Source organism: Microcoleus sp. PH2017_09_SFU_O_A (assembly GCF_020738625.1).
Taxonomy (GTDB): domain Bacteria; phylum Cyanobacteriota; class Cyanobacteriia; order Cyanobacteriales; family Microcoleaceae; genus Microcoleus.
Genome location: NZ_JAEQCF010000049.1, coordinates 1 through 57671, shown reverse-complemented (window position 1 = coordinate 57671; position 57671 = coordinate 1). Strand labels below are relative to the sequence as shown.

Genomic DNA, 57671 nt, shown 5'->3' with positions numbered 1-57671 from the left:
TTTTCGGAAATTATTGGTTACTTGGTGACAACTTTTTTGCTGGCGCAAGGCCTTAGGTTTTACCCTTCTGGTTCAATGACGCAGGAGAAAACGGGAGAAGTTTCAACCCAAGCTGATAAATCGTTTTGTTTGGGGCTACCTAAGTTGATTCCCGATTTGTCTATCGAGGTAGTTTATACTAGCGGTGGATTGAGCAAGTTGCCAAAATATCGGGCTTTGGGTGTGCCAGAAATCTGGTTTTGGGAGGATGGTACTTTGCGGTTGTATCACCTCCGCGAAGATGGATATGAAGAAGTAATTCAGAGTGAATTGTCAGGATTGGAAACCCTGGATATTGATTTGCTAAAACGCTGCATTTTGATGGGCGAAACTGATTTGGCTGAAGCGGTAAAGGTTTTTGGGCAGGGAATCTCGACTGTCTGCGATTGAAATAGAATACCCAGAACCCCGACTTCTTTAAGCAGTCGGGGATTTGCTATTTCTGGTAACGAGAAATCAAGTATTTTGTAGGGGCAATCCCCCAGGGGTTGTCATCCCCTATGGCTGTCTTCCCAATCAAAGCTAAATATATATCCGCAGTCAAATTCGTACAGAATGAAAATTGCCTAAAAGTCGATCGCAAATTATCCATACAGCAAAAACATGGCAACACTTTACGTTAACCCCCAAACAGGCAGCGATTCCGCAGCCGGCAGCCAATCGGCTCCCTTCAAAACGATCGCCCGCGCAATCAGTCGCGCTGCATCGGGAACAGTTATTCAGCTAGCAGCGGGAACTTACAGCGCAGCTAGCGGCGAACAATTTCCCTTAGACATTCCCTCTGGAGTCAAAGTTATCGGTAATGAATCCAACAAAGGAAGCGGTACTCTAATTCAAGGAAGTGGCAAATTTGTCAGTCCCACCGCTGCGAGTCAAAATATCACTCTACTGCTAGCAACTGATGCGGAATTGCGGGGAGTAACTGTCACCAATCTAGATATTCGCGGTACCGGAGTCTGGATGGAGTCAACTTCTCCTACTGTGGCTAACTGCACTTTTACGCTTTGTAAGCGCGAAGGTATTTTTGCCACAGGTACTGCTAATCCTGGGATTCTAGACAACATATTTGTGGAAAACTCAGCCGCTGGGGTAATTATGGCTGGAAGTGCTAAAGGCGTGTTGCGGCGCAATCTTTTTCAAAATACCGGTTTCGGCATTTCTCTACAAGCTCAATCGGCTCCTTTGATTGTTGACAACCAAATTGTCGCCAATCGCTCCGGTATCGTTTTAACGGGGAACTCTAAGCCGGTTGTGCGGAAGAATCGCATTGAAAAAAATACGGAAGATGGTTTGACTGCGGTGGAAAAATCTCTGCCAGATCTTGGTACGGCTCAAGATTTAGGGGGAAATATTTTTGCCAACAATGGCGAATTTGATTTGCAAAATGCTACTGCGACTAAGATTTTTGCCCTGGGAAATCAGCTCAATCCTTCGCGGGTAAAAGGTTTATTTGAGTTGGGAAATGTGACGCCAACTCCAACTCCAACTCCGACTCCAACTCCGACTCCGACACCAACTCCGACACCTGGAGGTGTAAAGTTTAGCGATATCAGCACTCACTGGGCTAAGGATTTTATCGATCGCCTCGCTAAGATGAATATTGTTAACGGGTTTCCCGACGGCACTTTTAAACCTGATGAGAGTTTAACTAGGGCTCAGTATGCGGCGTTGTTGGCGAGGGCGTTTCAGTTGGCGCCGCGCCGTGAAGCAACGGTTTTTAAGGATGTGGCGGCGGATTTTTGGGCCCAAAGTGCGATCGTCAAAGCGAATCGAGGCGGGTTTTTGGTTGGATATCCCGACAGCACGTTTCGCCCGGAACAGAATTTGACTAAAGCTCAGGCGATCGTATCATTGGTAAACGGCTTGCAGTTGGCGGGCGGCAATCCTAATTCTTTGAGCGTTTATGCCGATCGGGCTTTAATTCCCAGTTTTTCCACCGACTCCATCGCCACCGCCACAGAGCGCAAAATCGTAGTCAACTATCCCGCCCGCGACAAGCTTTCCCCCGCCCGCGACATCACGCGCGCCGAGATATCCGCCCTCGTCTACCAAACTCTGGTAGCCACAAACCGCGCAGAGCCCATTAACTCTCCCTACATCGTCTAAAGGTACGTAGTTGCGCTTGGGCGCTCTCTTTGGTACGTAGTTGCGCTTCAGCGCTCTTTGGGGATATCGGAAAAAACGAAGATAGCAAAACAGCGAATAGTGAAGGAGAGAGCCAGGGCTCAGGCAACTACGTACCTAAAAAATAGCCCCTCTCCTCCGATCCCCATCGGACAATCTCCGCAAGTCTTGCTTTCCGAGCGTCCAAATCGTTTTATGATAAAAATATTAAGAAATTCAGCAATCTTTAAGGTTCCACTCTCAGATTATGGCTAAAATTCAATTCTCCCGGGGTATAGACGAAGATACTGTACCCGAAGTCCGCCTAACTCGTTCTAAAAGCGGAGCTCAAGGCACTGCCACATTTATCTTTGAAAATCCGAAATCTCTCAGCAACGATAGTACCCAAGACATTACTGGAATGTACATGATCGACGAAGAAGGCGAACTTCTGACTCGCGAAGTTAAGGCTAAGTTCATCAATGGTCAACCTGCGGGTTTAGAAGCTCTTTATCTGATGAAAAGTGCCGCTGACTGGGAACGCTTTATGCGTTTCATGGAACGCTACTCGGAAGCAAACGGCTTAGGATTTAGCAAGGCATAATAGATAGTTAATAATTGGTAGTTGGTAATTGGTAATTGGCCGATAGCCGATTGCTGGTTGCCGATTACTTACGACAAGAAACAATGACGCAAATTCCTCACCCCGATTTATCTAAAATAACCGTAAATTGCGCTATCATGACTGTTAGCGATACGCGCTCTGCTGACACAGACAATAGCGGTTTGTTAACGAAAAAATTGCTAAAAGATGCAGGTCACTCTGTGGTAGCTTACACTGTTGTTAAAGATGATGCTGCAAAAATTGTATTGCAAATGCAGGCGCTTGCCCAGCGCGAAGATGTGGATGCGATAGTTTTGAGTGGCGGGACGGGTATTTCTCCACGAGATACTACTTACGATGTGATGGAGAGTTTGCTCGACAGGATTTTACCTGGATTTGGCGAGATATTTCGGTTTTTGAGCTATCAAGAAATTGGTTCTAGGGCGATCGCATCTCGCGCTGTTGCAGGCGTGTATCAAGGCAAGTTAGTCTTTTCTCTTCCTGGATCTAGTAATGGCGTGAAACTAGCTGTGGAAAAGCTAATTTTACCAGAGTTAGTTCACTTGGTCAAGCAGTTGCGGGGTGGATGAGGGCGGAAGTTGCTTTTTTCACTGAGGGGAGAGATTGGCGGTCGATCGAGCTTTACAGTCGATCGACCGCTTTGTTGTAAGTTAAGAGCGATCGGCTACACTTCGATTTTATAATTGAGTTGATGTTCGTCACCCGGTAAGCCTCGAAAACCCCAATTGTGTTTCGGATTCTCAAAAATCGTGATTTCTAAATCCTGTGTGGAAATTCCAAACGGCTGTAATCGCTCAAACAATAAACGAATCAACTGCTTTTTCATCTCCACACTGCGTCCTTCAATCATGCTCACCTCAATGATAGTGTAACGTTCTGTGCGCCCTGTAGGATAAAAGAAATCAGAGAAGTCGAACAGAAAGAATCGATGTGAACGTTTATCAGGTGGATATTGGAGTGCATCTACGACACAGGAATTAATGACATCAGAGAGTTGAGGCTTAATAGGATGGAGATGCTCTCTCAAGCCGGATATTTTGACCTGTACCATAATTCTATGTATGACAACAACTCTCTATTAAAACCTAATTGCCGCGCTTGAATTTGTCAAGATCACATAAATTTAAGGGTGCCAATAAGTTGGTAGTGAGGACTTCAGTCCTCATAGTTTTATGTTTTCTGAGGACTGAAGTCCTCACTACCAACCTGGATCTGACATCATGCTATGAAAATCCCAGCAACCTTGTCTCCATTCATAGTCATGCGTGCCACAAATTCATCTCCACCATCTGCAAAACTCAGCTTCCACAAATAAACCTGAAAACCATCTTGTGTCAACTCACCAAAATAACTAATTGAATATCCGTTTTGCAGGCGGGAACCGAGTTCATCGCTAACATTATCGAACATTTCTTGTGCAATTCCCGTTTTGTAGTCTGCATCGCCCACCGTGGTAAACAGCTCGTAATTTTTTGAGGCTGTGGCATCCAAAATAACCTGCAAACAATCAATGACCTTTTGAGGGGGGGCTGTCGGGTTCATGATGATATCCTTTTTTTAGGTTTCTCTCAACACGATCTAACTAAGACTGCTGTCTAAGTATTAATTCTACCACATTTGCGATCGCATCCAGTTTTAGAGCCTCATTGACCGCAACATTTTTGACATTAAAATACAGTAGGGACACAGCACTGCCGTGTCCTACCCAAGCATCTCAAATACAGTCAACTAAAAACCGCTATATTGCTTGAGCAACAATAGTCCGATGTCTGAGAGTATTGCAAGTGATTGTCGGCACCGCAAAACCCGAATCAACCAAAGCCTGCTCAATATCCAACCCAAAATACTGATCCAAATAAGGCTCCGTACTCTTGAGCAAAGTCAAAATATAAGGAGGCATTTTGGCATAAACTTCCGACTGAGGATTCATATCCATAATTGTCAAATGTCCGCCAGAGCGCAGCAAACGCCTCGCTTCCCGAAATACTTCCTTACTTGCTTTTTGTGGCAGTTCGTGACAAACTAAACAAATAGAAACTAAATCAAAAGAAGCCGCAGGTAAACCAGTAGATTCAGCAGCAGCGTGCACCCAAGTCGGAGATTTTTGATTAGAAAATTCCGCTTCTCGCTGTTGTGAACGGTATTGAGCAACCGACAAAAAATAAGGCGACAAATCCACCCCAGTCATCTTTGCTTCCGGGTAAACATCCCCAAGCGCAAACGTACTCATTCCCACACTGCATCCCAAATCGACAATATCTTGCGGTGTTTGGGAAATTTGAGCTTTGACGATTTCGTGATAGCTAGCGCGGAGTTTAGCATCGCCTTCTGCACCCGCTTCTGGCCAAATTCCCGCATGAACTGCACGGGCTGCAACTTCAACTTCTGTGGCAGCTTCCCAACTCATATTACCTTTTTCGTAAGCGTGGAATGAAGTTAGATAATATTTCGGGTAAACCAAATCGGGATTTTCTACGCTGAGCAATTCTGCATCCCAATTTCGGGACAAAAGTGTTTGCGCTTCTTCTCGCCAATGCACTCCGATTTTTTCGGCTCTGTTTATCATCATTTCCCGCGCTTGGTGCTTGGCTAGAGCGGCCAAAGGTTTGATGGAGAGTACGCCATTTACTAAACGCGATGCTAATCCCGGAGTTTTGTTAACTGCAACAGTCATATTTTATTGTTTTCGATTTAGCGCTATCGATTTTAACACACTTGGGTCATTTTTACTTATTTGATATAAGGAAACTTTACAAGGTTCGTAGTGAGGACTTTAGTCCTTTCTTGGATGCGGACTCGCATTCCTCACTACAAACCAATCAAGGCTCGTAGTGAGGACTTTAGTCCTTTCTTTGATGCGGACTCGCATTCCTCACTACAAGCCAATCTGTCCTTTCTTGGATGCGGACTAAAGTCCTCACTACGAACCAATCTGACTATTAGCATTAGATCTCAGATGAGATGGCCGGGAAATCTGGAATCGGATTTGTCGGAGTTGGAGTATTTGGAAGAACACTATCAAATATGGTTATTTAGGAGTTTGTTGTGAGCAAGTCAATTGTGGAATTGGTTGATAATTTGCCGGATTCTGGGATTACTGTGATGATGCTCAAATCCCTGGATTTTGTGGTTCCGGGAGAATGGAATAATTTATCTGGTTTTGATAATACTATTCGATCGCTCACAGGGGAAACCGATCGCGCTTTAGTGGAAAAAATTCGCGCCCGGGCGATCGAGCTTTACGCCAACTCCAACGAACCCTATCAAGGCGCAGTCAAGCTTTACCAGCTTGCAGACAGCGCTGACAGTGCCTTAGGAGCGACTGCTATGGCGAATAAAATCGGCGAAAAAATCGGCTTTCTGTCGTTTATGAGCCGCCTGACTCCCAAGGCTGACACCACTCAAACGATCGACTTATGCGTCAAAGTGGCGATCGAACTCATCGTCTTCTGCAAACTCAACAAAATTTCCCTTGACAACGTGGGAAGCTTTGCCAATTACTTATCAGAATACAAAAGCGAATCTCTAATGCGGATGGCTGCATTAGTATGCGCTGATGGCTTAATTCCCCTCGGTCCGGACTTTATCAAAGTAGCGCAAAATACCCTAAGCAGCTTAAATCCTGGAACCTTGCAGCAAAACTCAACCTTTCAAAACATCAGCAACCTAATTCCCGGCGCCAACAATGCCCAAAAATTCGGATTCGTGACAGCAACCTTCGCCTCAGCCCAAGGTTGGATGAACAATTTAGTGGTATCTCGCGGCTTAACTCCCGCCACAGTTTTAGGCAATCTCAAGCAATACGTCGATGTTACCGATGACAAATTGGATTATGTCGCCGCGTTTTTGGACATGACTACCAATTATTACGAGCATACCGGAATTCAGACGGTTGCTCGCCAATTGATCGATCGCGCTTACGCCGAAACATTATCCGCCCGGATTTCATTCAGTTGACAGTTGACAGTTGACAGTTGACAGTTGACAGCAACCTCTACCTGGAAGTCCGAGGATTGGAGCAATGAATCGTCTGATTTTAATTTCTCCCTAAAACGGAGACGCTTTCAATCAATTATTTCTGGTAATCTCGTGAGATTAATCAAATGCGAGGAGCTATTTCAGGCACCTCGCATCTTTCCAGGATTGCTTATTATCCGTCTTATAAAAATAGCTGGACAGGCAAGATGCCTATCTCACATTTTTGTTGTGGGATGGGCATCTTGCCCGTCCCCAAAATTAGAGCAACGCACTAGCCAATCAACTCAAAAATTCAAGCAAAAACAACAGTGCGATTGCCATAAACCAAAACACGATTTTGTAAATGATATCGAACCGCCCTTGCCAAAACAATCCGTTCTAAATCTTTACCTTTCCGAACCAAGTCCGACACTTCATCGCGGTGACTCACCCGCACAACATCTTGCTCAATAATCGGGCCAGCATCTAGATCGGGCGTCACATAGTGGGCAGTGGCACCAATAATTTTCACTCCTCTTTCATAAGCCCTTTCGTAGGGATTTGCCCCCACAAACGCGGGTAAAAATGAATGGTGAATATTAATCACATTGGGGAATTTGCTCATAAAATCTTGACTCAAAATCTGCATATATTTTGCTAAGACTACTAAATCAATGTTATATTTTTTGAGAGTATCTAACTGTTGTGCTTCTTGAATAGCCTTGTTCTCTTTATTAATGGGAATATACTCAAAATCGATACCATATTGTTCGGCAATGGGCTTTAACTTTTCATGGTTACTGATAATCAGGGGGATTTTCCCAGGCATTTCTTTAGAGCGTTCTCGCCAAATCAAATCTAACAAGCAATGATCTTGGCGGCTTACCCAAAGCGCAATCCGTCGAACTTCCTCAGAGAAATGTAATTGCCAATTTGCTTGTAAATCCTTGGCAAGTTCACTAAAAGCATCTGTCATGTCTTCAATGCTTAAGTCAAAACCGTCTAATTGCCATTCGAGACGACTTAAAAATAATCCTGCGGTAAAATCAGTATGGTGATCCGCGTGGATAATATTGCCATTATGGGAAGCGATAAAATTAGCAAGTAAGGCGACAAGCCCTTTGCGATCGGGACAGGAAATCAAAAGAGTTGCAGTAGGGCTAGTCATGATCTAATGGCAAGGGTATTAATTTTTAATTGATTATATCAGGTCGGTCGTCCTATGGAGCATCTCAGTTTTACTTTTGTAGTGCTGTCGCGAGCTGGTGACAGCTTGCACTGTAAAAAATGATTTTTGTTAAAATGAGATGTTTCCGGTTTGATGTCTGATATTTAATTGCCAGTGAGCTCCAGGTAAGCATCGCGAATTAAATAATTTACACATATTTGTGGGATGGGCGTCCCGCCCGTCTAGAAAGGACGGGCGGGACGCCCATCTCACAAGAACAATAAAAACTGTAAGTTATTTAATTTTCATTCGTTAGTATCAACTTTCTACGCGACTGCGGCACTATCCGGCAGGGGTTTAAACCCCTGCTTCATACATAGCGAAAGTCGGTTTCAACGGACTGATTTTAAACATAAATTAAGGAGAGTAAGAGCGCAATTTCATAAAATAGTGGCTGTTAATTTGTGAGGTGTTTTAATACTACCAGTCCGTTAAAACGGACTTTAGCTAAAAGCCCCGTGGGTTTAAACCCCTGGCGGGCTTTCATAAGGACGAACTAACTGACTTTTAGGTAAATAGAAATATTCAAGTTTGCACCGAAAACTCCTCCGGTTCAATTCCCCAGTTTACCCAACGAATTGCTTCTTGTGCAGAGGTCACATTTGGAGGAACTCGCAGCGCATGAACAAACCCCGTACTCGGACAGGTCATTTTTAACAAAAAAACTGGTAATGGCATCCCATCGGCGTCGAAATCGTCCTCAAAATCCATTTTTAACAGGGTATATTCCTGCCAAGTGTCTAACTCTGTGGCTGCTAGTTCTTGACAAATACGATCGCACCCGATGCCCTGAATTAAGGCTCGCCGAACCTCTGCGTTGTGCTCCTTCAACAGCCATTTAGACTGCCACTCGCGGGGTTGCAGGCGGCCGTACCATTCGGGTAAAATCACGCCGTGATAGGCGTAAATCGCCAAACCGTCGGCAAATTGTACGGCGGGTGCTGCTTCCGGCGTGCAAGCGGTGGTTGCTATCTGCCGAAAGTGCGATCGGCTTTTCGCACACTACACAAACTTTGTCATAGGGAAAAATCCAGCCGCAAGTCTTGACAAGCGATTGAAAAATTGTCCAGATATTGCCGTAGGAGTGCGCGCAATTCAACACAGAAATGCAAAAATCTAACAAACTCCCGCCACTAGCCCACAATTCCGGTTGAATGCAATTATCTAGTTGTTTGTTGAGATGGGTGTAGTGCAAATACCGGGCCCGCTGTCCCCTTAAATCGATCGGCAATTTGCTCGCTATTTCCATCGCTAAATGATCGCGCAGGGGACTCCACAGTTGGCTTTGCAGTTGGGTGTAAAGTTCATTTTCGAGTTGATTTTGCAGTTGACGTTTTAGCTGGTTTTCTAGTTGTCCGCGCAGACAAGTCAGCAGTTGTTTTTCAAGTTCGCTGCGAAGTTTGCTCTCTAATTGGCTCCGCAGGTGACTCCTGGGCTTGTCTGCGTGGCTGGCGATGATGTTAGCGGCTTGGTAGGGACGATCGCAAAAAATGATTTCCGGTGCTGGTTTGCCGATCGCCCTGTAAGCTAATGTAATAGTTTCCGCAGCTTGAGAGCGATCGATCGGGCCAGTCGAAAGTGCGATCGCCTTCCACTTGTCGCGATAAACTCGAATCAGAGCCTCTTGTGCTGGCGTGAGTTTTTTAACCTTAGTCTGCGACATACCTCCAGCCTTGGGGTTCGTATTCGCGCTGAATCCGCACCATCCAATTACCTTCAGGAATTGCGATCGCTTTGTGCTCTTCGTGACTCAATAAAGCTGTCGGCGAAAGCACTCGCAAGTACAGGGTGCCGTCTTTTTCGTACAGTTCAGCTTGCCCCTCAATAATCTGGTGAGAATGTCCGGTGACTTCACCTTCGGCGAGGGTGAGATGAGGTTTTTTGTCACCTTGGATTTGCGGTACGGGGGTGAGAATTACGTCGCCTTGTCGGATTGGTTGCATAGGTTTTTATTAATTTTGTTTGCTGGTTTTGGTAAGTCGATCGGGCTTTTCTACCGTAATTATATACTACATTGGTAATACAGGAACGTCAATGGCGATCGATCGACCATATTCCATAACTGTTTGCTGTACTGACAGGGGTTAGGTTCGAGGGTGAAAGTGCGATCGACAATAGAAATGCTATAATTGATGCCAGTTTCGAGAAAGTCGCCTGGGTGGGGGCGGGTTTATAGATATTGTCGGTGTGAATGAAAGATTGTTGGTGAAACCCGCCCCTACATGAATTACGGTTAATTTACAATGAGCCAAGTAGATTATACTGCAATGGGCGATCGAGAATTGAAGCGTTATTTCCTGAAAAATCGCGGGGATAAAGCAGCACTGCAAGCTTACTTAGACAGGCGGAAAGAGCGATCGAATTCAATCATCACGAAAGTGGGAGATCCGGATTTCGATACTAAGATTGAGGCAGCCATTCGCCAGCAAATGAAAGAATACAAAGATTAGTCTTCAGTCCCTCGCTCGCTCGGACATTGTTTGTATAGATGCGGTTTCAACCGCCGACTCTTATCAACGAGGTTTCTAACTTCCCCAAAACTTCAAGTTTGCACCGAAAACTCCTCATAATCGACATCCCAATTCACCCAACGAATTGCTTCCCTTGCAGATTGTATATCGGGCGGAACTCGCAAAGCATGAATGAATCCGGTGCTCGGACAAGTCATTTTTAACAAATAAATTGGCTCTTTTTCATCGGTATCGAAGCCATCAATATCAGCATCGATTCTTAGCAGCGTGTATTCTTGCCAAGTATCTAAATCTGTTGCTTGCAATTCTTGGCAAATTCGATCGTAACCAATTCCTTGAATTAACACTCGCCTGAGTTCGGCATTTTCTTCTTCTAAAATCCAGGTAGCTTCCCATTGATTGGGGTGAATTTGTCCGTATTTTTCGGGCAAAGTTACGCCGTGGTAGGAGTAGAGTTTGTAACCGTCGCTAAATGCGATCGCGCTTTCCCCTTCTGCGTGGAGGCGGTACTCGCTGTCGAGGGAGAGTTTGGTTGGGCGATCGCACACATAGCAGACATTCTCAAACGTCAAAATCCAGCCACATTCTACTAAAATCTGTTTGAGGCATTCCAAAGCTTTTTGTGCCTCTGGCTTCAAAACAATGCCCAAGGCAGAAACACAAAATTCAGCAACAGTGACAGCATCAACGGCATATCTCGGATTAACTATCGACATTAAGTGGTTCTTATAGTTAGAAAAATCTGCTCTTAATTGTTGTTTAAGCTGTTCCTCCCATCTAAGAAAATATGAAGAAGATAGCTGCTGGAATTCTGTTGTGAATGTCAAAGGTAATAGTGGATCTTTTACTTGTTTTTTAAGTCGATCGATCAAATCATTATTATTAGATTTTTTCAACATGGGTAATTGTACTAATGCAGAGTGAGGGCCACTGCAAAAAGTGATTTCAGGGGCTTCTACACCGAGGAGTTCGTAGCCAGCTTTAAGGGCGGCTGCGGCTTTGCGGTAAGAGATGGGTTCCGTAGAGTGGGCAAGAGTTCCCCACGAATTCTCATAGGCTTCTATGAGAGCCTTCTGTTCAGGTGTAAAGTTTACATACAAAGAAGTCAAATTAGTCAGAGATTGCAGCAGTATGATGTCTGATATTCGATTGGAGTCCAGATTCAGATAAGTCAAATTTTTCAGAGATTGTAGCGATGTGATGTCTGATATTTGATTGCCCATCAGATCGAGATGAGCCAAATGAGTCAGAGATTGCAGGAGTGTGATGTCTGATATTTGATTGTAGCTCAGATTCAACTCAGTCAAATGAGTCAGAGATTGCAGTGGTGTGATGTCTGATATTTGATTGTTGTCCAGATTCAACTCAGTCAAATGAGTCAGAGATTGCAGTGGTGTGATGTCTGATATTTGATTGCGGTACAAATACAGCCTAGTCAAATTAGTCAGAGATTGCAGTGGCGTAAGGTCTGATATTTGATTGTTGCACATAGACAGCTTAGTCAAATTAGTCAGAAATTGCAGTGGCGTAAGGTCTGATATTTGATTGTTGTCCAGATTCAGCTTAGTCACATTAGTCAGAGATTGCAGTGGCGTAAGGTCTGATATTTGATTGTTGCCCAGCGATAGCTTCTTCTTTTTCCTACTTGACAGTATGCGGTTCGCTTCATTAATATCAGAAGTCCCAGCATAATTTAACAACATTTCAACAGTATGTCTGGCTTCGGGAGAAAGGCTTTTTTTGTGCAAGCACCAATCGGCAAAGCTGCTGAATTCTGCGGGATTGGGCTGTTGTTCTGACATGGCAATAAGATTTTAAATTTTTTACGAAAATAAGAATTCTTGGTCAACTTTTCCTCTAAACCCCAGAAATCCCGCGCCGAAACTCCTTAACCGCTTCAATCCTAGAAGCCATCAGCAAGCACCGAGACAATAAATTAATATCTAAGTCTGGCAGAACTTCGCTTTGGGCAATTTTTTCATAGCCGTGCGATCGCAAATGATACAGACCAAATAATCCATCCTCCCAAAACCAAACTTCCGGTACTCCCAAGGCTTGGTAGCGATTCAACTTGCTCTCTCCCCCACTGGTAAATACTACTTCGATGGCAAGATCGGGGGTTTTACCTGTTGATTTTCCAATTAAAAAAGATTCATCAGCTTGTACTGAGACTTCCTGTCCTTTCTCTTGAGTAAAGCTACCCAAAGGGTTAAACTCGATGTCTTTTTCCACAAAGTAGTCCATCAGCAGACCTGCGATCGTCCTGCTGAATGATTCGTGTTCTTGCGAAACTGCCAAAATTTCTACCTCGCCTTTGAAATAAAACAGTCTGATACCGGGGGAGTCGGAGAATCCCTGTTCGATTAGTTTGAATTGTTGCCAATCAATCCCGGAGTGAGTTAACCGTTGGTCTTTGGGCTTATCTAATATTAGTGTCATGGCGCGACCTCCTTTAACTATTATATTATCCTAGAAATGCGGCAACCGAAACCCGATCGCGCCCAGCAGCTTTCGCGCGATACAGCGACTCATCGGCGATCGCAATTAACGTCGCAGGCTGCGACATCGGCGCCGGAATGCAGCAAGCCACACCCAAACTCAGCGTGACATATTCGCTGACACCAGACTGCGCGTGAGGTATCTGCAAATCCCGCACCTGTTGAGCGATCCTTTCAGCAACGCAAGCCGCACCTTCAATATCCGTATTCGGCAAAACTACCGCAAATTCTTCTCCACCGTAACGCGCAACTAAATCAGCCGATCGCTTTACCGAACACTGGAGAACCTGCGCCACTTGCCGCAAACACTCATCCCCCGGTTGGTGGCCGTAAGTGTCGTTGTAAAGTTTGAAGTAATCGATATCGCACATAATCAAAGACAGCGGCGCTTCTTCCCTCGCCAAACGCCGCCATTCCGCATCCATATAATCATTAAAAAAGCGGCGGTTTCTTACCTCAGTCAAACTGTCGTAAGTTGCCAAATACTGCAAGGCTCGATTCACTGTTTCTAACTGCCGTTTCTGCTGCTGCAACTGGCGGTTGAGCACCGTCAACTGCTGTTCGGCTGCGTGGGTTCTCAGCAAGTTTCTAACCCTCGCCAACAGTTCCCTCTCGTCAAAAGGTTTGGAAATATAATCGTCAGCACCAGCATCCAAACTTTCGATCCGAGCTTCCATGCCCGATCGCGCTGTCAAAAAGATTACTGGAGTCGAACTCAACTCCGGCGTATTCCGAATCTCTTTGAGCAAATCCAGTCCGTTTTGTCGGGGCATGATTTGGTCGCTCAAAATCAAATTCGGCTGCAAACTTTTGGCTTTTTCCAAACCTTCAACCCCGTCCATCGCCACCGCAACTCGATAGTACGGACTCAATAAAGTTTGGAGGTAAGCCAGCAGAGAATAGTTGTCTTCTACTACCAGCAACAGCGGTAACTCTCGGCTGTCAGGCGTTAATTGTCCCCCATTATTTTTGTCGTCACAACTGTTAGAGTCCGGCAGCGGGGCGATCGCCCCAACATTTCCCTCGTCTGAGCAGCCAAATTCACTCATCCCTGCCAATTGGACGATCGCGCTTACCAACAGATTCGCCTCCACCGGCTTCGACAAATGCCTCTGAAACCCCGCAGAGAGGGCCGATGCCGAATCCTCCTCACGGACGCCTCCCGTCAGGGCCACCGCCGGCAGCAGTTCCCTTTGCTCGGACATTTCCATGGCTCTGATGCGGCGGATCAAATCGGAGCCGTCTGTTTCCGACACCGCCATATCGCTTACCAACACGTCGGGCCGCGACTGTTCCAACTGCGCCATCGCTTCGCAAGCGCTACCCACCGCTGTTACCTTGGCTCCAAATGCTTCCAGGGCAGTTTTGAGAAATTCCCGAATCTCGGCGCTGGTTTCCACCACCAGCACTTGCTTTCCGGCTAAGGGTTTGGGAACCGATTCCGCGTGGTTTTCGGTGCGGCCGATCGCGCTTTTGCGATCGTCGCGCGAATTGTTGCTGTGCGCTACGGGTAGCAGCACCCCAAACGTCGTCCCCATACCCAGGCCGGGACTGGAAGCCCAAACAGTTCCCCCGTGCAGTTCCACCAAATGCCGCACAATTGAGAGCCCCAACCCGAGCCGATTTTGTTCCTTCGACTGAAAGCTATCTGCGGGGCGGAAGTAGTCAAAGATGTGCGGCACAAATTTGGGTTCAATCCCGCAACCGCTGTCGCTGACGCGAATCAAGGTACCCGACTCTGTAGGCTCGATCCGCACTTCAACTGGGTCTGGTGTCGATTCTGGGGTGAATTTGATGGCGTTGGCCAGGAGGTTCCAGACTATTTGCTGCAAGCGCTCTACATCGGCCACAACGTAGCTGACGCCCGGGTAGAACTGTGTTTCTACGCGGAGGTTTTTGGCCTCGGCGGCGGGGCGGACGGTCTCAATAGCCGATTCTATGACAGATGGGAGGTGAACCCGAGCCAGGTTCAGGCGGACTTTCCCCCGCAGCAGCCGACTCAAATCGAGGAGATTGTCTATTTGGCGGTTTTGCAATTTGGCGTTGCGCTCGATGATTTCCAAAGCGCGGTTGGTGGTAGCTTCGTTTAACTTGCGCGATCGAGCTAGCTGCACCCATCCCAAAATCGCGCTCAGGGGCGATCGCAGTTCGTGTCCCGCAATGCCCAAAAAATCGTCTTTGGCGCGGTTGACTGCGGCTTGGGCTGCTTCAACGGCTTTGCGATCGGTGATGTCAAATCCGATCGCCAAATACTGACAGGGTTTCCCGTTAAAGTCCAAAAGCGGAACTACTGCTGCGTGCACCCAATAATCGCTGCCATTCTTGGCTTGGTTCTTCATTTCTCCTTGCCAAACTTCATTTTTGGCAACTGTTGACAGCAGATTTTTGATTAATTCCGAAGACTTATATTCCGAATGGAGGATGCAAAAATGGCTGCCTATTAGTTCAATACGCGAATAGTTAGAGATGCTGCACAGTCGATCGCTGACATAATTGATAATTCCTCGGGCGTCGGTTCTCACCGCCAGTGCCGATTGGTCGATCGCTACTTTAAAATCTAAACCTTCTTGCAGCGACGAATCTAGTTCTTTTATCGTAGAAATTTGACTGAGGCGATCGCGCCGCTCCTGGCTCCGCTCTTGAATTTCCATTGCTTCTATTGTCCCCTGATGACTGACACCTAATCTACTCGCATCCTGATTAATTATCACTGTTTTTTCCGCACCGGCAGGTGTAATATTTTGTATATTTTTATTTTCATGAATGCTCGGCAAACAGCACATCCACTCAGGAGTCATACCATTTGAGATTCGAGATTTTAGATGAGGAATGAACAAGAACTATCGGGGTTGGGGATAGCTGCCTACAGTGGCACTATTTTGGAAAACTGGAGTCACCTGAAATTTTATTTGAAGTTTAGACTAAAATTGGTCAATCTGAAGACAGATTTTCTCAGATCTGCCCGCTGGGCCGCTGGCTGCAAAAACCCAACTTTTTTCTGAAAATTACCATGCCGCATCTGGCACAAAATCTCTGCCCCAGGCTTTCGACTCTCCCGCATTCTGCCTCAACTCCACATCCCAGATATATTTGCAGGGCTTGACAGTTCCCAAATAATTGGCTGGGAAATGGCTAACAAAGTCTGTGTTTTGCGATCGTCAGCAACTTCAGTTAAATTATTTTCTCCTACCTCTTGACAGGTCTGTAAATGTTTTGTATTATAAAATGTAATACGACATTTAACCAAAGAGCAGCCCAACTGCATTAACGCACTCAACCATTAAAAGTTTGAGGAAAAGTTTCTGTGAATTTATCTATGAATTTAGACTTAGTACGCGAGCAATTTGAACAAAGAGCATTTGATTATGACGGTTTAATTCCCCGCCTCATTCCGCAGTATCGCGAGCAACACGAAATAATATTGCAATTAAAGTTCTAGATTTAGGCGCGGGAACTGGCATACTGTCTGCAATGATTTTGCAAGCATTTCCTCAAGCAAAAGTCACAGCCTTCGACATGGCGGAAAATATGCTAAAAGTTTGTCAAACTAACTTGTCCGCTTTCCAAGAACGCCTGACATTGCAGCAGGGAAACTTCGCCGAAGATGATTTCGGCAGCGGCTACGATTTAGTAGTTTCAGGGTTGGCAATCCACCACCTCGACGGCGAACAAAAAAAACAGCTATTTCACAAACTTTTTCACTCAATGAATGCCGGGGGAATCTTGCTAATCCGAGATATTGTCACAGGTGCTACCCCAAAGCTAACCGAGCAATACGAACATTTGTGGCGGCAGTACATAAAAGCTAATGGAGAAGACGATGCAGCGTGTTTTAACAGCTATCTAAAAGAAGATATTCCTTCCTCTGTCGAAGAACAAACAAAGTGGCTTGCAGAAGCTGGTTTTGCAGACGCAGCTTGTCACTGGCGCTATCTCAATTTTGCTATTTTTGGCGGAATTGTCCCCATGTAGAAGGCAAAGTTTTTCTAAAAACAATACCCCTTAATAAAGGTACGTTGTTGGGCTTTAGCCCTCTTTCGACATATATATAAAGAGGGCTGAAGCCCAACAACGTACCTATCTCTTTCCCAACAATAAAACCACGCTGCGACCTAAGGGGGATTTAGGGGGAGTGAGATTCAGCTATAAACGAGAGATACAAAAAAAATTATACTTGAGTTGACCGCATAATTTCACTCAATCCCTCTCCCAGTAAAAACAGATTAAATAAACCCGATATACCCACAAAATAACTCAATAAATTAAGTAAAAGGATGAACGATTCCCGATTAATAAAAATTAGCCGATATCTCAGCAAACACCTGCGCCACGCGCCCTCACGCATCGGCATTCAACTCGCGCCGGGGGGCTGGATTGCTGTTAGCGAACTCCTCGATGCTTGCCAAAAAAATAACTTTTCTGTTCAGCCTTACGAACTCAAGGAAGTAGTCGCCCAAAACGACAAACAGCGCTTTTCCTTCGACTCGACAGGCACTCTAATTCGGGCCAACCAAGGACACAGTATAGACGTTGACTTGCAGTTAGAACCTGCTGTTCCCCCAGATATTTTATATCACGGAACAGGTAAGACTGCCGTCGAGTCTATTCTCAGTGAAGGAATTCGGAAAATGTCGCGGCATCACGTTCATTTGTCGGCGGACATTCAAACAGCCCGTAAAGTAGGTGCCAGACACGGCATCCCGGCAGTCTTGATTGTAGATACCGCAGCAATGCAATGCGACGGCCATACATTTTACTGTTCGGATAACAAAGTTTGGTTGGTAGATATGGTGCCGCCCAATTATCTAAAAGTATATTGAGAAAATCCTGTTTGGTTCTAGCAAGTGTGCGGCAAATATTTTAAAATAAGAGTAACTAGGAGTTTTACAAGATGAGTGCGGAAGATATGGGCGATCGCGACAACAATTTTAATCAAAACAACCCTCAAAATCGAGGGCTGCTAGGATCGGGCTGGCGACCTCTCTACCGTCAATTTGATTGGGAACACCTGCTGCACTTAGCATCTAGCGACCCTGTAGAACTCGCTCAAAAAACTTTAGATGCAGCCAGCGATATCGCCGATGCCATGGGACGACACCAGTATACTTGGTGGGCGAATATCTTAAATGTATTTTCGGAAAATACTCGCTACGAAATAGACGAGTTTTGGGATTACATTACTCCGCAGCCAGTTTACCCGGATTACCGTTACAAAGATGTTTTAGTCACCGAAACGCCTGTTGTTCAATTGGTCAGCCGCGCTAGCATTCCCATCGACTACGTTCTCAACAAACTCCAAGAGATTGCTGTTTTCAAAGTTCTGGATTTGCTGGGGAAACCGGATGTGATTACCCAGTTTTTTATGGAACGGCATTTTTCTTATCCGCGGGAGCGATTTGTTAGCTGGGAACGCTTGGAAGTTTTGGGTACTGTTTATGCTTATTGGGGACAAGCAGGCTGCTGGCTGCAAATTGACAGCTACGACAGGGGTCGGCGGTGCTACACTCTGATCTGCAAAGATATTGCGCCGTTAGTTAGCAAGGCTACTTATAATTTAGCGGTGATTCTCAGCGGGTACAAAAGCCGTGTCGGACAGGTTCACAGTTACTTCCCTATTCGGACTTTTTCTGCGGAAGTTCAAAGTTTTACTGATACTGTTCAGCAGGCAATTCTCGACCAAAATCAGTTGGCTGTGTTGGTTAGTGGCGAACCGGGGACTGGCAAAACTGCTTGGACTCAAGCGGTAGCAAAGGAGATTTTAGTGCCGCTGGGTTATGTGATCTTTATCTTAGATCATGATGCTGTGGAAAATTTTGTGCCGCCGAGTTATTTGGAGCGGATTTGCATTATTATCAACGAGGCTGATAATTTGGCTCAAGATCGATCGACCGCAGCGGCCCAACGCAGTAACAAAACTGAACATATTTTGAGTTTGCTGGATGGAACTCTGTATCAAAGCGTGATGGACGAGCACGGGATTCAATTTCAGCAGAAACTCGTAGTGCTACTCACTTGCAACACGATTGAAAGATTAGATCCTGCGATGCTGCGGAAAGGGAGAGTGGATTTTACCAGTGAATTTACGCACAAATTTGTTTGACGAGGCACGTAAAGTCTCACACACTTTGGGCTATTCACGAAGGGGGATAGCCTTGCCGCGCGTACTGCTGCGCCACCTCAAATGTTGAATAATTATGAGGAAATTTCCTGAATGTCAAAGTTTCGGGAACAATTTATTAAGTACCTATGGACACATCCCCTAAAAAATGATATTACTGATGGGTGAGACCCTCCAAGGGTATCACCCAAAACAGCCAATCAGGGGAAGAGTGTTTTAGGTCTGAAATAGATTTTTCAAACTTGACAGCTATGGAGGAAATCCCAAATCGTGCAAACTAAGCCAGTTAAGCAAGAAATTCGACTGGGAAGGTATGCCGGGGGGAAAATCCCGATCGCCCACCAACCCCCTGATGCAGCCATGTCCGAAAATAAAGAGGGATTTCGGCGGTTTGTGGAGCGCTCCGCCGACGCCGTGGCAATGGTAGATTGTGAAATGCGCTATCTGTCGGTTTCTCGTCGCTGGGAAACAGATTGCGGGTTTGGTGGCGGTGAGGCCCTTGGTCGGTCTCATTGGGAACTGTTCCCAAATCTCCCGGAATATTGGCACCAAAATGCTCGCGCTTGTTTGGCGGGAGTTTTGGAATATAGCGAGTTTGTCGTAGGGCAATCGCCCGTATCTGTAGCAGGAAAAATCGAAGTTGGGGTCAGCGCTTCGGAAAAATGGGTATTTTTGCCGTGGAAAAATAACGAGGGTGCGATCGGCGGTTTGATCCTGTTTGCCGAAAAGATAACAGAAAGAAATTTCTACAATATATGGAGGCCCGGTGGCAAAAGCCAGCAGTTAGAAACAAAACTACAACTAACTCAAAATGCCCTCGACAATGCTGCTGATACAGTTTTTTTTACCACCTCCGACGGTCAAATTTGCTATGCGAATAAAGCGGCTTGCGATCGAGGAGGTTACTCGGAATCGGAACTGCTAAACCTGAGATTGAGCGACATCGATTCGCAATTGTCAGCATCGGATTGGCCAGATCGCTGGGTTGAACTCAAGCAGCAAAACAACCTTACTTTTGAAACCAGTTATAGAACTAAAAACGGCACCAGTTTTCCCGTCGAAGTTCAAGTCAATTATTTAGAATACGACGGCTGCGAATACTGCTGCACGATCGCCCGCGACATTTGGGCTCGCCTCGCAGCAAAATCTGCGCTTTTAGAGGCAAAAGAGCAACTTCAAGCCGTCTTGGATGCGGTGCCCGGATTAGTTTCTTGGGTAAGTTCCGATTTGCGCTACTTGGGAGTAAACCGACATTTAGCTTCCGCTTACCAAATGCCTGCGGAACTATTTACAGGTAAAAAAGTAGGTTTTTTAGATACAAGTCCCAAATTTAACGACTTAGTATACGATTTTTTTGTCGGCTCGAACCATAAGACCTCTCAAGAAGTAACAGCGAGCATCAGAGGAGAAAATAAAACTTATTTAATTGTGGCTCAAAAATATCAAAAAAATACGGCAGCAGTATTTGTGGGATTGGACATTACAGAAAGCAAACAGTCTTTGTTGGCTTTGCAAGAATCGGAAGAACGCCTGCGCCAGCAAGCGGCAAAATTAGAGCGGACGCTGTTAGTTTTGCAGCAAACTCAAACTCAACTGATTCAAACAGAAAAGATGTCATCTCTAGGGCAGTTGGTAGCAGGAATAGCGCATGAAATCAACAATCCAGTTAGTTTCATTTCTGGCAACGTCAGCCACGCCACTGGCTACATTCAAGAACTGCTGCGTTCGATCGACCTTTACCAAAAAAATTATCCCGATCCAGCTCCGGAAATTCAAGATTTGATGGAAGAATTAGACTTAGACTTCATCAAAAAAGACATACCAAAACTGCTAAATTCAATGAAAGTCGGTTCGGAGAGAATTCGGGATGTTGTGCGATCGCTCCGCTTGTTCTCGCGTACTGACGAACCTGAAATGAAGCCTGCGGATATCCATGAAGGTTTGGACAGCACTGTGCTGATCTTGCAAAATCGCCTCCAAGCTAAAGGGGGACGGCCGGGTATTTCTCTAGTTAAGGAATACGGGAATTTGCCGCGAGTCCGCTGCTATCCGGGACAGTTAAATCAAGTGTTCATGCACTTGTTGACAAATGCGATCGACGCTTTGGAAGCAGAGGGAAGAAATCCGGAAAAGTATGGTACAATCCAAAATCAGTCTTTGTTGTCTGCCGGTAGCTCGGGAACTGAAATATTCAATCCCGAAATTCGGATTCGGACAGAAGTGATAGGGGAGAGCGAAGTGGCGATCGCCATTAGCGACAACGGCCCTGGAATGACTGAAGAAGTTCTCTGCCGTATCTTTGACCCTTTATTTACCACTAAATGTCAGGCCACGAGCACAGGTTTGGGATTGGCAATATCCCAGCATTTGGTAGTAGAAAAGCATGGTGGTGACTTGCTGTGTATTTCTCGTCCGGGAGAGGGAACTGAGTTAATCGTTAAAATTGCGATCGGTAACGATTAATCGATTCGATCCAAACCTGGAATTATTTGAGGGTGCTTTTCCTATCAGAATGTGGCGACTAAGGACTAATGTTTTTTCACTAAGTTTTGTAGGTGCGTCAGGAATGAATCTTATACGAGATACCAATCATTTTTTGCCTGAGGCACCCTACAAAATCTACAATCTACAATCTAAAATCTAAAATAATATGGTAATTGAATGGCTGAGATTTAAAGTACCTCGCGAAAAATGGGAACAGTTTATTCTGCGAGATGAAGAAGTTTGGACGGCCGGACTCAAAAGTTTTCCCGGTTATTTGGGCAAAGAAGTTTGGGTGGATGCGGTGGAAAATGAGGTGCTGATGTTGATTCGCTGGGAAACTAGGGAACAGTGGAACTCGGTGCCGCAAAGCACAATCGATGAGTTGGATGCTAAAATGGGGGATTTGCAAATGCCGATCGTCGAAAGTCGCGAATATCAAGTTCGCAAGTTTTTGCATTAGTATCGCAACTCGTACAATCATCGCAGTGTTTGGTATTTGGTATAAAGGGCGATCGCTCTTTCATTTTAGGCGATCGGTCGTCAGAAACACGAAAGGGCGATCGCTATGAGTTTTGGTAGGGCGATCGCGCTTCACTAAAGTCACATGAAAAGCCGATAAATGTTGGGTTGAGGGAGGAAACTCAATCTATGCCAGACAGCGATCGCTCTTAAACTCAGCACTTCCAGGGAGGTGTTCCGGGAGGACAGATGGGTCGTTGAGTTGGTTGCGGACGAGGTTGTATAGTTGGTTGTGGATTTGGTGAGGGTGGATTATATGGGCGATCGGGTTGATTTTCCGGTGACAAATACTTCCTGGCATCTACCCATGCAGCCGCATATCCAATACTATTACTGTTGTAGGCAATCCACATATAGCCATTCTCACCCCAACCTGTACTCCAGGAATTTTTGATTAACCACGCCTTTTTGCTATCATCCCACCCAACTAGGGTGACAGCGTGGTTAACATTCTGTGATGCGTTTTCATTAAAAACTCCACCTGTGTAGGCTTGAAACAATTCGGTCACAGTTACCGCTACAGCTAAAGAACCATGTTCGCACAAAGCTTGTTTTAGGTCAGAGACGCTTGGAATGTCTGTATCATCTCGTACAGCGTTCCAAGTTTCAGCTTGAAATTTTAAATTGTTACCAATAGATGGACAAGGTAAATCACTTCCTTGATAGGGTATCGATTGTTCTAACGCCAAACCTTCTTTCGTCATAAGTTCAAAGGCAGAGTGATACCATCCCCCTCCACAACCATAACTTCCGGGCTTGCTACAATTGAGAACTTGCTGTTCTGAGCCATCTGCAAAGTTCTGTACCTGCTGATAAGTTAAATTATTGTGGAACAGTGCACTCGACTCAAAAGCTGAAACAGCAGCAAAAGCCCAGCAACTACCGCAAGCGCCTTGATTGCGGACGGGAGTAACTTTATCTAAGCTGCGCCAGTCAAAAGCACTAGCACTGGCAGAACAAACAGATGATCTTTGGCCAGGGCTACGGGGGAGTGAGCGCAGGAGGCGTGAAGATGACAGATTTTGCTGACGCGCTCGCCCTAACCAGTTTTGTGGCGGTCTAGTTCCTGCTAATTGATTCAGGGGTCGATTTAAAGCGGGATTATTACCTACTGTAAAGGTAGGATTTATGCCTCTAGAACGCATTTTGTTGAGTTCTTGTTGGAGTCGCGATTGACTAACTTGAGACATTTTATTATCCAGATTAGAACGATCAAAAGAAAAGTCAGCACTAGAGGAAAATTGCCAAGTACCGAAAATCATTAACACTGCAAGGAAGAGGAGAAGAAATTTTTGGTTGCGTTTCATAACACCTAGTTAAGAATTTGTACATTAAGCCTATAAGTATTTAAAGGAGGTTGCTCCTTTTCCCAAGGACGGTTGTAATGGAACTCTAAAAGGCTGGAACCCAGAGATTGTCCCTGAAAACAGAAAACCTTGTATTGATTTCCAGTCTGTTCTAAAACTGGCTTCCCCAATGGTGCAAGTTTTTCATAACTATTCTTCACTACTTGCCAACTGTAATCATTTCCTATGCCTGTCCCTAATCGAACAATTAAAATATTGCCAACAGTTGCTCTAATTTGACGCTCATTGTCTGAGTCAGTTAGCCTGATAAATCCATTTTTTGTGTTAGTTCGTACATAAATTCGATAGTTTTTGTCTGGAAGACTATTGTTGGCTCTTTGAGGTTTGTATTGAAGTTCCAGCAAACTAGAACCCGCAGAGTTTACCTGAAAACGTAATACTTGATAAGCTGTACTTCCAGGCTTTGACTCCGTTGGCTTTTCGACAGAATCTTCCAAAAGTTTAAGCTTATTTTGACTATTTGCTGGTAATTGCCAACTATAACCTGTAGCTGGATTAGTCACTAAACGCACCACTAAGATGTCGCCTGAATTTAAGTTCACCTCCCTGTTATTGTCTGAATCATTCACACCAAGACTTACAGGAATGCTGGATATTTGTACATTCAGCCTATAGATTTGGTTAGAGGGGGTCTTATTTTGCCCTTTAGGCTGATTTTGAAGCTCTAGTACACTGGAGCCAGCAGACTTTACCTGGAAGTGAAATACTTGAGAAATTGTACTATTTAGCTGCGGGTTTATTGCAGGTTCTAAAACGGGATTTTTCAGTAGTTTAAGTTGGTTTTTATTACTTTCAGCTAACTGCCAACCGTAACCAGTGCCTGGATTACTAGCTAACCGAACAAATAGAATCTGACTTTTTTTTAAATTTACTATTTGACCGTTATTTTCATCGGTCATACTGACGCTGGCAGAAATCTTTGAGCTAGAATCACAGACTGTATTTGTATTGGATTCAGCAGCAAATATCTGATTAGCTTGCAAAGAGTAGCCAATCGAATTTAATGCTAATCCTAAGCTAGTGGTAATAGAAATAATTCCGAGCAAAAAAAATAGATGTTTCATGACTCAATGCCTCAATTAATATACCGCATCTATTAGCCTGTAAGGTTTTGAGTGGTTAGTTTTCCAGGAGAAACTTTTATCTCGACCATATTGACTCGTCTTTGGTTACTACCATTACAAGGAACTGTATCACTGTTTTTCATGGAAAATGCTTCGTTATTTACACAAAAAGATTGTTGCCCCTTACCCCAATTGCCATCACTATCTTCTGCATAAAAGTAAACTATCCCCTGATATTCCTCTCCTATGGCAACAGTTCGACATGAGTCAGGTTCAATTGAAAACCATCCCCTTGTAACCCATCCATTCTGTCCAGAATTTTTAGCAAATACAAACTGTACTTCTTTTTTGGAATTTTGTTGATTGCATAATTTTAGATAAGTAACGCTTGGCGCTGTTAAACCTAAAACTAGCATATCATTTAAAAAAGAATTTATTGAAACTCCTCTTTGATATAAGCTGAGCCTTTCCCCACCGAACCCTCCCCTTTCAATTCCATGAATGCCAACTAACTTACCATTGTAGTCAAAAATTGGAGCACCACTCATGCCATTTTCAACTTTAGCATCTCTATAGACTAAGCCATAACCTTCATTCGATAATAGGAGTCTGTTATCTACAAATTTACCCGCAGTGAACTCAGGGAATGATTTTGAACTCGGCCAACCGTAAATGTAAATAGTATCTTGTGCGGTCAATTTATCAGAATCACCCCAACTAGGTATTTTATAAGTTTGTGTTGTACGCAACGTTAGCAAAGCTAAATCTGTACTATTCATTTCGATTACTTCAGCATTGGTTATATCGCGCTCAATACCATCGGGAGTTACTATCTTGTATTGCTTGCTAGATGTTGCAACGTGCTTGGCTGTTAAGATATAGTAAGTGTTAACCTCTTTAGTCTTTTTGCCTACAATTACTCCCGATCCAGCCTTAATAAATTCTCCCTGCTTTAAGGGGTCAGGAGTCTTAATTAAAACTGTTACTTCTCTAGCAATATTTTCAACTTCACTGCTCGGTATAGTAGTTCCTAGTAGAGGGTAAATAACTACAGCTATAATACTTATTATGAAGATTAATATAAATCGGCTGATACACTTCTTCATTCAATTAATATCCTGGTTAATAAAGTGCTTTGTTACGATTTAATTTAGTGTAAATATTAATGGGAATTGCCCAGCTATATGGCTCTTCTGGATTTGTATCGGAATCAATGCTCCATCCACTGTTGATGTAGTTGTGTCTGCTATTAATTCCTACAATTTTTCCTTGACTGTTCAGTAGCGGTCCACCAATCATTCCCTCTTGAATGTTGCTAGTTAATCCTAGGTGTCCAACTCCACTAGCAGCATTGCCTAAAAATTTTATTTTGCCATTTGTGAATTTAAATCTATCTCGTGTTCGAGACAAATCTGGTTCCAAGAGATATCCAGCGGCGAAAACTTCTTTCCCTTCAATCAAAGAAGATGAATCTCCAAGAGAGGCGACTTGATAGTTATTAGTGCTAAAAAACTCTAGTTCTATTAGTCTGTTACCATCGGCTTGGACTAACCTCCTAGACAGATCGGCATTATAGATTTGATTGTCATTTGTCTGAATTCGATAGGAGTTTGACTCCAAAGTTCGCTCATAAGTTAAAACACTATAAATTTGCCCTTTTTTTTCTGATTCTCTGCGAATTAAAACTCCTGATTTTTGGGAATCTCCTATTAGCACTCTGACTGTAATTTGTCGAGCTAGCTCTTCTAACCTTGATATTGGCTCTTGGGAAGCAAGAGGTGTAGAGGAATTGTCTGGAACAATACTCGGATCAGAAGCAGTAGCCGTTTGTTTCGGTTGTTGATCCTCAATTTCTGATCGGGGGGTAGTTAAGGTGGCAATGTTGATGCCTTGCGATCGCGCTAGTGGCACAACTGCTTCTATCGGGATTGCCCAACTAGAACGAATGACTAAATCTCGCGATTCTCTAAATTCGCGAACGAGGGAACCATCTTTGCCCGTATACAAAATGTTTCCACCGCCGATCGGGTTATTGTTCTTGCCATTAACCCCAACTACTTGACCTTCAAGGTTGAGCAGTGGCCCTCCGCTCATGCCTTTGCGAATGTCTAGAAAGTAACCTATACGATAGCCGCGCCTCATCGGTTTCTCAATTACAAGCGAAATTTCTCCTGTATCAGTACAGACAAATTCTGGAGGTTTAGGTATGCCTGTTGTCACGGGAAATCCGGCAGCTAAAACTCGATCTTTCCTTTGAGGAGATAAAGCTAGCCCAGGCGCTAGTTTAGCAATTTCGTAGTTGTCATTCTTACTTGAAAACTGTAATATTCCTATATCGTCGCCTGTTTCAGGTTCATCAAATCTAGCGATTAATATAGCTTTATAGATGGCTCCGTCAGCAGTCTTAATTTCATAGGATGAACCTTGAGGGATAACGTGACCGTTAGTAACAACTTTATAAAGAAAGCCTTGTTTGTTGTCGGCTGGCTTCTTGTGGATTAAAAATCCTGAGCCTAGCGGCTTCCCATCGGCTGATAAAATCACCACAGTTATGGAACGTGCTATCTCACACAACCTGTTTCTTTGCAGAGTTGACTGCTGTTCAGTTGTTAAATTACCGAAAAAAACTGATTTAGCTAGACTGTTGCTACAGCTTGGTAGCTGTATTTGTAATGCTAGAAAAAAAATGCTAATGCTGGCAAAAGTTTTATATGAGTAGAAGTTCATAAAATTAATAATTGCCGCTTAGATAAAGTTGACTTTAAGTTAGCCTAATAGCTATTTTCTTAGGCAGGGTAATTTGTCTCTCATTTGTAGTGGGCCGACTGGAAGCCGACCCACCAGAGGTTAACTTGCTTTTTTCCGACAGTTAGGATTTGACCGATTTTGAATGAAACTTTTTACGTCGATATACACTTTTCCAGCGTTCCTTGAAGCTTCGGAGACACCGCAATTGTTCCGATAAGGACCTGAAAAGTTAAATATTTGCTCAATCGCATCGTTGGCATTTCGACTAGGTGGGAGCGTGAATAATACCCGACCTTCGCAAGTGCCACCCTGAGTACGAGCAGCGCAAACAGTATCGTAGCCTCTGATTCGCTCAGTAGTGATGAAATCGAGAGTTCCGTCCTCGTAGTATTGCTGGAACCTTTGAGAAACTATCTGACAGCGCTTTTCTGGTGTAAATTCTGAACCAAAACCTGGATAAACCCAGACAATTAGCGGAACTTCCCCTTTTGTAGCTGTCTTCACAATTGTGGCTGGTTCACCATTGCTTGTACCGCAATAGAAAACAGTTCCGGTGTTGTTTTGAGCGCGACTGGGTGGAGTAATGGCAGTTGCAGTACCAACCGCTAGTAGGACAGTGGCAATAAACTTTTGAAAGAACGCATTTCTCATGGTTATTTATTTTTTGTAGGTGATAGTGGATTCTGCTACTCAATTACTTTTTTTGAATTGTATTCAATCCTATTTTTTTTGTCTAGCACAAAAAAGTTCAAATTTGTCAACCTTTTTCCTCTGCTTTCACTCTTTTTAATAGAATTTTGTACAAAAAAGGATAAAAATGTACTATAATGTTTTCAAATGTGATATACAATACACAAAACTATCATATCTCCCTAATCAGATGAATCTTAAAGAAGCCTTAACTCTCGCCGATCGCATAGTCTTCGAGAAAACTGGTCAACACCTTGACGATTTACAAGCAGCGGTACTCAAAGGCACTCTAGAGCGTGAGACATACAAGCACATAGCCAAAGACTTTGACTGTTCGGAAAGTAGTGTGAGGAAAGTGGGCGCAGAGTTATGGGAAATACTTTCAGAAGAGTTGGGGGAAGATGTTAGTAAATCAAATTTATCTTCGGCAATAGAGAGGTTGCAAGTCTCCTTGTTCTCATCAAATGTTGCACAAGACTCTGTGCAAATTAGGAATATTAATTATTGTGGAGAAGCTAGACACCCACCAGAACAAAGAAACTCACACCCACCAAATCAAGAAACATCTAACTCAAAACAAAGCAAAACTCTACATCAAGATTTAAGCGAAATGCCGGAGTTGGGTAATTTCTTCGATCGCACCCACGAACTCCAAACCCTCACAACCTGGATTCTACAACAAAACTGCCGCCTCATCACCCTCACCGGTATCAGCGGAATCGGCAAAACATCCCTAGCAGTCCAACTCGTACAACAAATCAAACACGAGTTTGAGTACGCAGTTTGGTGCACGCTAGACGAATTCCCCACCATCGATAAATTTCAATCAAACCTAATACAGCTTTTTTCCAATTCCGAAAACCTAGATTCATCCCCAACCAACCAGAAACGCTTACCACTAATTAAATATTTACAAAACCATCGCTGTTTAATAGTCTTGGATGACGTTCACAACCTTTTGTCTAGCGGCGAATTAGCAGGAAAGTATCAACCAAAATACGAAGAATATCGCTCTTTATTCAAACAGATAGAAAAATTATCTCATCACAGTTGCTTTCTGCTAATCGGTTGGGAACCACCGAAAGAAGTTCCTCAACTCACAAGCGAAAATACTCCCATTCGTACCTTACAACTCACTGGTTTAGACACCGCAGCCGCACGGAAAATTCTCAGAGATAAAGGATTAACAGAAATCGATAACTGCGAAACACTGATTCACCGCTACCAAGGCAATCCGTTATGGTTAAAAAGCGTGGCGACTTTGATTCAAGAGTTGGGAATCGGTGTGGCAGACTTATTAATAGATGATACCATATTGTTGCCGGAAGATTTGAAAGATGTTTTAGATGAGCAGTTCGATCGCACTTCCGAACTAGAAAAACAAGTCCTGTCATTGTTGGCGAAAGAAAACCAGCCAGTCAACCTAGCAAAATTGCTCCAAAATGGACAAATATCATCATCAGATTTGCTAAACGCCTTGCAATCTCTATCGCGGCGCTGTTTGATTGAAAAACAGGGAAGTCTTTACACTCTCTCACCTGTACTGAAGCAGTATATCAAAGGATTGTAACCGAGATGTTGTACTAATATCAATAAGCCTTTTATTTCTTAGTCTGCGGAGGCAGACTTTGTTTGTGTAGTAGCGGTTTCAACCGCCAAATCATAAAAGAGGGTGACTGTGCTATCATAAAATACAAAACATATTGAGTCGAGTTATATGACAACAATAACTACAGTCACAACAGCCTCCCAACTCGCTGATTACTACATCTGGTTCGCGAATGATGTAGGCTCCTACCTCAGCAACCACAAGCTACAAAAACTCTTGTACTACGCCCAAGCATGGTATTTAGCCTTTGAAGATACACCGCTGTTTGATGAAGATTTTGAAGCTTGGGTACACGGGCCGACTATCCCGGCTTTATTTTATGAATACAAAGAACAATTTGACTTTAAGCCAATTCTGAAAGAAGTCGAAAAACCAGAGTTTCCCAAAGAAGTACAAGAGTTTTTAGACGAGTTATCCGATGATTACCTCTTTCGGGATGCCTATGAGTTAGAATTGATGGTGCGACGCGAAGATCCTTGGATTAATGCTAGAGGTGAGTTGCCAAAAGATGAACCTTCTCATGCTATTATTACCAAGGAATCAATGAAAAAATTTTACAAAAGCCGTGTCATCGAAGAAGCATAAAAAAAGACAAGATACAGAGATTCGCAGTCAACCATCTTCGGCAAGGAGAGAGGTTGTCAATATCCAAATTCCAGAAGGAATTAGTTTTTCTTTCAGGTATTATCAGGATGAGAAAAATAAGTTCTCAATTGGCGGTAGAGATGCTAAGTATCTAGCATCTCTATTGAGACGGCTGCGGGATTTGTCGCAATTGAATGCTCAAGAAGTTATCAATAATCAGAGTAAAAGTTTGCGTTGTCATGGCATAGCTTGGCAAAATACTACCGAACCTAATGGCTTCGGAATTCCCAATGAATCTGCGCTAGTAAATATGCCCTACCAGTTTCAAATCTCTGCTAATGAATACGGCAGGGTACATGGATTTTTTAGTGAAAATGTTTTTTATATTGTCTGGCTAGATCCAGAGCACAATCTTTACAGTTGAAATTATAATAAACTACCCACGGTCAGGACACGACACTCCCGTGTCCGACCTTGATATTGTGCACTTCGACTAAAGAAACCGGGTTTTTTACCGATTCTGTGGAACTCACGAAATATTATCGCAAAAAACCCGGTTTCTGAACCCCATGCGTAAGTCCTAATTTTAAGCAAATTTAGCATAGAGAGCTGAAATAAAATTAACGCTTAAAAAGCCGACTGCTAGGACGAGGATGATAAAGATTGTGATACTGAGAATAGACTTGAGCCGATCGGCATTTTCGGGTTTTTCTGATTTCATTTGTCAAGTCTTGCTGTAAATTATATCTGAGAAATTGAGAAAAAGTAAATTATACCAATGCACGAACAAAAACGCAACTACCGATCGCCTAAAAGCTTCGATCGCCCTCAGTAGGTGGCAGTTTTAATCTCAAATCGAAAAATGGAAAATCTAAAATCGACTGGCCTGTGCAGCAATTGTCGATCGCCTGCCTGCGATCGCGCCCCCGTCCTGTAAAATAGAGGGCGCCTTGGGGCTCAGCTTTTAACAGCCCCAATTGTGGGCGACAGCAAGACCACAAGCAAATACATAATAATGTGTCAATCATCCTTAACTTACTGAATTAGGTAAAAATAGAAGAGTGCGCGGCAATAATCAAAAACATATAACTGAAAAAAGGATATAAATGAATGCTCCACCCAGTCTCGCAACCTTACCAACAACGAGAAAATACTATGACCCAAAGAGCCGTGCGGAAGCCAAACCCCTCTGTTAGAAACCGCTTGAGGCCAAGTTTTCCTCAAAGGCACTGGCTGGAGGTGGCAGAGTACGCCTCTCTGGCGGCCTCTGGTTTGGGTTCCTTGGCGGTGGCAGTGTCTGGTCAAGCTTTTTACGGGGTGGCTCCCCTAACCTTGGCTTTGTCGCTGAATGTGGCTAATCGGTATCGGTTCGAGCAGCAAGTGCGGGTTCATCAAACTTCGGAATTGGCCCAAGTACAAAAGTCTGTAAATAAGGTCGAAAAAACGGCGGTAACGGTAATTGTTAAATTGCGGAGGCATTTGTCAGCAGATATTGCAGCGCTGCGCCAGCAAATGGCTGCATTGCCTAGGAATGCAGCTTTTGAGGAGTCGATCGACATTGAGCGGCAATTGCTGAGTTTGGGAGAGTCGGTAGCTTCTTTGCAAGAAATTGTGGCGTCTGCTGTGCTCGATGTTCGCCAGCAGGTGAGGGAACAAATGCAAGATTTATCGGTGGGCCAACCGACAAATATCGAAGCTGTGGAACAGGCGATAGAACAACTGCAAAGTGCGATGAAGAGCTTGACAGAAACTGCTCTCACCCGAGATGACTGGGAATTAGTAAATACTCGATTTTTGGAAATCCAGAAAGTTATGGCTAATCTGCAAAGCCAAGTGCAAGCTCCTGCGTACCAATCGACTCCGGATTTGTCTGTAGTTCAAGCTCAAATTCACCGTTTGGAACACGAGCAGCAAGAAGTTGTCAAACCTCATCTCAAGCGCTTAATCTCGGTTGTCAAGGAGTTGCAAAACAGTTGACAGTTGACAGTTGACAGTTGACAGTTGGCAGTTGGCAGGGGAGCATCTGGTTTTGGCAAAAAGCATTTTTTTTTACAGTGCTGTCCCCACTCGCGTATTGTACAATACGCGAGCGGGGACAGCACTACAAATGCAAAACTGAGATACACCCGTTGGCAGTTCGCAGTTGTAATTGTTCATTAGGAATGAGAATTAAATAACTTACAATTTTAATTATTGTGGGATGGGCGTCCCGCCCGTCCCGAAAAGACGGGCGGGACGCCCATCCCACAAATATCTATAAGTTATTAAATTTTCGTTCCTTAGTCAGTTGTAATTGATCGTTAGTCATCACTCAGAAGGAAGATTTTCCCCCTCTCCCCCCTCTCTCCCTCTCCGCCTCTCCCCTTCTCCCCCCTCTCCCCTTCTCCGCCTCTCCCCTTCTCCTCCTCTCCCCCTCTCCCGGCTGGAGTCGAATTTTTTAGACAACTGTGTTACAAATTGAAAAGGTAATCTGTCTAGTTCACCTGTTTTCAACCTGTTACAAGAAAATTAAATGACCGCAACCGTAACTGTTACTGATAACCCGTTATTAATTGGCAAAGGATTGCCACCGTTTGATGCGATCGCACCAGAACACGTAGTCCCCGCCGTTACGCAACTGCTGACGGAACTAGAAGCCGAGTTAGCTGCCTTAGAAGCCTCTGTTGAGCCGACTTGGAGCGGCTTGGTAGAACCATTGCAGCGGCTCGGAGAGCGTTTAAATTGGACTTGGAGCATTGTCGGACATTTGATGGGGGTGAAAAATAGTCCGGAATTGCGATCGGCTCACGAAACAGTGCAGCCAGAAGTAGTAAAATTTGCGAGCAAGCTCAGTCAGAGCAAACCGCTTTATGAAGGTTTTAAAGCGCTGCGGGCCAGCGAAAATTGGGACAGTTTAGAGCCAGCTCAACAGCGAATTGTCGAAGCCTCCCTCCGAGATGCTCAACTCTCCGGCGTCGGTTTAGAAGGCGAGCAAAAAGAGCGTTTCAATGCCATTCAATTAGAAATGGCAGAAATTACTACTCAATTTTCCAATCATGTCCTCGACGCTACCAAAGCTTTCAGTATCACCCTCACAAACAAAGACGAAATTGACGGTTTACCGCCGAGTTTGTTGAGTTTAGCAGCTCAAGCGGCTCGCAGTGCCGGCGCCGAAAATGCGGATGCCGAAAATGGCCCTTGGCGGATTACTTTAGACTTTCCGAGTTACGGGCCTTTCATGCAGCACAGCACTCGCCGCGATTTGCGCGAAAAGTTGTACAAAGCTTTGATCGGCAGAGCTAGCAGTGGAGATTTGAATAACTGGCCTTTGACCGATCGCATTTTAGCACTGCGCCACGAAAAAGCAGCTTTGCTCGGGTTTAGCAGTTATGCCGAATTGAGCTTGGCGAGCAAAATGGCTCCTAACGTTACAGCAGTGGAAGCTTTGTTAGAAGAATTGCGCTTGGCTAGCTACGATGCTGCTGTCAAAGATTTAGAAGAATTAAAAGCTTTTGCTGCCTCTAAAGGTGCGCTGGAAGCTGAGGATTTGAAGCACTGGGATATTGGTTTTTGGTCGGAAAGGCAGCGGGAAGAAAAGTTTGCTTTTAGTGCCGAAGAATTGCGTCCTTATTTTGCTTTGCCGCAGGTATTGGAGGGGTTATTTGGATTAGTAAAGCGGCTGTTCGGCGTGACGGTAACGGCGACGGACGGTCAAGCTCCTGTCTGGCACAAAGACGTGCGCTATTTTAGAATAGATGATGAAGCCGGAAATGCGATCGCCAATTTCTATCTAGACCCCTACAGCCGCCCAGAAGAAAAGCGCGGCGGTGCTTGGATGGATGAGTGCGTGGTGCGCGCTAAGTTTGTGGAAGCGGGAAAAACAACAACGCGCTTACCTGTGGCGTATTTGGTGTGCAACCAAAGCCCTCCGGTTGATGGGAAACCGAGTTTAATGACTTTTGTGGAAGTAGAAACTTTGTTTCACGAATTCGGCCACGGTTTGCAGCATATGCTAACAACGGTAGACTATCCGGGGGCTTCTGGCATCAATAATGTTGAGTGGGATGCGGTGGAATTGCCCAGTCAATTTATGGAAAATTGGTGTTACGATAGGGCGACTTTGTTCGGGATGGCAAAACATTACCAAACTGGGGAAACTTTGCCGGAACACTATTACCAAAAGCTGTTAGCAGCGCGCCACTACATGAGCGGCAGTGCCATGCTCAGGCAAGTACATTTTAGCAGTGTTGATATTGAATTGCACCACCGCTATCGATCGGGCGGCAGCGAAACTGTGGCGGATGTCCGCAACCGCATCGCTAAAACGACAACTGTTTTGCCTCCTCTGGAAGAAGACGCATTTTTGTGCGCTTTCGGACACATTTTTGCGGGCGGCTATGCGGCGGGCTATTACAGCTATAAATGGGCGGAAGTCCTTAGTGCTGATGCTTTTGCGGCGTTTGAGGAGGCGGGTTTGGAAGATGAAAGTGCGATCGCCTCTACAGGTAAACTCTTCCGAGATACAGTGTTAGGATTGGGTGGCAGTTTGCACCCGATGGAAGTGTTTAAAACATTCCGAGGACGCGAACCGAGCACTAAAGCTTTGTTGAGACACAGCGGTTTAGTTGCGGCTTAACAAACTGTCCAATAATTGAGGATTAATGCAGGTAAATTCATCTGCATTAATCCCGCTAAAAAGCGGGATTAAAAAGTTTGTAGTGAGGACTTTAGTCCTATAATTTTTATTTACATATAATCCAATACAGTTCACTTAAGGTAGATTCCCCCTAATCCCTAATCCCTTAAAGTTCGGATGGCGTATTAGACGCAACTTTCATATTAATAAATAAAGGTACGTTGTTGGGCTTTAGCCCTCTTTATCTATACTTCTAAAGAGGGCTAAAGCCCAACAACGTACCTAATTTTATAAGAACAATATCGAAGGGTTATAGTAACACTTTTAAATTGGTATTAATAGGACTAAAGTCCTCACTACGAAACATTTTTTTTGTAGAACATCATGCAACAAACATCTGTAGTTTGGCACATCATCCCCAATTTGCCACAAAAAGATTGGGGATGATGTACGCGCCACGTGGCTATCCCGTAGGTAATCGCCAGCAGCTTTTGGATTAGCTTGAAGGCCCATCAAAGCAGCATCAATCTCAATACTGTCAGTATAAACTGCCTTTCGTGAATATTTTCTATCATTAATCAGTGATGGTACTTAACTTTCCCTCCACCTGAAACTTCCTTTATATTTCGCAACATTTACTGGCGGTTTTCTCCATACAGCTAAAGCTTTTATTCGCAACGAAAAATTGAGAATTTTACCGAATCTTTAACATCCAGCGGTCACCAGCGGTAGTTTTTTAAAGTTTTGATAAAGATTGGCAGACTCTGCTTCAAAAAAGAGCAAAAAATGAAGGTGAAAATTTAAAACTTTTTGTTATGAATAATTTTAACTTGCCAGAAAAAATGTATTTATATATGATAATAAGTAAGGATTGATAGTTACTTGTTCACCTATAGATTGAGATATTCATGGATATTCAATTAATTAATATCGGCTTTGGTAATATTGTGTCGGCTAACCGAGTGATTGCCATTGTCAGTCCCGAGTCAGCGCCAATTAAGCGTATAATTACTGATGCGCGGGAGCGCGGACAACTGGTTGATGCTACTTACGGCCGCCGCACGAGGGCGGTAATTATTACTGATTCGAGTCACGTTATCCTCTCGGCGATTCAGCCGGAAACGGTTGCTAATCGTTTTGCGATCGGCAAAGACGGTCAAGGTCGGGATGATTGAGGTTTGTTGGTTGCAATTTGAGCACTTACAGTCTAGAGTAAGCGAAAACTCAAATTGTGACACGTTTCTCTTCTAAAAATGAAATCCGGTAAATTAATTGTTCTGACGGGGCCTAGCGGTGTGGGGAAAGGCACCCTAGTGCGATCGCTCCTCAACCGCCATCCCGAATTATATCTTTCGGTATCGGTGACAACTCGTAAGCCCCGCGAGGGAGAAATTGAGGGACAACACTACTATTTTGTCAGCCGCAGCCGTTTTGAGGAAATGGTTGAGGCTGGCGAATTGGCTGAATGGGCTGAGTTTGCTGGCAATTTTTACGGTACTCCATTTTTTGCTCTCAAACAGGGAATCGGCGAGGGAAAATGGGTAATCCTGGAAATTGAACTCGAAGGAGCAAGGCAAATTAGAAATAAGTTTTCTGAAGCTTTGCGAATTTTTATTTTACCTCCTTCTTGGGAAGAATTGGAGCGCAGGCTGCGGAGTCGGGGTCAAGATTCCGAAATTGCGATCGCCCGTCGGTTGCTGCGGGCTAAAGAGGAGATTGAAGCTGCGGGCGAATTCGACTTCCAAGTTGTCAACGACGATTTAGAAGTTGCTTTAAAAAAACTAGAATCCGTGTTGTTTGTCAGCGACCGGAAATGATATGATGATGATTTGATATTATAGCCTTTCGAGCGAAAGATTCGCGGACGATTGGGCATATACCAATTACCAATTACCAATTACCAATTACCAATTACCAATTACCAATTACCAATTACCAATTACCAATTACCAATTACCAATTACCAATTACCCATTTTTCTGTACGCGCTAAAACTTCGGTACTTTTCTTGATAGCAACACAAGATTTTAAATTCAATTCTAGAGTTTCGGACGCAGGCGAAAATTTCCTGAGCGGTTCTATTTCGCGAGCAGAACATCCCAACATTTCCATATAAGCTAGTGTCCAGCCAATAGCTGCAATGTCGCTGACATTGCCTTCTCCGGCGCACAGGTGACAACCCGATTCGCCCTCGGGGCTGCACTCGGGACAAACCCAATTGTTGAGTTGTGAATTTAGCTGAATTGTTCGGGATGCTGAGGCAATTGTCAATGCTTTAATGTGGTTTTGAACTACTTGTTTAAAACCTCTGTTTGGGTTGGTGCGGTAATCGGAATTGTTGGGCGATCGCCCGTTAGCGAAGCCCTCGAAGAGGATCGCCATTCCTGGCTGTTGCAACGAAGCCCCAGATGCTGTTTTGTTATCTGTTTTGACTCCAGATTCACCCAGGTTCGCCGTTAGCTGAATGCCGTAGTCTTTAGAATCTTCAGTCTGAGAGCGGCTGAGTGCGCTGTCAGAATCGGATGCTGTGCGATCTTCTTCGAGGGCTTCGCGATCGGCAAAATCTTGCATCGAGAGGTGATGTTCGATCGCCAAAGACCAAGTTCTTTTATGTCTGAGATCGCCATATTTTCTGGCTTCGGCATCAGTAATGCCGATCGCCGCAGCCTCTTGGCGCAGCACATTCATCGAAGTCATGACATCTGATATCATTAGTTTGTTTGCTGTTAATTTACCTTCGCCGGTAGAGAAGCCCTCGCAGAGGATAGACTTACAAATAAATACCTTAGATATAGTAGCCTAAATCTCAAATCTCAAATCTCAAATCTACAATTGTTTAATGAATTCAATTTTCCCTGACACAACGTTATCGGTGGGCGGACTAACATCATACCTGAAAGAATTGCTGGAGGGCGATCGCAACCTGCGATCGATTTGGCTAACGGGCGAGGTGTCGAACGTTTCGCGGCATTCCAGCGGCTGTTATTTCACTCTACGCGATCCCGACACAAGCGCTGCGATTACCTGCGTGGTGTGGACTTATCAACAGCAAAACTTGCGACGAATGCCCGTAAAAGGCGAGCAATTGCTGGTTTTCGGAAGCATTCAGGTTTACGAACCTCGCGGGGATTACAAGTTGATTGTTTCCAAATCGCTACCGGGTGGGGAAGGATTGGAGGCTTTGCGGTTGCAGCAATTGCGATCGCGCTTGGAAGCTGAGGGTTTCTTCGATCGCGCCAGAAAGCGCCCGATTCCCGCACACCCGCAGATTGTGGCGGTGGTGACATCGGATACTGGCGCTGCGTGGGGGGATATTCAGCGCACGTTAGCGCAGAGATATCCGGGTTTGCAGGTGTTGCTGTCGCCGACAGGAGTGCAGGGGGATTTGGCTGCTGCTGCGATTGTTAGGGCGATCGCCCGTGTAGAATTGGACGGTAGGGCGGATGTCATAATTTTAGGGCGGGGCGGCGGTTCTGCGGAGGATTTGGCTTGTTTTAACGATGAAAGAGTCGTCAGGGCGATCGCGAATTGCACAATCCCAATTATTACAGGCATCGGCCACGAAAGAGACGAATCTCTGGCAGATTTAGTAGCAGATAAACGAGCGCATACTCCGACGGCGGCCGCTACTCAAGCCGTACCAATTTTAGCAGATATTTACTGGGAACACAGGCAGAGAATGCTTAATTTAGCAAGTGTTGTGCGGGCAAGATTTCAGCAAGAAGAACAGCATTTGCAACAGCTACAAAATCGCTTAAAACGGTTGCCTGCGACATCGCGAACTTTGCGGCAAGCAACTGGTAAACTGGAGATATTGCAAGAAAAGTTAGCGGCGCTAAATCCGGCGGCGGTTTTGGAAAGGGGTTATGCGGCGGTAATCCAAGGTGACGGTACGATTGTCCGCCAAACTGAGGGTTTGGAATTGGGCGAGGAGTTGACGGTGAGGTTGAGTCGCGGTGTGCTGAAGGTTAAGATTGTGGAAGTTTTGGATGCAGAATAAATGTTATGGTTAACTCGCAGTTGCGTCAGTCTGGCTGGAATTATGAGGAAACGGTCGATCGAATTGAAGCGATTATCGATCGAGTGGAGTCGGGAGAGTTGCCTCTAGAGGAGGTTTTTGAGCAGTTTGCGGTGGCTGTGGAGTGTTTGCAGGAGTGCGAAGGTTTTCTGGCGCGGGGGAAGGATAAGATGGATTTGGCGATCGAACTTTTAGCTGCGGAACCGGATTTTTAACCGCAGATTTAGGCGCTTCGCCTTTATAAATAAACAAGTAATAGCAAAGTATCAAGCACGAATAGGACTTTCAGCAATGCACCAGTTCATCACAACCTGTCCCATCTTTTCCCAATCAGAAACCATGGACTTATCAATTATTCTGGCAATCTCATGAGGACTTTTTTGTTTAAGATATTCAACGGTATTGCTGAGCGTACTTTCTCCAAATCCCAGTGAGATTTTACATTGACATTCTCCACTACTACTGCATTGCCAGTTAACTTGACACCAATTATCTATACAACTTAATATATGGGGACTCATAGAAATCTTTACTTCCCAAAAAGACTTAATATTAGGGTTACTTGATTGAATAACTTCCTTCATTCTAGTTCCTTTTTTTATATCTAAAAAATACCTAATATCGACTGCACTACTACTAATATCTTCAAAAAATTTTAATGCTTTGAGTCTTTCCTGATTTTTGGAACACAGTTCAGATAAAATTGAATTAGGTATTAAGTTTTCAACTTCACGGCAATCAAGAATAAAATTTTCCGTATTTATACAAGTAGAATCGCTCAAAGCTTGGAGGCGAGATGCCGTCGAGCCTAGATTTCCATCAGGAGCAATTTTATCGCTATCTACAATACAAAGGCAAAAGCGTTTTTTAAATTTTTGAATATTAATATACTCACTAGAAATTGTATTACCACCACCACCTCTAGGTTCGCATACTATTTTTACATTCATCTTTTTCCATATAAGATAAACTTTTGCTATAATTTCGTATAAAACAGCATCATCACTATTTTCACACAAGAGTATGGTTTTCTGTACAGACTCTGAATCATTAAAAAAACGTGGGCCAACTTTAATAATTTGCTTACCTGAATCAGAAATCACTGCTGGTTCATAACAAGGATTAACAATTTCAATATATCTTGTTACCGCCGAAAGATAGGATTGAAATTGTGTAGATTGGTTGTATAACTTATGGTAAATTTTTCTAGCAAATTGAGATAAACGAGAGCATTGAGCAATTTTTTTAAAAGTTTCTCTCTTAGCCATTACTATATGCTTACCTTCCCGACGGGCAGATGCAAGATTTTCTAAAGCCAAAACAGTCTCATCGTCCCAAGTATTTTCATCTCCCTTATCTACTACAGAGCTATCAATCAAAATTAGCATTTATACAAGTTCCATCTCGAAAAAATCTAGCGGCCAGTTTAAAAGATACCCATCTGAATTGAATTGAGAGTTTCTTATTCTTACTTCTCCTGGTTTATCGCATGGCTCAAATAAAACAATGTTGATTTCATCAGGAGAAATTTTACCTTCGGAAACTAATTGTCCGAGGCGATTTACCAATACTTCACTATGGGTTTCAATCATTAAACGTAGCTGAATCTTCTTCTCCTTAGCTGCTTTGATTGACTTAACCAATGCATCTGTTAAAGTTCCTTGCAGACGGGGATGAAGATGTAACTCAGGTTGCTCAATAGCGTAGGTTATTGTTCCTCGGTTTACTCGACGAAATGAACTTAGTAACCATAATTGAGTAATAACAGGAAGAATTTGAGAAAAACCAAATCCAGTATCAGCAACATTCAGGTATTTATCAGAATTTTTAGAACGAATTTTTACTGAAATGTGACCAAGGCTAGATTTAATTGATGGCTTAAATCCAAAATTATCTAAAGTCCAGGTAGAAAAGTTTTTCATTTCTGAATCAGTTAGATTGCGTAAAAACATTGCAAGATTATTACCTTGGTAATCCACTTCATCAACAGCTAAATCTTGAGTTCGGTAATAACGCTCTGCTGTAGCTCGTACTGGCCCAATATAGCTAATATTCTTTGAGAAGTTCGCTAGTGTATCATCACATTTTTCAAGAATAAAAGGTATCGCATTTGCGATAATCAGATCCCTTAAATCTTTAAAATCTTTTGTCTCAACTGTCCAATTCTTAGTTTTATTCTTCCAAGATTTGCCAGCAATATTATTTTCTTGAATATCTTTTAACATATTTTCTGAGTTGCCGAGACCAAAAGAGAGTGCCATTTGAATAATAGTCTCTAACTTAGTTGCATGATGAGCCGTCTCTTTGGTTTTGTCTATCAAAGCTTGAAATAAAGCTCTGAAGCGAGAACGATATCTCACAAAACCAGGAGATAGTGAGGATGATTTTTCAAATTCATATTCTTTTTTTTGCTCACTTTCAGTAATAGTTGGCAGAATCAGACTCCTGTCAAATTTTCTAGTAACATATTTATTACCCAAATTTAAAACGTTAAATGAATTTACGAAAAAGTCCGTTAGAGAATCATCCTCACCAAAAGATAATTGGATTTTTGAATCTTCAAGCTGCAAAAAGATTCTACTTGTTCTTGTTGTTTCTTTCTTTTTATTTTCTGAGACTTGGAGAGTTAACGTTATATCACAAGTGTTTAAAATCTTTGCTTCTCCCGAAAAAAGAAAGTAAGAAAAATCTCTAGCAGAGGGAAACTGTCTTGATTCGAGCTTGAAGTTAAAAGAAAATTCAATATTATCTTCTGCTCCTGTTTGATGAGCATCCTCAAAATTACCGAAGTCAACTAGGCGACCTGACCAAAGTATTGGCCCAGTTGTTCTAGATTCTAGGCTTTGTTTCAATAGAGGAAGAATACGCAGAAAACTACTCTTACCTGAACTGTTTTGCCCAAGAAGAACAGTTATAGGCTTTAACTCAATATAGCCAGTGTCAGCCAGACAGCGTAATCTTTCCACTCTAATAGAATCCATTCATACCTCTTAATAAGGAATAGCTTTAATATTTTATCTGCCCAGACGCCTCTAAATCTTAGATTTAATTTTGATTAAAATCTTTTGGGGCGGGCGGGAAGCCCGCCCCACAAATACAATCTAGATGCCCGACAGCTTACAATTTGTCGATCGCCCTTTTGGCCTTATCCGTCAGATTTTTTACCGCATCTTTCACATCTTCTGCTGCGTGGCGGGCGGCGGATTCCGCTTGTTTCGCTTTGCCTTCTGCCTGGTCTTTCTTATTGCCCGTGATGTTACCGAAAATTTCCTGAGCTTTGCCTTCTACGTTTTTGCCGATCGCCTTTGCTCTGTCTTCTGTACTCATAATCAGCTCCATTGAGTAGTTGAACGCTACTACCACCCTAACATTAGCTCAACAGAAGTTGCTCGCTAACTTCACATTAATTTATGTTGATTTTGATTTTTATTGGTTTTCAGTAGAGTTTTTGCCCAATATTTTATTGATACAGAAACCGCAGTAGTAGGGTGCGTCAGAATGACTTGATTATTCAGATTTACTCTGATAAAAACTGAGGCACGCACCCTACAGTTATACTCAAATTATTGTGGGGTGGGCTTCTAGCCCGCCCAAAAAGTTACAAACTATTTTAAACTCGCCGCTGCAACTTTAATCGGTTCGAGCAATTCTAACGGTATATGCAGCATATTCAAGTGAGTAGTTTCAACACCTTTCCTTTCATTTCTTTCTACTTCGGGGCCGTGATAATCGCTGCCACCTGTCATCAGCAAACCGCGATCGAGGCACAATTGTTTTAACTTATGAATTTGGCTGGAACTGTGGCTGGGATGGTATACTTCAACTCCCATTAAACCAGCATCTACTAATTCTTTCAAGACTTCCTCAACAGCGCCGCCGCGAAACAAATAAGGGTGAGCCCAGACTGGTACTGCGCCGCAACTCTTGAGTAAATCGATGCCTTCTGCGATCGAGAATTTCTCGTAATGCACGTAAGCCGGGCCGTCATCTCCCAGCCAGCGATCGAAGGCTTCCCGGGATGATTTGGCGTAACCGGCTTTTACCAGCGCGCTAGCAATGTGAGGCCTTCCCGGTGCCATTCCTGGGGATGTTGTTGGCAGTTCGATCGCGTATCCCATTGCTGCTAGTTTTTCTACCATTTCCTGCGATCGCCGAAACCGTCCTTCCAGGCGCGCTTTCAAAGGATCTCGCAGCTTATTTGCATCGGGATAAAAACCTAAAATATGCAGCGATCGACCGTTATGTACCGTACTGAGTTCTAGCCCTGGTACTATTTCTAGATTGTACAAGCTAGCGGCGGCGAAGGCTTCGTCCCAACCCGACATCGTATCGTGATCCGTGATGGCTAAAGCCCTAACTCCTGAGGCAGCGGCGGCTGCTACGAGTTGGCTGGGGGTGAGAGTACCGTCGGAGTAAGTTGTATGGCAGTGAAGCTCTAGCATATTGACCTGATTAATTATCGATCGACTTTGCAAACTGTACTGAAACTAACCCCCTCAGCAAGTATAACCTTAGTCCGTGATTCCTAACTATGGGTTCCAGCTTCGCCCTTGTGCCAGTTGGCGAATTGGCTGAATTTAGCGTCTGTTGCTTGTACGCAGAAACACACTCTCAAGTTATACAGGACAAACGTTTGAGTGCGATCGCCCGTCATCCGCGATCGAGCGAAAAAGTGTGAAGGTACGGATAGTGGCATTTGGCGAACACCATGACTCAGGGATTTTTTCTAAAGTAACAACATGACATTCAGGAAATACATATGAAATCTACTCTTTGCTTCCCCGAAACTTCCGTACACTCTCAAAAAATTAATTCCAACAATCATGGGATGAATTCTCACAGTAACATGGACTATTGTATCGCTGCTGCTTGGATCGACTTAGTGGGAGGAGATTACAGCAGTTTGGGAGGAGATGATTGGCTGGCTGTATGCGGCGATATTGATGAAGGCGAAATTTACCGCGAATGGTTTATGTGGCAAGACCGCGAAGTAACTCAAGAATGGGAAGCTTACGATCCAATTACTAATTATCGACACGTTGCTTGTAGCCGAGAAATGTTGATTGCTCAAATTGACAGAATCGAAGATACAAGACTATTTTAAAATCATAACTAATATTTAAATTTGATTGGCAGCAAACGTAAATTCAGCTTGCCCTCTCTGATTCCCGACTTCTTAAAAAAGCCGGGAATTTCGTTATTATTTTTTGATTTATTTTTGCTTCTCCCGTTCTAACTTGCGCTGCTTCAACGCTTCCAGGTTTTGTTTGATGCTGTCGATCGCACTTCCATTACCCTGCTCTTGGTATAATTCGCTAGCACGGATCAAATCTGCAACAGCCTCACCATCCGATCGCAAATTCGCAAAAATCAAACCGCGATTGTGGTAAGCCTCTGCCGTTGAAACCTCTTGTATGGCGCTAGTAAATTTATCTTCAGCTTTGCGGTAATTTCCCGACTGATAAGCCTCAATTCCAGCTTGGAAATAAGCCGCAGCTTTCCTACCGCTGTCAGTATCGGGAAATTCTGGCGAGTTTAAAATAGGTTCTTTAAACAGTACCGAAATGCTGCCCTTACCGGAGTAAGCCCAAGTCATTGTTCCCATGCCAATCCCCAGGGCAGCCACAACAATGACAGACAGAGCAATAAAGTTGGTGAGTTCCATAGAGAAATATTTGTTGTATTACAATATGATAAGATAATTTCTAGGTTCTGGAACAATGGCTGTGCGGATTCACCTCAACGGTCAATGGTTTTTGGGCTCGCTAGCTTTAGTATTGTCGATCGGCATAATCAATGCAACTACAACTTCTGACGCAGCAACCAACGCCCAGACTCAAGCGGGATGGCAACTGTTGCAGCGGGGCGAGACAGGGTTGGTGGTGGCAATGCGACACGCGATCGCCCCTGGAACCGGAGATCCTGCTAACTTTAAATTGGGCGACTGTTCCACCCAGCGCAACTTATCAGCCCAGGGAAGAACCCAAGCCCAGCAAATTGGAGCCGAATTTCGCAACCGCAACATCAAAATTGCCAGAGTTTTATCGAGTCAGTGGTGTCGGTGTTTGGAAACAGCAAAACTAATAAATTTAGGTAAAGTCGAGCCATTAAGAACACTCAACTCGTTCTTTAGCGACAGCAGCAAAGAAGCCCGACAAACAGCGACAATCCGCAAATTGATTGTTGACAACCGCAACACTAAAGGCGCTATTATTATGGTAACTCATCAAGTAAATATTACAGCAATTACAAATATTGTTCCCCAAAGCGGCGAAGCTGTGATTCTCAAAAGCGACGAACAAGGTAAAATCAAAATAGTTGGACGAATTGGCGGATTTTAAGAATGTGTAGCAATCCTTGCCGAATTTTTCGCGAACTCTTGCTTTCCTCTTCCTTTGTCTCCTTCGCAGCACGAGAAAAAAAATCGTTGAGTCTTGCTATCTAAAGTGATAATGTATAATTTTCCAGCAAATTTATGACTGCAAAATTATTGTGAGCGATAGTGCAGAGACTAAGCAAGAGAGAAGAAAAAGGTGGAAAGATTGTTTAGAAGCCGGAATCGATCGAGCTGAAGATCCGATAATTATCATTACCTTTCATTCAGGGTGGGCTTCTGCCGCACGTCCAGTTTTAGCACGGGGCATTGATAAGCGGGAATATGTCATCAAGGGGCAACAAGCAGGGCGTCAAATCGTCAACGATCAGGTGGTAGCAAGACTCGGTATCGCAATCGGAGCACCTGTGGGAGAACCTTGTATTGTTGAAATTTATGAGGAACTAATTGCTGAAGATTCTAGATTTTCTTATCTTACTCCTGGAACGGCTCATGCTACGCTTTACATCCCTAAATGTTCTGCCGAAAGAGAAGAAATCAAGCACACAAACCAGCCCGAAAACCGCGAAAGGTTTGCTTTGCTGATTTTGCTGTACGGATGGGTATATGCTAATGACTGTCAATTCATCTATCAAAATTTTCGTCCCAATTTAGTTTACTCTGTAGACCACGGTCATTTCTTTCCAGGCGGCCCAAAGTGGAACCAGCGCGACTTGCTCGAAGCTGCTAATGCTGAGATAAACCCCCACCTTGTTTCTAAATGTCAACTAAAGCCAGAGGAGATTAGCCAGGGACTTATGCTTCTCGATGCTGTCAGCGAAGAAAGCATTATTCAAGCTGTGGCTGCTCCGCCCAGGGAATGGGGATTTACAATTGACGAGCGTGTTACCATGGTAGAGTATCTTGTTAAAAGAAGACAGGATTTACTGGCGCTCTTATAGCCACTGTCAGACAAAAAGGCGGAAACAATGGCAAGCAAGTATAGTATCGTTCAATACGTTCCCAATCCAATTGCTAACGAACGGATTAATATTGGCGTTGTTGCTTTTAACGAAGAACAGGTGCGCGTTCAGTTTCTCACAAACTGGGAGCGGGTGCGGCATTTTGGCATGGAAGATGTTACTTTCTTGAAAGAGTTTGCTCAGCGAATGTCCCAAGCTGCTGACTGTGGATTGATTTTTCCTGGGGATAACCCAAATGCTCCTTATCAGGAACGTTTAAATAAAATTGCCCAGGATTGGCTCAATAGTATTCAGTGGACAGAACCTCGTGGCTCCTTAGCAGATGTCGATAGTTTACTAGAAGATATTGCTAGTAATTTTTTGGTAGATTTGAATTCCCAAAAGCCGCATCGACGTGACCGCCAAGATGCTGCAAGATTGACCACTTCTAAATTTAGAAATGTTTTTCAAAAGTACGTGAAAAATGATGCTAAAGAACTCCTAAAAACAAGTTATTCCGTGCAGGGTAGTCGAGACTCTCACAAGTTTGATGCAGTTGTTGCTAATGGGCAACCTTACTTGGCAGCACACGGTGTATCATTTGAGGTGAAGATACCGGAACACCTGCAAAAATCTCTGTTTTGGATGATTACTGATGTAAAACAGTGTCAACCTAATTTTCCTATTGCAATCATGGCACTACCGCCAAAAAAAGACGCTGATAACTATCAAGAATCTCAGCAAAATTATCAGCAAGCTACCTCGACGTACTCAGAACTTGGTGCAAAGGTTCTTCAAGAAGAAGATGTTGAAAGTTGGGTAATCGAAAGACTTGAGAAGGGGAATCTATTGCATAGGTAAAGCGATTTTCCCATTGCCAATTCCCCCAATCTCCAATTACCAATTACCCATTACCCATTTATATGAGTTTCCAATACAGCGCAGCCTTCGTGACTTTAGCAGACCTTGACAAAGAAGTTCTCGTTAAATTTTACACCAAATTTCTCGACCTAGAACCAAACCCTTACATTCCCAATAATTATGCTGAATTTCAACTCCCCGGCCTGAGACTCGGCATATTCAAACCGAAAGATTCCCACAAATCGGAATTTGCAAATCGAGCCAAAACAGGCATGAGTTTGTGTTTGGAAGTCAGCAATATCGAAACTGCGATCGCCCGAATCTGGGCCTTAGGATATCCCCCCGCCGGAGAAATTATCAAAGCCTCACACGGTTTAGAAATCTATGCCTTCGATCCCGCCGGAAATCGCCTAATTTTGCATCAATCCCATTAGAATCTAAAATAATCCTCCCGCCTGTAGTCTGTGGTGGAACAGGCGTCTCGCCTGTGATTCTGTGGTGGTGATTCTGTAGTGGAACAGGCGTCTCGCCTGTGATTCTGTGGTGGTGATTCTGTGGTGGAACAGGCGTCTGGCCCGCCGGTGGTTCCTTCACAACCCCTCAACTATCTAATCAATTCAGCAAAACTATAAAAACTGATAATTAACAATAACAAAGCAGTGAAATGAGTCCACTGAAATTGAGGCCGCGGCCCGATATATTCCCGCACCAAAATTGAGAAAGAGGAACCAATGATATAACTCAAAGACAGCGTTAAATACTGCCACTGCAACGTTACACTCCACAGCCCGAGAAAAATCATCGCCAAAGTCAACATCACCAACTCAACAAACCGAGGCGGATTTTGCTGGCTAGACAGAATCACAGTGTTCAACCAATATTCCCAACTTCTCATGTTTTAACGATCGAGCTTTTGGATGTAGCCTTCCAGCTTAACCTACGATCGCCATTCAATCTGTCGCTGCAAACACACCAAAGCCTCCGCCGTCTCCACCTGCGGAAACTGGGCGTAAAAACGGCTGACACTGTAAAAAGGATGAGGAGTCTCCAAAATAATCAACTTATCGGCGATTTGCGCCAAAAATCCCATCAACTCTGGCGGGGCGACGGGCGCGCAAATCCACAAAGCCATCGGTTGCTGCGACTGCAAAGCCTGCGCCGCCACAGCCACCGTCATCCCCGTCGCAATCCCATCGTCCACTAAAATCGCCAAAGACCCCGCTGCGCTGACATTGGGCCGTCCCGAAGCCAAATCTGCCAACAGAGATTGAGCGCTATTTTCAGCCTGCTGGAGTGCTGATTTTTGCAAGCGTAAATTTTGCTGATTTTGCTTTTGCCAGAGAACCTGGCCGTCAGCAGTTGCAGCCCCGATCGCCAATTCCAAATTATCTGGGCGAGTAATTTTCTTGGCGACAACCACATCCAAAGCACAGCCCAAGCGGCGCGCAATCGGTACAGCAACCGGCAAACCCCCGCGCGGCAAGGCGTAAACAATCGGTTTAATAGTATCCTGTGTTGTTAAATTCAACTTGCCGAGCTCGCCTGCAACTGCCTCGGCCAGTTTTTCGCCTGCATCGGCGCGATCGTCAAAAAACGGGTTAGAGAACATATTTTTGCCTGTACGAGCAAACCCGATCTAAACTATAACTCTAGCTTCCCCAAAATCCCCTCTATCTTTAACAGCGGACAATTGACGGTGCACAATTAGAGCAAAAACCTAGATCGGATTTTCGCTGTCAACTATCAACTATCAACTATCAACTGTCAACTATCAACTATCAACTATCAACTATCAACTATCAACTGTCAACTGTCAACTATCAACTGTTTAAACATATGTCCAGCGACTTGCAACTCAGCCTTTTTGACAGCAATCAAAGTGCTGCTTTCCAAAACGACTCAATACCAGCAAATGCCAAAATTCCCATTCCCGCCGGCACCTATCAAAACATGGAACAAATCGGCGAACACTGCAACCGCTGTCACCGCTGCGAATTGGGAAATACCCGCACTCACGCCGTCATCGGGCGCGGCAATCCTCAAGCCTCGATTTTGATTGTGGGAGAAGCGCCCGGACAAAATGAAGATGAAACCGGATTACCCTTCGTAGGGCGATCGGGCAAACTGTTAGATAAGATTTTAGAATCCGTAGAATTGAGCACAGAAACCGACGCATTCATAGCCAACGTCATCAAATGTCGCCCTCCCAACAACCGCCCTCCCACAGCAAAAGAAATCGAAGCTTGCAAACCATACTTGCTCGAACAAATTCGCATCTTAGACCCCAAAATCATTTTATTAACTGGTGCTACAGCCCTAAAAGGTTTGTTAAGCGACAAGCGACCAATTAGTAAAATTCGAGGTCAATGGATTGAATGGGAAGGACGTTTGTGTATGCCAATTTTTCACCCATCATACTTGTTGCGAAATCCCTCCCGCGAACCGGAAACACCAAAATGGTTTATGTGGCAAGATATGCAGGCAGTAAAAGCTAAATTGGATGAATTCAAAGCGGTAAGTTAAAGAGAGCATGATAAATCTCGCTTTTACCAGAGTCTCGATCCCCCTAAATCCCCCTTAAAAAGGGGGACTTTGATGTTCACTCTTGTCCCCCCCTTATTAAGGGGGGCTAGGGGGGATCGAGGGTCTAATCGTCAAACAGTAGCTTGTTGGCAACTGGTATTAAAATAGGTAAATTATGTTAATCTAAAAATATTAAACCAAAAAAAATTATGAGTCAATGCCTTAATCCCGACTGCCTCCATCCCAACCCACCCATCACCCAATTCTGCCAAAAATGCGGAAACAAACTGCTACTCGGAGACAGATACCGTGCAGTAAAATACATTTCCGAAGGAGCTTTCGGCCGTACATTCAAAGCCGTAGACGAACATCGACTCGATACAATTTGTGTAATCAAACAATTTCTCCCGCAACTACAAGGGAATGCCGCCATCCAGAAAGCGACGCAGTTATTCAAACAAGAAGCAGTCAGACTGCGAGATTTAGGCAAACATCCTCAAATCCCCGATCTATTGGCATTTTTTGAACAAAATAAACGCTTCTATCTAGTACAAGAATTTATAGACGGTGAGGATTTATTAAAAGAATTAGAGCAGCAGGGAAAGTTTAGCGAAAAACAAATTAAACAATTACTGAATGAATTGCTACCGATATTAGATTTTGTTCACAACCAAAAGGTAATTCACCGAGACATTAAGCCGGAAAACATCATTAGAAATTCTCACGGTTCTTTAGTATTGATTGACTTTGGAGTTGCCAAGGAATTGAGCGGTAGTGTTTTGACTAAAGTGGGAACTGTAACTGGCACTCCTGGTTATGCGGCACCGGAACAAATGCAAGGTCATGTTTTTCCAGCGAGTGACTTGTACAGTCTTGGTGTAACTTGCATTCGGTTATTAACCGGATGTTTCCTGAAAGAGATAAATGGAATTTTGTTTGATGAACTTTTCGATCCGATGCAAATGCAATGGAACTGGAAAAACAAGACAGTTCATCTCAACAAGGACTTGGCAAAAATTTTAGATAAAATGATACTATTTCCAGTTGGTGCGCGCTATCAATCAGCAGGAGAAGTATTGCAAGCTCTTGATTCAATCTCAGTATTACCCAATCAAATATTAGCACCACTACCGCCAGCAAAACCCGTTCATTCTTCAGCAGCAGCTAATAAAATATCAGCTAAATTTAAACCAAAAGCCTCTTACTTCAAATCCTTTACTGAAGACTTGGAAAATGGCGTGCAGTTAGAAATGATAGGAATTCCCAGTGGAACCTTCACAATGGGTGCGCCAGACATTGAAGCAGAAAGCCAATATAAAGAAAAACCTCAACATCCTGTCACAATTCAACCTTTCCTTTTCGGAAAATATGCGATCGTACAAGCACAGTGGAAAGCCGTTGCTAAATTGCCACAAATTCAATATCATCTCAACCCAGACCCCTCTAAATTCAAAGGCAATAACCTACCAGTAGAAAATGTCTCTTGGTATGAGGCGGTGGAATTTTGTGCTAGGTTATCTAAACATACTGGACGCAATTATCGCTTGCCCACTGAGGCAGAATGGGAATATGCTTGTCGTGCTGGTACGACTGCACCGTTCTATTTTGGTGAAACAATTACTACAGATATTGTTAACTATAACGGTAATTACTCTTACAATAATTCACCAAAAAGTCAGTATCGAGAACAAACTACAGATGCAGGCAGTTTTTCTCCCAATGCTTTTGGTTTATATGATATGCACGGGAACGTCTGGGAGTGGTGCGTTGACCCCTGGCACGGTAGCTATTACGGAGCACCAACTGATGGTAGCGCCTGGGATGAAAAATGTAATGATAATCGCTATCAAAATTCTATTGAATTATTAGTAAAATCTCAAAATAATAAAATAGCAAGGGTGCTGCGCGGGGGGTCGTGGCTTTACCATCCGAGGAATTGCCGTTCTGCTTTTCGCTTTTTCAATACGCCGGAATTTGACTATCATGACTGTGGTTTTCGAGTTGTATGTGTTGGTGTATGAACTTCTCAACCCTTGATACTTTCTCATTTTGCATAACAATCTCGCAACCACAAACGAATCGCCTCAGCAATTGCGCTTTTTTCGTTTTCTGCCGGCGACAACGGACTAACATCCGCCACTGTACCAAACCTAGAAACAATTTTTACTAATTCCCAGCCCTTCTCTGTTTTAGCTAAAAACAGCCAGTGATATTGCTGAATCTCGACTCGCTTTCCTCCGCGATATTGCAGTTCCAAAGTAGTAATAAAAACTTGACTGGCATTTTCGGGAAGTGCTTCTGCAAAATTTAAAGGTAGCGGTTCAAACTCCGGGCGACCTGCTAAAATTATTTGACGCTGCACGTCACCGATCGCCCTAGAATTGTTAGGAGCAAAGCCCGATCGCACAATTACCCGGTTAGCATAACTCGGCAAATCCTGCAACAGGCGATCGACTAAAGCTTCCAAATCAGCCGGACAGGGCGATCGCGCTAACAAACTGTACCGACTTGCGTTTATACTGCGATCGCCATTTGTGACAAAATTAGCAGCCAAAGTCGGACTTGCGATCGCAGATGTTAGCAGATAAACACAGATGAACGCTGATAAAATTTCATCTGTGTTCATCTGTACTTATCCAATCTCTTCACAAATGCGCGCAAAAGCCGCCACCGGATCGTCGTTCGCCGTAATCGGCCGCCCAATCACCAGATAATCAGCACCAGCTTTTAAAGCAGCCTTCGGAGTCATTGATCGCCTTTGATCGCCTCCATCAGCCCATTTTGGACGAACCCCCGGACAAACCAACAAAAAATCATCCCCGCAACTCATTCTTAACTGTTCCGCTTCTTGGGGAGAACAAACCGCACCAGCTAAACCTGTTTCCTTAGCTAACAATGCCATGTGCAAAGCATATTCCGGCAACTCTAAAGGTATTTTCAATTCAAAAGCTAACTGTCGCGAATTCAAACTCGTTAACAGCGTAATTGCAATCAATTTAGGAGTCGGTTTCTCAACCGCCGCCGCCCCTTCTACCAAAGCTGACTGTGCCGCTTTCAAAGCATCTTTACCACAAGTAGAATGGATTGTCAATAAATCCACATTGTACTTAGCAGCAGCCCGACAAGCACCAGCTACAGTATTCGGGATATCGTGAAATTTTAAATCGAGAAAAATCCGTTTTTCCCGTTCTTTCAGAATCTCGATAATTGCCGGCCCGCAGCTAACGAATAACTCTAAACCGACTTTCCAAAATGATACATCTGGCAGTTTGTCGATCAGGGCGATCGCACTTTCTTGACTCGGGACATCCAAAGGAACAATAATTTTATCTGTGACCATAGTACCGTTCGTAGTAAGAACTTCATAGTAGATTGGTGTCAAAACATCAAACGTAGTCACAGACTGCTGTTTGAGGTTCGGGCCTAGATCCCCCCTAACCCCCCTTAAGAAGGGGGGGACAAGAGTATTATCAAAGTCCCCCTTCTTAAGGGGGATTTAGGGGGATCTGGCCTCGGAGCAAAGCGAGATTTATCAAGGGTTATAGACTTAAGTTTAGGGGGATCTGGCCTCGGAGCAAAGCGAGATTTATCAAGGGTTATAGACTTAAGTTGACACCAATGGCGGTTAACAAATCCCAACTCAATCCACTAAGCGGACAAACTTATTTTTGCCTACTTGCAAAACTTTACCGCATAAATCACCTGGTGATTCAAAGGTAAGATTAACATCCGAAACTTTCTCACCCTCCAACTTCACTCCGCCGCCCTGCATCAACTTCCGTGCGTCGCCGCTGCTTTTACAAAGCCCGCTAGCACTCAGAATATAAAACAACTTGGCCGGAAACTCCACGCTTGCTAAAGAAAACTCCGCCACAGCATCAGCTTGTCCCGCCGCACCTTTGATTAGCGCGATCGCATCTTGTTGTGCCCGATCGCCCGCTTCCTTCCCAAAATACTGACTTACCACATCCACAGCCAAAAGTTTCTGTTTTTCGCGCGGATTTTCTGGCAATTCATCAAGCGGCAAATCTGTCAATAGCTCGAAATACTGGGCGATCGAGCGATCGGCAATTTTCTCCAACTTAGAATACATCGTCAGCGGATCTTCCGACAAACCGACATAATTATTCAAAGACTTCGACATCTTTTGCACGCCGTCAGTCCCGATCAAAATCGGCATCAGCAAACCAAACTGCGGTTTCATCCCAAAATGCCGCTGCAAATCTCTTCCCACCGCAATATTAAACTTTTGGTCAGTTCCCCCCAACTCCACATCGGCTTCCAACACTACTGAATCGTAACCCTGCATTACTGGATATAGAAACTCGTGCAAATAAATCGCATTTTCCTGCTGCATCCTGTTATCAAATCCCTCTTTAGCGAGCATCTGCTGCACCGTCATCGTGCCTAGCAGTTCCAAAATCTTCGCCATGTCCAATTTTGACAACCACTCGGAGTTATAGCGAATTTCCAAACGTCCGGGCGTGTCAAAATCTAGAATCGGACGCACTTGGTCTAAATAAGTCTTGGCATTTTCCGCCACTTGTTCGGCTGTCAACTGAGCGCGCGTCTCCGACTTCCCAGTCGGATCGCCAATTCTTGCGGTAAAATCTCCGATGACCAGTACCGCCGTGTGGCCTGCATCCTGAAAAGCTCGCAGCTTGCGGAAGCAAATACTGTGTCCCAAGTGAATGTTCGCCCCTGTGGCGTCGATTCCCAGTTTGACTCGCAACGGTCGATCGACTTTTTCCAGCAGTTGGGCCAGATTTTCGTCAGGGTTGCTAGAATCAGGTCGATCGGGAAAAATTTCGCTGATGCCGCGGTAAATTCCAGAAAAGTTAGGAGAAATCATAAAAGAGCGATCGTCCATCATTATATTTTGCAAAAGTGCAGCAGAATTAGTTACACTCACTGATTGACACATAAACACACAACTATCAAGCTACTATAATCTCAAAGCTGACCAGCTTTTATTAGCAAACCCATCCAGAAAGGGATACCAGCCCCGACAAGAGTCGCGGACATCCCACAATTTTAGACTAAGGTTCAAACTCCTAAATTTATCAGTGGAGTAAATCTAAAATCTAAAATCTAAAACCTAAAATCTAAAATCGATCAACTGACAGCCTCCAGCCTTGCCATCTAAAATTAAAAGTCTTAAACCCCAAATCGAGTGAGGAAGTGAAATCCACGTGTCAACCAACGCAGTCCGCAAAAATACGGAAAACCCAGCCCCTGTATTCGAGTTTGTTCAGTCAGTCAGCAAAGTGACCGCCGGAACCATACTCAGCATGACCATGCTTGCCAGTTCCGTAGTCGCCGGCGGACTGGTTGGCCTAGCGATCAGCTTCCGCAATTTGCCAGATGTTCGCATCTTGCAAACCTACTCTCCCACCGAAACTACCCACATTTATGACATCAACGGCCGCCCCCTAGCCAGCATCCACGATGAAGCTAACCGGGATGTCGTACCCCTTGAAAAAATCTCCCCGAACCTGAAACGGGCTGTTCTGGCGATCGAAGATAGCAACTTCTTTACCCACAAAGGTATCAACCCCGGCGGGATAGCCCGAGCTCTCATAGTCAACCTAGAGAAAGGTAGAACCGTTGAAGGCGGCTCGACTATGACGATGCAGCTAGTCAAGAACTTGTTTCTATCTCCCCAATCAAAATTTAGTCGCAAGATAGCTGAAGCGGTAATGTCTATCCGCTTGGAGCAAATTCTTAACAAAGACCAAATTATGCAACTGTACCTAAATCAAATCTATTTAGGTCACAACTTGTACGGCGTAGAGACAGCTTCTCGAAGCTATTTCAACAAGTCAGCCGAGAATTTGAGCCTTGCAGAATCAGCGATGCTGGCCGGCTTAATTTCCGCTCCCGAAGAATACAGTCCTTTTGTCAACTACAAGTTGGCAAAAGAACGGCAGGAAATCGTTTTAACCCGGATGAGAGAACTCAAATGGATTACAATAGCTGAAGAAGCAAGCGCCCGAGCGCAAAAAATTAAGCTGGGCAAAATCACTTCTTTTGGTGGCTCTCAAGTTCCTTACGTCACACAAGCCGTAGTCCAGGAGTTGACACGGCGTTTTGGGCGAGATGCCGTCCTCAAGGGTGGAATGCGCGTTCAAACTACGATCGACCTCAAACTACAGCGCATCGCCGAAGAAACCGTCAAAGCGTGGCACGATCGACTTTACTATCAAGGACTTTTTTACGATCGCGACCAAGGTCAAATTGCCCTAGCAGCCGTCGATCCCCGCACCCACTTCGTCAAAGCAATGGTTGGTGGCGTCGATTACCAAAAGAGTGAATTCAACCGCGCCATTCAAGCACGCCGCCAGCCCGGATCTTCCTTTAAGCCCTTCATCTACTACGCTGCCTTTGCTACAGGCAAATACGGCCCCGATTCAGTTGTCTACGACTCCCCCGTCGGCTACCGCGACGGCGACGGATACTACTACCCTCAAAACTACGGCGGCGGCTTCTCCGGTGCCGTCAGCATCCGCAGAGCTTTGGAAGTATCACTGAACATTCCCGCTGTCAAGCTCGGCCAAGAAGTCGGATTGAATAAAGTAATTGAAATTTGCCGGGTGCTCGGCATCAGAAGTCCCATGGAACCCGTAGTTTCTTTACCCTTGGGTGCAGTTGACCTCACTCCTTTAGAAATGGCCGGAGCTTTTGCTACCTTCGCCAACAACGGCTGGCATTCCGACACCACATTTATCGTGCAAGTCACCGACAGCAGCGGCAACGTCTTGCTTGACAACACGCCCAAACCAAAATTAGTTCTCAACGCCTGGGCTGCGGCATCCGTCAACAGCGCCCTGCAAGGAGTAATTTACAACGGTACTGCCAAGGCTGCCCAAATTGGGAGGCCCGCTGCTGGGAAAACTGGCACAACTTCCTCAGAAAGGGATATCTGGTTTGTGGGTTACGTGCCGCAGTTGTCGGTGGCTGTTTGGATAGGCAACGACGATTACACACCGATGAGCTACGGTGCTACTGGCGGTACAATCGTTGCCCCTGTTTGGCGCGATTTTATGAGCCAAGCTTTGCAGGGCGTTCCTGAAGAAGATTTCAAACCTGCTTCATCTTTTGAACGACCGTGAACGAACCTGACGGTCAACTGAGTACAGTTAGACCGCAGGCTTCTTTTTCCTTTTTTGCAAAGGCTTTTTTGAGTGACGGAGTTCCCCCGCCACTTTGATCGCTCAGACCAATTTTCTTGATAAGTTTGGCTGAATTTTCATCTCGATCCAAAGACTCACCGCACTGACAAGAATGCCATCTTTCCGATAACTCTTTTGGTACTTTATTGAGGCAATTCCAACAATACTGAGAAGTTCCCTTCGGCTCGACAAACAAAAGATTTTTACCCAATTTCCAGGCAACATACTTGAGAACATTAGCAAACTGACCGTGAGCAGCATCAAGCATTGATTTATTCAAGCCGCTTTTGGCAGATTGACCGTTTGGCAAATAAACTAAATTACCATTGTCGATCTCGGTTTTAGTTTTAGCGCGTCTTGTCAAATTCTTGATACTCAAATCTTCAGCCACCAAAACATCGCATTTACGAAACAATTCATGTGCCGTCTTGAATTGAAAATCAAGTCTCGCTCTAGCTACAAATTGATGCAGTCTAGAAATCTTGCTTTTTATAACTTGCCAAGGTTTAGAACCCTTGACTCTACTAGCTAGCTTCGCCTGAAGTTTTGCTAATTTCTCGGCAGATTTCCTCAAGAATCTAGGATTTTCAATTCTTTCGCCATTAGAAAGGTAAGCGTAATTAGTAATTCCCAAGTCAATACCAAGAGTGTTTTCATCAGTCGGTTGAATTTCTGCAACCGGCACGGGAACCGTCTTATCTTCTAGCGTCAGGGAAATATACCACCCGTCCGCTTCTCTAATAACTGTCCCCGTCTTAACCGTTAATCCTGTTGGTATTGGACGATGGAATGCCATCGGTATTTGACCTATTTTGGCAAGGTTAATGCAAATCCTATTTTGCTCATCCTTGGCGATATCTAAATTATCTAATTGAGGATAAGTAAAAGATTTGTAGTAGTGAAATCCTTTAAATCGGGGCTTGCCTCTACGATTGCCATTTTTGTCGGGTGTGGTGAAATTTGAAAAGGAAGTTTCCACTCGGTTAATCACATCCTGCAAAACGGCTCTCCTGACTTTATGGTGTATAATGTAACAAACAATACATTTACTGTCATGGACTTTTATTTAGACTATATATTAGACTTGCCTGGAGTCAAGATT

The 57671-nt window shown here is 44.2% G+C and carries 58 protein-coding genes (1 of these 58 running past the window's edge); 29 read left to right on the top strand and 29 right to left on the bottom strand.

Annotation, left to right across the window (positions count from 1 at the left end):
* From JGK16_RS18930 to JGK16_RS18915, 4 genes are all read left to right on the top strand, one after another.
* Window positions 1–429, top strand: the 3' portion of a protein-coding gene (locus tag JGK16_RS18930; protein WP_293191140.1) for a Uma2 family endonuclease. Its footprint begins 168 nt before the window's first position; 429 of the gene's 597 nt are visible here — the last part of the coding sequence; its start codon lies beyond the left edge, outside the window; its stop codon occupies window positions 427–429.
* A 213-nt stretch (window positions 430–642) separates the two neighbouring features.
* Window positions 643–2145 (top strand): DUF1565 domain-containing protein, encoded by a 1503-nt coding sequence (locus tag JGK16_RS18925; RefSeq protein WP_293176201.1) that lies wholly within the window; start codon window positions 643–645, stop codon window positions 2143–2145.
* 265 nt (window positions 2146–2410) lie between these two features.
* Entirely contained in the window at window positions 2411–2746 is a 336-nt protein-coding gene (psb28, locus tag JGK16_RS18920) for a photosystem II reaction center protein Psb28 (protein ID WP_293149588.1), read from the top strand.
* An 83-nt stretch (window positions 2747–2829) separates the two neighbouring features.
* Window positions 2830–3336, top strand: coding sequence for a MogA/MoaB family molybdenum cofactor biosynthesis protein (locus JGK16_RS18915; RefSeq protein WP_293149586.1), 507 nt, complete (start codon window positions 2830–2832; stop codon window positions 3334–3336).
* A 95-nt stretch (window positions 3337–3431) separates the two neighbouring features.
* Here JGK16_RS18915 and JGK16_RS18910 read toward each other — a convergent pair whose 3' ends face one another.
* From JGK16_RS18910 to JGK16_RS18900, 3 genes are all read right to left on the bottom strand, one after another.
* The gene (locus tag JGK16_RS18910; RefSeq protein ID WP_293191142.1) at window positions 3432–3818 is read right to left on the bottom strand and encodes a tautomerase family protein; all 387 of its coding nucleotides are present in this window, start codon (window positions 3816–3818) and stop codon (window positions 3432–3434) included.
* A gap of 167 nt (window positions 3819–3985) precedes the next feature.
* On the bottom strand, window positions 3986–4309 hold the full coding sequence (locus JGK16_RS18905; RefSeq protein ID WP_293191144.1) for a hypothetical protein: 324 nt from the start codon (window positions 4307–4309) through the stop codon (window positions 3986–3988).
* A gap of 196 nt (window positions 4310–4505) precedes the next feature.
* On the bottom strand, window positions 4506–5441 hold the full coding sequence (locus JGK16_RS18900; RefSeq protein ID WP_293191146.1) for a class I SAM-dependent methyltransferase: 936 nt from the start codon (window positions 5439–5441) through the stop codon (window positions 4506–4508).
* A gap of 371 nt (window positions 5442–5812) precedes the next feature.
* Here JGK16_RS18900 and JGK16_RS18895 point away from each other — a divergent pair, with 371 nt between their 5' ends.
* Window positions 5813–6724, top strand: coding sequence for a hypothetical protein (locus JGK16_RS18895; RefSeq protein WP_293176193.1), 912 nt, complete (start codon window positions 5813–5815; stop codon window positions 6722–6724).
* Window positions 6725–7037: 313 nt separating this feature from the next.
* On the opposite strand, the gene purU is transcribed toward JGK16_RS18895, so the two are convergent.
* The 4 genes from purU to JGK16_RS18880 form a co-directional block, all read right to left on the bottom strand.
* Entirely contained in the window at window positions 7038–7892 is an 855-nt protein-coding gene (gene purU, locus JGK16_RS18890; RefSeq protein WP_293176191.1) for a formyltetrahydrofolate deformylase, read from the bottom strand.
* A gap of 585 nt (window positions 7893–8477) precedes the next feature.
* Entirely contained in the window at window positions 8478–8843 is a 366-nt protein-coding gene (locus JGK16_RS32775; protein ID WP_325315088.1) for a DUF6745 domain-containing protein, read from the bottom strand.
* Window positions 8791–9615, bottom strand: a complete 825-nt coding sequence (locus tag JGK16_RS18885; protein WP_366034381.1) for a DUF6745 domain-containing protein — start codon at window positions 9613–9615, stop codon at window positions 8791–8793. Before JGK16_RS18885 ends, JGK16_RS32775 begins: the two co-directional genes overlap by 53 nt.
* Window positions 9602–9895: a hypothetical protein gene (locus JGK16_RS18880; RefSeq protein WP_293176189.1), complete on the bottom strand. Its 294-nt coding sequence runs from the start codon at window positions 9893–9895 to the stop codon at window positions 9602–9604. The genes JGK16_RS18885 and JGK16_RS18880 overlap by 14 nt, the downstream gene beginning before the upstream one ends.
* A gap of 300 nt (window positions 9896–10195) precedes the next feature.
* Between JGK16_RS18880 and JGK16_RS18875 the strand changes: the two genes are divergently transcribed.
* Window positions 10196–10402: a hypothetical protein gene (locus tag JGK16_RS18875; protein WP_293176187.1), complete on the top strand. Its 207-nt coding sequence runs from the start codon at window positions 10196–10198 to the stop codon at window positions 10400–10402.
* A gap of 92 nt (window positions 10403–10494) precedes the next feature.
* Here the strand turns inward: JGK16_RS18875 and JGK16_RS18870 are convergent, their stop codons facing one another.
* Genes JGK16_RS18870 through JGK16_RS18860 form a run of 3 tightly spaced genes read right to left on the bottom strand, consistent with a single transcriptional unit; the run spans window position 10495 to window position 15719 of the window.
* The gene (locus tag JGK16_RS18870; protein WP_293176185.1) at window positions 10495–12225 is read right to left on the bottom strand and encodes a leucine-rich repeat domain-containing protein; all 1731 of its coding nucleotides are present in this window, start codon (window positions 12223–12225) and stop codon (window positions 10495–10497) included.
* Between the two features lie 55 nt (window positions 12226–12280).
* Window positions 12281–12862, bottom strand: a complete 582-nt coding sequence (locus JGK16_RS18865; protein ID WP_293176183.1) for a Uma2 family endonuclease — start codon at window positions 12860–12862, stop codon at window positions 12281–12283.
* Between the two features lie 25 nt (window positions 12863–12887).
* Window positions 12888–15719, bottom strand: a complete 2832-nt coding sequence (locus tag JGK16_RS18860) for a diguanylate cyclase (protein WP_293191148.1) — start codon at window positions 15717–15719, stop codon at window positions 12888–12890.
* Window positions 15720–16341: 622 nt separating this feature from the next.
* Here JGK16_RS18860 and JGK16_RS18855 point away from each other — a divergent pair.
* From JGK16_RS18855 to JGK16_RS18835, 5 genes are all read left to right on the top strand, one after another.
* Entirely contained in the window at window positions 16342–16893 is a 552-nt protein-coding gene (locus JGK16_RS18855) for a class I SAM-dependent methyltransferase (protein WP_366517168.1), read from the top strand.
* A 302-nt stretch (window positions 16894–17195) separates the two neighbouring features.
* Window positions 17196–17741: an RNA 2'-phosphotransferase gene (locus tag JGK16_RS18850; protein ID WP_293191150.1), complete on the top strand. Its 546-nt coding sequence runs from the start codon at window positions 17196–17198 to the stop codon at window positions 17739–17741.
* Between the two features lie 71 nt (window positions 17742–17812).
* Complete coding sequence (locus JGK16_RS18845; protein ID WP_293191152.1) at window positions 17813–19021, top strand: AAA family ATPase; 1209 nt, start codon at window positions 17813–17815, stop codon at window positions 19019–19021.
* A 288-nt stretch (window positions 19022–19309) separates the two neighbouring features.
* The gene (locus JGK16_RS18840; RefSeq protein ID WP_293176173.1) at window positions 19310–21502 is read left to right on the top strand and encodes a PAS domain S-box protein; all 2193 of its coding nucleotides are present in this window, start codon (window positions 19310–19312) and stop codon (window positions 21500–21502) included.
* A 187-nt stretch (window positions 21503–21689) separates the two neighbouring features.
* Entirely contained in the window at window positions 21690–21983 is a 294-nt protein-coding gene (locus JGK16_RS18835; protein WP_293149554.1) for a TIGR03792 family protein, read from the top strand.
* A gap of 214 nt (window positions 21984–22197) precedes the next feature.
* Here JGK16_RS18835 and JGK16_RS18830 read toward each other — a convergent pair whose 3' ends face one another.
* The 5 genes from JGK16_RS18830 to JGK16_RS18810 all read right to left on the bottom strand — a co-directional run bounded on the left by JGK16_RS18830 (window position 22198) and on the right by JGK16_RS18810 (window position 27872).
* Window positions 22198–23232, bottom strand: coding sequence for a C1 family peptidase (locus JGK16_RS18830; protein ID WP_293191154.1), 1035 nt, complete (start codon window positions 23230–23232; stop codon window positions 22198–22200).
* 122 nt (window positions 23233–23354) lie between these two features.
* Window positions 23355–24473, bottom strand: coding sequence for a protease inhibitor I42 family protein (locus JGK16_RS18825; protein WP_293191156.1), 1119 nt, complete (start codon window positions 24471–24473; stop codon window positions 23355–23357).
* A gap of 32 nt (window positions 24474–24505) precedes the next feature.
* The gene (locus tag JGK16_RS18820) at window positions 24506–25579 is read right to left on the bottom strand and encodes a trypsin-like peptidase domain-containing protein (protein WP_293191158.1); all 1074 of its coding nucleotides are present in this window, start codon (window positions 25577–25579) and stop codon (window positions 24506–24508) included.
* 16 nt (window positions 25580–25595) lie between these two features.
* The gene (locus tag JGK16_RS18815; RefSeq protein ID WP_293191160.1) at window positions 25596–27200 is read right to left on the bottom strand and encodes a serine protease; all 1605 of its coding nucleotides are present in this window, start codon (window positions 27198–27200) and stop codon (window positions 25596–25598) included.
* Between the two features lie 120 nt (window positions 27201–27320).
* On the bottom strand, window positions 27321–27872 hold the full coding sequence (locus tag JGK16_RS18810) for a COP23 domain-containing protein (RefSeq protein WP_293191162.1): 552 nt from the start codon (window positions 27870–27872) through the stop codon (window positions 27321–27323).
* Between the two features lie 229 nt (window positions 27873–28101).
* On the opposite strand from JGK16_RS18810, the gene JGK16_RS18805 reads away from it, so the two are divergent.
* From JGK16_RS18805 to JGK16_RS18795, 3 genes are all read left to right on the top strand, one after another.
* Window positions 28102–29481, top strand: coding sequence for an NB-ARC domain-containing protein (locus JGK16_RS18805; protein ID WP_293191164.1), 1380 nt, complete (start codon window positions 28102–28104; stop codon window positions 29479–29481).
* A gap of 147 nt (window positions 29482–29628) precedes the next feature.
* Window positions 29629–30105 carry a type II toxin-antitoxin system antitoxin SocA domain-containing protein gene (locus JGK16_RS18800; protein ID WP_293176157.1) on the top strand — a complete coding sequence of 159 codons (477 nt, stop codon included), beginning with the start codon at window positions 29629–29631 and terminating at the stop codon, window positions 30103–30105.
* Entirely contained in the window at window positions 30086–30529 is a 444-nt protein-coding gene (locus JGK16_RS18795; RefSeq protein WP_293191166.1) for a hypothetical protein, read from the top strand. Before JGK16_RS18800 ends, JGK16_RS18795 begins: the two co-directional genes overlap by 20 nt.
* A 162-nt stretch (window positions 30530–30691) precedes the next feature.
* Here JGK16_RS18795 and JGK16_RS18790 read toward each other — a convergent pair whose 3' ends face one another.
* Window positions 30692–30826 carry a hypothetical protein gene (locus JGK16_RS18790; RefSeq protein ID WP_293191168.1) on the bottom strand — a complete coding sequence of 45 codons (135 nt, stop codon included), beginning with the start codon at window positions 30824–30826 and terminating at the stop codon, window positions 30692–30694.
* Window positions 30827–30914: 88 nt separating this feature from the next.
* Window positions 30915–31133, bottom strand: coding sequence for a hypothetical protein (locus JGK16_RS18785; RefSeq protein ID WP_293191170.1), 219 nt, complete (start codon window positions 31131–31133; stop codon window positions 30915–30917).
* A 127-nt stretch (window positions 31134–31260) separates the two neighbouring features.
* On the opposite strand from JGK16_RS18785, the gene JGK16_RS18780 reads away from it, so the two are divergent.
* The 4 genes from JGK16_RS18780 (at window position 31261) to gmk (ending at window position 36537) form a co-directional block, all read left to right on the top strand.
* Entirely contained in the window at window positions 31261–32082 is an 822-nt protein-coding gene (locus JGK16_RS18780; protein ID WP_293191172.1) for a hypothetical protein, read from the top strand.
* A 535-nt stretch (window positions 32083–32617) separates the two neighbouring features.
* Window positions 32618–34720 carry a M3 family metallopeptidase gene (locus tag JGK16_RS18775; RefSeq protein WP_293191174.1) on the top strand — a complete coding sequence of 701 codons (2103 nt, stop codon included), beginning with the start codon at window positions 32618–32620 and terminating at the stop codon, window positions 34718–34720.
* Between the two features lie 908 nt (window positions 34721–35628).
* Entirely contained in the window at window positions 35629–35895 is a 267-nt protein-coding gene (remA, locus tag JGK16_RS18770; protein WP_172193250.1) for an extracellular matrix/biofilm regulator RemA, read from the top strand.
* A 78-nt stretch (window positions 35896–35973) separates the two neighbouring features.
* Complete coding sequence (gene gmk / locus JGK16_RS18765; protein WP_293191176.1) at window positions 35974–36537, top strand: guanylate kinase; 564 nt, start codon at window positions 35974–35976, stop codon at window positions 36535–36537.
* Window positions 36538–36673: 136 nt separating this feature from the next.
* On the opposite strand, the gene JGK16_RS18760 is transcribed toward gmk, so the two are convergent.
* Window positions 36674–37432, bottom strand: coding sequence for a hypothetical protein (locus JGK16_RS18760; protein WP_293203325.1), 759 nt, complete (start codon window positions 37430–37432; stop codon window positions 36674–36676).
* A gap of 127 nt (window positions 37433–37559) precedes the next feature.
* On the opposite strand from JGK16_RS18760, the gene xseA reads away from it, so the two are divergent.
* Both xseA and xseB read left to right on the top strand, forming a co-directional pair.
* Complete coding sequence (xseA, locus tag JGK16_RS18755) at window positions 37560–38720, top strand: exodeoxyribonuclease VII large subunit (RefSeq protein ID WP_293191178.1); 1161 nt, start codon at window positions 37560–37562, stop codon at window positions 38718–38720.
* A 5-nt stretch (window positions 38721–38725) separates the two neighbouring features.
* On the top strand, window positions 38726–38953 hold the full coding sequence (gene xseB / locus JGK16_RS18750) for an exodeoxyribonuclease VII small subunit (protein WP_293176136.1): 228 nt from the start codon (window positions 38726–38728) through the stop codon (window positions 38951–38953).
* A gap of 51 nt (window positions 38954–39004) precedes the next feature.
* Here the strand turns inward: xseB and JGK16_RS18745 are convergent, their stop codons facing one another.
* The 4 genes from JGK16_RS18745 to JGK16_RS18730 form a co-directional block, all read right to left on the bottom strand.
* A complete protein-coding gene (locus JGK16_RS18745; protein WP_293191179.1) occupies window positions 39005–40126 on the bottom strand; it encodes a hypothetical protein in 1122 nt (373 codons plus the stop codon).
* Window positions 40127–41719 carry an AAA family ATPase gene (locus JGK16_RS18740; protein ID WP_293176132.1) on the bottom strand — a complete coding sequence of 531 codons (1593 nt, stop codon included), beginning with the start codon at window positions 41717–41719 and terminating at the stop codon, window positions 40127–40129.
* Between the two features lie 136 nt (window positions 41720–41855).
* Complete coding sequence (locus tag JGK16_RS18735) at window positions 41856–42065, bottom strand: CsbD family protein (RefSeq protein WP_293176130.1); 210 nt, start codon at window positions 42063–42065, stop codon at window positions 41856–41858.
* 278 nt (window positions 42066–42343) lie between these two features.
* Window positions 42344–43180, bottom strand: a complete 837-nt coding sequence (locus JGK16_RS18730) for a PHP domain-containing protein (protein ID WP_293176128.1) — start codon at window positions 43178–43180, stop codon at window positions 42344–42346.
* An 89-nt stretch (window positions 43181–43269) separates the two neighbouring features.
* Here JGK16_RS18730 and JGK16_RS18725 point away from each other — a divergent pair, with 89 nt between their 5' ends.
* Window positions 43270–43416 carry a hypothetical protein gene (locus JGK16_RS18725; RefSeq protein WP_293176126.1) on the top strand — a complete coding sequence of 49 codons (147 nt, stop codon included), beginning with the start codon at window positions 43270–43272 and terminating at the stop codon, window positions 43414–43416.
* Window positions 43417–43497: 81 nt separating this feature from the next.
* The gene (locus JGK16_RS18720) at window positions 43498–43842 is read left to right on the top strand and encodes a hypothetical protein (protein ID WP_293176124.1); all 345 of its coding nucleotides are present in this window, start codon (window positions 43498–43500) and stop codon (window positions 43840–43842) included.
* Between the two features lie 108 nt (window positions 43843–43950).
* On the opposite strand, the gene JGK16_RS18715 is transcribed toward JGK16_RS18720, so the two are convergent.
* Window positions 43951–44403, bottom strand: a complete 453-nt coding sequence (locus JGK16_RS18715; RefSeq protein ID WP_293176122.1) for a hypothetical protein — start codon at window positions 44401–44403, stop codon at window positions 43951–43953.
* A gap of 55 nt (window positions 44404–44458) precedes the next feature.
* On the opposite strand from JGK16_RS18715, the gene JGK16_RS18710 reads away from it, so the two are divergent.
* The 4 genes from JGK16_RS18710 to JGK16_RS18695 all read left to right on the top strand — a co-directional run bounded on the left by JGK16_RS18710 (window position 44459) and on the right by JGK16_RS18695 (window position 47308).
* Window positions 44459–45079, top strand: a complete 621-nt coding sequence (locus tag JGK16_RS18710) for a histidine phosphatase family protein (protein ID WP_293176120.1) — start codon at window positions 44459–44461, stop codon at window positions 45077–45079.
* Between the two features lie 151 nt (window positions 45080–45230).
* Complete coding sequence (locus tag JGK16_RS18705) at window positions 45231–46013, top strand: HipA family kinase (protein WP_293176118.1); 783 nt, start codon at window positions 45231–45233, stop codon at window positions 46011–46013.
* 27 nt (window positions 46014–46040) lie between these two features.
* Window positions 46041–46874 carry a DUF3037 domain-containing protein gene (locus tag JGK16_RS18700; RefSeq protein ID WP_293176116.1) on the top strand — a complete coding sequence of 278 codons (834 nt, stop codon included), beginning with the start codon at window positions 46041–46043 and terminating at the stop codon, window positions 46872–46874.
* A 62-nt stretch (window positions 46875–46936) separates the two neighbouring features.
* Entirely contained in the window at window positions 46937–47308 is a 372-nt protein-coding gene (locus JGK16_RS18695; protein ID WP_293191180.1) for a VOC family protein, read from the top strand.
* A gap of 170 nt (window positions 47309–47478) precedes the next feature.
* On the opposite strand, the gene JGK16_RS18690 is transcribed toward JGK16_RS18695, so the two are convergent.
* The gene (locus JGK16_RS18690; protein ID WP_293176112.1) at window positions 47479–47769 is read right to left on the bottom strand and encodes a hypothetical protein; all 291 of its coding nucleotides are present in this window, start codon (window positions 47767–47769) and stop codon (window positions 47479–47481) included.
* A 42-nt stretch (window positions 47770–47811) separates the two neighbouring features.
* The gene (locus tag JGK16_RS18685; protein ID WP_293191181.1) at window positions 47812–48483 is read right to left on the bottom strand and encodes a phosphoribosyltransferase family protein; all 672 of its coding nucleotides are present in this window, start codon (window positions 48481–48483) and stop codon (window positions 47812–47814) included.
* 227 nt (window positions 48484–48710) lie between these two features.
* On the opposite strand from JGK16_RS18685, the gene JGK16_RS18680 reads away from it, so the two are divergent.
* Both JGK16_RS18680 and JGK16_RS18675 read left to right on the top strand, forming a co-directional pair.
* Entirely contained in the window at window positions 48711–49397 is a 687-nt protein-coding gene (locus JGK16_RS18680; protein WP_293176108.1) for a uracil-DNA glycosylase, read from the top strand.
* A gap of 209 nt (window positions 49398–49606) precedes the next feature.
* Window positions 49607–51418, top strand: coding sequence for a bifunctional serine/threonine-protein kinase/formylglycine-generating enzyme family protein (locus JGK16_RS18675; RefSeq protein WP_293191182.1), 1812 nt, complete (start codon window positions 49607–49609; stop codon window positions 51416–51418).
* Between the two features lie 23 nt (window positions 51419–51441).
* Here JGK16_RS18675 and JGK16_RS18670 read toward each other — a convergent pair whose 3' ends face one another.
* From JGK16_RS18670 to tyrS, 3 genes are all read right to left on the bottom strand, one after another.
* Window positions 51442–52023 carry a hypothetical protein gene (locus JGK16_RS18670; RefSeq protein ID WP_293191184.1) on the bottom strand — a complete coding sequence of 194 codons (582 nt, stop codon included), beginning with the start codon at window positions 52021–52023 and terminating at the stop codon, window positions 51442–51444.
* 6 nt (window positions 52024–52029) lie between these two features.
* Window positions 52030–52737 (bottom strand): orotidine-5'-phosphate decarboxylase, encoded by a 708-nt coding sequence (gene pyrF, locus JGK16_RS18665; RefSeq protein ID WP_293191193.1) that lies wholly within the window; start codon window positions 52735–52737, stop codon window positions 52030–52032.
* A gap of 300 nt (window positions 52738–53037) precedes the next feature.
* Window positions 53038–54270, bottom strand: coding sequence for a tyrosine--tRNA ligase (tyrS, locus tag JGK16_RS18660; protein WP_293191195.1), 1233 nt, complete (start codon window positions 54268–54270; stop codon window positions 53038–53040).
* Window positions 54271–54589: 319 nt separating this feature from the next.
* On the opposite strand from tyrS, the gene JGK16_RS18655 reads away from it, so the two are divergent.
* Window positions 54590–56509 carry a transglycosylase domain-containing protein gene (locus JGK16_RS18655; protein ID WP_293176100.1) on the top strand — a complete coding sequence of 640 codons (1920 nt, stop codon included), beginning with the start codon at window positions 54590–54592 and terminating at the stop codon, window positions 56507–56509.
* Window positions 56510–56522: 13 nt separating this feature from the next.
* On the opposite strand, the gene JGK16_RS18650 is transcribed toward JGK16_RS18655, so the two are convergent.
* A complete protein-coding gene (locus JGK16_RS18650; protein ID WP_293191187.1) occupies window positions 56523–57569 on the bottom strand; it encodes a transposase in 1047 nt (348 codons plus the stop codon).
* Between the last annotated feature and the right edge of the window lie 102 nt (window positions 57570–57671).

Bases quoted from the DNA above. Each gene is read 5' to 3' on its own strand.
- JGK16_RS18785 (WP_293191170.1), bottom strand. From the start codon at position 31,133: ATGATTGACACATTATTATGTATTTGCTTGTGGTCTTGCTGTCGCCCA.
- JGK16_RS18685 (WP_293191181.1), bottom strand. From the start codon at position 48,483: ATGTTCTCTAACCCGTTTTTTGACGATCGCGCCGATGCAGGCGAAAAA.
- JGK16_RS18675 (WP_293191182.1), top strand. From the start codon at position 49,607: ATGAGTCAATGCCTTAATCCCGACTGCCTCCATCCCAACCCACCCATC.
- JGK16_RS18845 (WP_293191152.1), top strand. From the start codon at position 17,813: ATGAGTGCGGAAGATATGGGCGATCGCGACAACAATTTTAATCAAAAC.
- JGK16_RS18740 (WP_293176132.1), bottom strand. From the start codon at position 41,719: ATGGATTCTATTAGAGTGGAAAGATTACGCTGTCTGGCTGACACTGGC.
- JGK16_RS18875 (WP_293176187.1), top strand. From the start codon at position 10,196: ATGAGCCAAGTAGATTATACTGCAATGGGCGATCGAGAATTGAAGCGT.
- JGK16_RS18815 (WP_293191160.1), bottom strand. From the start codon at position 27,200: ATGAACTTCTACTCATATAAAACTTTTGCCAGCATTAGCATTTTTTTT.
- JGK16_RS18810 (WP_293191162.1), bottom strand. From the start codon at position 27,872: ATGAGAAATGCGTTCTTTCAAAAGTTTATTGCCACTGTCCTACTAGCG.
- JGK16_RS18715 (WP_293176122.1), bottom strand. From the start codon at position 44,403: ATGGAACTCACCAACTTTATTGCTCTGTCTGTCATTGTTGTGGCTGCC.
- JGK16_RS18690 (WP_293176112.1), bottom strand. From the start codon at position 47,769: ATGAGAAGTTGGGAATATTGGTTGAACACTGTGATTCTGTCTAGCCAG.
- JGK16_RS18775 (WP_293191174.1), top strand. From the start codon at position 32,618: ATGACCGCAACCGTAACTGTTACTGATAACCCGTTATTAATTGGCAAA.
- JGK16_RS18880 (WP_293176189.1), bottom strand. From the start codon at position 9,895: ATGCAACCAATCCGACAAGGCGACGTAATTCTCACCCCCGTACCGCAA.
- JGK16_RS18790 (WP_293191168.1), bottom strand. From the start codon at position 30,826: ATGAAATCAGAAAAACCCGAAAATGCCGATCGGCTCAAGTCTATTCTC.
- JGK16_RS18905 (WP_293191144.1), bottom strand. From the start codon at position 4,309: ATGAACCCGACAGCCCCCCCTCAAAAGGTCATTGATTGTTTGCAGGTT.
- JGK16_RS18800 (WP_293176157.1), top strand. From the start codon at position 29,629: ATGACAACAATAACTACAGTCACAACAGCCTCCCAACTCGCTGATTAC.
- psb28 (WP_293149588.1), top strand. From the start codon at position 2,411: ATGGCTAAAATTCAATTCTCCCGGGGTATAGACGAAGATACTGTACCC.
- JGK16_RS18745 (WP_293191179.1), bottom strand. From the start codon at position 40,126: ATGCTAATTTTGATTGATAGCTCTGTAGTAGATAAGGGAGATGAAAAT.
- JGK16_RS18730 (WP_293176128.1), bottom strand. From the start codon at position 43,180: ATGCTAGAGCTTCACTGCCATACAACTTACTCCGACGGTACTCTCACC.
- JGK16_RS18850 (WP_293191150.1), top strand. From the start codon at position 17,196: ATGAACGATTCCCGATTAATAAAAATTAGCCGATATCTCAGCAAACAC.
- pyrF (WP_293191193.1), bottom strand. From the start codon at position 52,737: ATGGTCACAGATAAAATTATTGTTCCTTTGGATGTCCCGAGTCAAGAA.
- JGK16_RS18710 (WP_293176120.1), top strand. From the start codon at position 44,459: ATGGCTGTGCGGATTCACCTCAACGGTCAATGGTTTTTGGGCTCGCTA.
- JGK16_RS18885 (WP_366034381.1), bottom strand. From the start codon at position 9,615: ATGTCGCAGACTAAGGTTAAAAAACTCACGCCAGCACAAGAGGCTCTG.
- JGK16_RS18900 (WP_293191146.1), bottom strand. From the start codon at position 5,441: ATGACTGTTGCAGTTAACAAAACTCCGGGATTAGCATCGCGTTTAGTA.
- JGK16_RS18925 (WP_293176201.1), top strand. From the start codon at position 643: ATGGCAACACTTTACGTTAACCCCCAAACAGGCAGCGATTCCGCAGCC.
- JGK16_RS18835 (WP_293149554.1), top strand. From the start codon at position 21,690: ATGGTAATTGAATGGCTGAGATTTAAAGTACCTCGCGAAAAATGGGAA.
- JGK16_RS18670 (WP_293191184.1), bottom strand. From the start codon at position 52,023: ATGAACACAGATGAAATTTTATCAGCGTTCATCTGTGTTTATCTGCTA.
- JGK16_RS18830 (WP_293191154.1), bottom strand. From the start codon at position 23,232: ATGTCTCAAGTTAGTCAATCGCGACTCCAACAAGAACTCAACAAAATG.
- JGK16_RS18865 (WP_293176183.1), bottom strand. From the start codon at position 12,862: ATGACACTAATATTAGATAAGCCCAAAGACCAACGGTTAACTCACTCC.
- purU (WP_293176191.1), bottom strand. From the start codon at position 7,892: ATGACTAGCCCTACTGCAACTCTTTTGATTTCCTGTCCCGATCGCAAA.
- JGK16_RS18720 (WP_293176124.1), top strand. From the start codon at position 43,498: ATGAAATCTACTCTTTGCTTCCCCGAAACTTCCGTACACTCTCAAAAA.
- gmk (WP_293191176.1), top strand. From the start codon at position 35,974: ATGAAATCCGGTAAATTAATTGTTCTGACGGGGCCTAGCGGTGTGGGG.
- JGK16_RS18870 (WP_293176185.1), bottom strand. From the start codon at position 12,225: ATGTCAGAACAACAGCCCAATCCCGCAGAATTCAGCAGCTTTGCCGAT.
- JGK16_RS18820 (WP_293191158.1), bottom strand. From the start codon at position 25,579: ATGAAGAAGTGTATCAGCCGATTTATATTAATCTTCATAATAAGTATT.
- JGK16_RS18780 (WP_293191172.1), top strand. From the start codon at position 31,261: ATGACCCAAAGAGCCGTGCGGAAGCCAAACCCCTCTGTTAGAAACCGC.
- JGK16_RS18725 (WP_293176126.1), top strand. From the start codon at position 43,270: ATGGGTTCCAGCTTCGCCCTTGTGCCAGTTGGCGAATTGGCTGAATTT.
- JGK16_RS18915 (WP_293149586.1), top strand. From the start codon at position 2,830: ATGACGCAAATTCCTCACCCCGATTTATCTAAAATAACCGTAAATTGC.
- xseA (WP_293191178.1), top strand. From the start codon at position 37,560: ATGAATTCAATTTTCCCTGACACAACGTTATCGGTGGGCGGACTAACA.
- JGK16_RS18680 (WP_293176108.1), top strand. From the start codon at position 48,711: ATGTCCAGCGACTTGCAACTCAGCCTTTTTGACAGCAATCAAAGTGCT.
- JGK16_RS18700 (WP_293176116.1), top strand. From the start codon at position 46,041: ATGGCAAGCAAGTATAGTATCGTTCAATACGTTCCCAATCCAATTGCT.
- JGK16_RS18825 (WP_293191156.1), bottom strand. From the start codon at position 24,473: ATGAAACATCTATTTTTTTTGCTCGGAATTATTTCTATTACCACTAGC.
- JGK16_RS18695 (WP_293191180.1), top strand. From the start codon at position 46,937: ATGAGTTTCCAATACAGCGCAGCCTTCGTGACTTTAGCAGACCTTGAC.
- xseB (WP_293176136.1), top strand. From the start codon at position 38,726: ATGGTTAACTCGCAGTTGCGTCAGTCTGGCTGGAATTATGAGGAAACG.
- JGK16_RS18735 (WP_293176130.1), bottom strand. From the start codon at position 42,065: ATGAGTACAGAAGACAGAGCAAAGGCGATCGGCAAAAACGTAGAAGGC.
- JGK16_RS18910 (WP_293191142.1), bottom strand. From the start codon at position 3,818: ATGGTACAGGTCAAAATATCCGGCTTGAGAGAGCATCTCCATCCTATT.
- JGK16_RS18860 (WP_293191148.1), bottom strand. From the start codon at position 15,719: ATGACTCCTGAGTGGATGTGCTGTTTGCCGAGCATTCATGAAAATAAA.
- tyrS (WP_293191195.1), bottom strand. From the start codon at position 54,270: ATGATGGACGATCGCTCTTTTATGATTTCTCCTAACTTTTCTGGAATT.
- JGK16_RS18805 (WP_293191164.1), top strand. From the start codon at position 28,102: ATGAATCTTAAAGAAGCCTTAACTCTCGCCGATCGCATAGTCTTCGAG.
- JGK16_RS18760 (WP_293203325.1), bottom strand. From the start codon at position 37,432: ATGATATCAGATGTCATGACTTCGATGAATGTGCTGCGCCAAGAGGCT.
- remA (WP_172193250.1), top strand. From the start codon at position 35,629: ATGGATATTCAATTAATTAATATCGGCTTTGGTAATATTGTGTCGGCT.